The sequence below is a fragment of the Enterobacter cloacae complex sp. IR5422 genome, from assembly GCF_049238165.1.
Taxonomy (GTDB): domain Bacteria; phylum Pseudomonadota; class Gammaproteobacteria; order Enterobacterales; family Enterobacteriaceae; genus Enterobacter; species Enterobacter roggenkampii.
On sequence record NZ_JBMKHT010000030.1, the window covers coordinates 1 to 54,845 of the forward strand.

The 54,845-nt window shown below is 55.1% G+C and carries 53 protein-coding genes and 2 pseudogenes; 22 read left to right on the plus strand and 33 right to left on the minus strand.

Features of this window, described 5'->3' with window-relative positions; translation table 11 throughout:
* Positions 1-209 (plus strand): annotated as a pseudogene (locus ACOTXT_RS14870) (hypothetical protein); the annotation flags it as partial.
* A gap of 114 nt (positions 210-323) precedes the next feature.
* Here ACOTXT_RS14870 and ACOTXT_RS14875 read toward each other — a convergent pair.
* Entirely contained in the window at positions 324-626 is a 303-nt protein-coding gene (locus tag ACOTXT_RS14875; protein WP_008502349.1) for a hypothetical protein, read from the minus strand.
* 402 nt (positions 627-1,028) lie between these two features.
* On the opposite strand from ACOTXT_RS14875, the gene ACOTXT_RS14880 reads away from it, so the two are divergent.
* A complete protein-coding gene (locus tag ACOTXT_RS14880; RefSeq protein WP_333164901.1) occupies positions 1,029-1,571 on the plus strand; it encodes a cysteine hydrolase family protein in 543 nt (180 codons plus the stop codon).
* A gap of 65 nt (positions 1,572-1,636) precedes the next feature.
* On the opposite strand, the gene ACOTXT_RS14885 is transcribed toward ACOTXT_RS14880, so the two are convergent.
* Together ACOTXT_RS14885 and ACOTXT_RS14890 are read right to left on the minus strand one after the other, a co-directional pair.
* The gene (locus ACOTXT_RS14885; RefSeq protein ID WP_333164898.1) at positions 1,637-2,113 is read right to left on the minus strand and encodes a WbuC family cupin fold metalloprotein; all 477 of its coding nucleotides are present in this window, start codon (positions 2,111-2,113) and stop codon (positions 1,637-1,639) included.
* Positions 2,114-2,252: 139 nt separating this feature from the next.
* Positions 2,253-3,038 (minus strand): phosphotransferase family protein, encoded by a 786-nt coding sequence (locus ACOTXT_RS14890; protein WP_333164896.1) that lies wholly within the window; start codon positions 3,036-3,038, stop codon positions 2,253-2,255.
* 181 nt (positions 3,039-3,219) lie between these two features.
* Here ACOTXT_RS14890 and ACOTXT_RS14895 point away from each other — a divergent pair, with 181 nt between their 5' ends.
* A complete protein-coding gene (locus tag ACOTXT_RS14895; protein WP_333164893.1) occupies positions 3,220-3,690 on the plus strand; it encodes a hypothetical protein in 471 nt (156 codons plus the stop codon).
* A 47-nt stretch (positions 3,691-3,737) separates the two neighbouring features.
* Here the strand turns inward: ACOTXT_RS14895 and ACOTXT_RS14900 are convergent, their stop codons facing one another.
* Positions 3,738-4,661, minus strand: coding sequence for a LysR substrate-binding domain-containing protein (locus tag ACOTXT_RS14900; protein WP_333164890.1), 924 nt, complete (start codon positions 4,659-4,661; stop codon positions 3,738-3,740).
* A 24-nt stretch (positions 4,662-4,685) separates the two neighbouring features.
* Positions 4,686-5,222: a MarR family winged helix-turn-helix transcriptional regulator gene (locus tag ACOTXT_RS14905; protein ID WP_032622999.1), complete on the minus strand. Its 537-nt coding sequence runs from the start codon at positions 5,220-5,222 to the stop codon at positions 4,686-4,688.
* A gap of 130 nt (positions 5,223-5,352) precedes the next feature.
* On the opposite strand from ACOTXT_RS14905, the pseudogene ACOTXT_RS14910 reads away from it, so the two are divergent.
* From ACOTXT_RS14910 to ACOTXT_RS14920, 3 genes and pseudogenes are all read left to right on the plus strand, one after another.
* A pseudogene (locus ACOTXT_RS14910) lies at positions 5,353-6,512 on the plus strand (MFS transporter).
* A 79-nt stretch (positions 6,513-6,591) separates the two neighbouring features.
* A complete protein-coding gene (locus ACOTXT_RS14915) occupies positions 6,592-7,029 on the plus strand; it encodes a VOC family protein (protein WP_333164887.1) in 438 nt (145 codons plus the stop codon).
* A gap of 13 nt (positions 7,030-7,042) precedes the next feature.
* Entirely contained in the window at positions 7,043-7,480 is a 438-nt protein-coding gene (locus ACOTXT_RS14920; protein WP_071993446.1) for a VOC family protein, read from the plus strand.
* Positions 7,481-7,525: 45 nt separating this feature from the next.
* Here the strand turns inward: ACOTXT_RS14920 and ACOTXT_RS14925 are convergent, their stop codons facing one another.
* The gene (locus ACOTXT_RS14925) at positions 7,526-8,419 is read right to left on the minus strand and encodes a dihydrodipicolinate synthase family protein (RefSeq protein WP_248212104.1); all 894 of its coding nucleotides are present in this window, start codon (positions 8,417-8,419) and stop codon (positions 7,526-7,528) included.
* A 21-nt stretch (positions 8,420-8,440) separates the two neighbouring features.
* Complete coding sequence (locus ACOTXT_RS14930; protein ID WP_333164881.1) at positions 8,441-9,136, minus strand: B3/4 domain-containing protein; 696 nt, start codon at positions 9,134-9,136, stop codon at positions 8,441-8,443.
* 43 nt (positions 9,137-9,179) lie between these two features.
* On the opposite strand from ACOTXT_RS14930, the gene ACOTXT_RS14935 reads away from it, so the two are divergent.
* Positions 9,180-9,782, plus strand: a complete 603-nt coding sequence (locus ACOTXT_RS14935) for a helix-turn-helix domain-containing protein (RefSeq protein ID WP_126288807.1) — start codon at positions 9,180-9,182, stop codon at positions 9,780-9,782.
* Between the two features lie 63 nt (positions 9,783-9,845).
* A complete protein-coding gene (locus tag ACOTXT_RS14940) occupies positions 9,846-10,307 on the plus strand; it encodes a GNAT family N-acetyltransferase (RefSeq protein ID WP_008502363.1) in 462 nt (153 codons plus the stop codon).
* A 240-nt stretch (positions 10,308-10,547) separates the two neighbouring features.
* Here the strand turns inward: ACOTXT_RS14940 and ACOTXT_RS14945 are convergent, their stop codons facing one another.
* Positions 10,548-11,120 carry a flavin reductase family protein gene (locus tag ACOTXT_RS14945; RefSeq protein WP_021241342.1) on the minus strand — a complete coding sequence of 191 codons (573 nt, stop codon included), beginning with the start codon at positions 11,118-11,120 and terminating at the stop codon, positions 10,548-10,550.
* A gap of 128 nt (positions 11,121-11,248) precedes the next feature.
* On the opposite strand from ACOTXT_RS14945, the gene ACOTXT_RS14950 reads away from it, so the two are divergent.
* A complete protein-coding gene (locus ACOTXT_RS14950) occupies positions 11,249-12,148 on the plus strand; it encodes a LysR family transcriptional regulator (RefSeq protein WP_063418534.1) in 900 nt (299 codons plus the stop codon).
* Positions 12,149-12,237: 89 nt separating this feature from the next.
* Here the strand turns inward: ACOTXT_RS14950 and ACOTXT_RS14955 are convergent, their stop codons facing one another.
* A complete protein-coding gene (locus ACOTXT_RS14955; protein ID WP_055322044.1) occupies positions 12,238-12,720 on the minus strand; it encodes a glutathione peroxidase in 483 nt (160 codons plus the stop codon).
* A 136-nt stretch (positions 12,721-12,856) separates the two neighbouring features.
* Here ACOTXT_RS14955 and ACOTXT_RS14960 point away from each other — a divergent pair, with 136 nt between their 5' ends.
* Entirely contained in the window at positions 12,857-14,128 is a 1,272-nt protein-coding gene (locus ACOTXT_RS14960) for a serine hydrolase domain-containing protein (RefSeq protein WP_213801948.1), read from the plus strand.
* Here the strand turns inward: ACOTXT_RS14960 and paaY are convergent.
* From paaY to ACOTXT_RS15030, 14 genes are all read right to left on the minus strand, one after another.
* Entirely contained in the window at positions 14,031-14,633 is a 603-nt protein-coding gene (gene paaY, locus ACOTXT_RS14965; protein ID WP_045335928.1) for a phenylacetic acid degradation protein PaaY, read from the minus strand. The genes ACOTXT_RS14960 and paaY overlap by 98 nt on opposite strands.
* Before the next feature lie 9 nt (positions 14,634-14,642).
* Positions 14,643-15,578: a phenylacetic acid degradation operon negative regulatory protein PaaX gene (gene paaX / locus ACOTXT_RS14970; protein ID WP_028016008.1), complete on the minus strand. Its 936-nt coding sequence runs from the start codon at positions 15,576-15,578 to the stop codon at positions 14,643-14,645.
* A gap of 102 nt (positions 15,579-15,680) precedes the next feature.
* Positions 15,681-16,997 carry a phenylacetate--CoA ligase PaaK gene (gene paaK / locus ACOTXT_RS14975; RefSeq protein ID WP_045335932.1) on the minus strand — a complete coding sequence of 439 codons (1,317 nt, stop codon included), beginning with the start codon at positions 16,995-16,997 and terminating at the stop codon, positions 15,681-15,683.
* A gap of 27 nt (positions 16,998-17,024) precedes the next feature.
* Positions 17,025-18,230, minus strand: a complete 1,206-nt coding sequence (gene pcaF, locus ACOTXT_RS14980) for a 3-oxoadipyl-CoA thiolase (RefSeq protein ID WP_333164869.1) — start codon at positions 18,228-18,230, stop codon at positions 17,025-17,027.
* On the minus strand, positions 18,230-18,652 hold the full coding sequence (gene paaI, locus ACOTXT_RS14985) for a hydroxyphenylacetyl-CoA thioesterase PaaI (RefSeq protein WP_023327372.1): 423 nt from the start codon (positions 18,650-18,652) through the stop codon (positions 18,230-18,232). The genes pcaF and paaI overlap by 1 nt, the downstream gene beginning before the upstream one ends.
* Positions 18,642-20,066, minus strand: a complete 1,425-nt coding sequence (paaH, locus tag ACOTXT_RS14990; RefSeq protein WP_047748983.1) for a 3-hydroxyacyl-CoA dehydrogenase PaaH — start codon at positions 20,064-20,066, stop codon at positions 18,642-18,644. Before paaH ends, paaI begins: the two co-directional genes overlap by 11 nt.
* A gap of 1 nt (position 20,067) precedes the next feature.
* Entirely contained in the window at positions 20,068-20,856 is a 789-nt protein-coding gene (gene paaG / locus ACOTXT_RS14995; RefSeq protein ID WP_333164935.1) for a 2-(1,2-epoxy-1,2-dihydrophenyl)acetyl-CoA isomerase PaaG, read from the minus strand.
* On the minus strand, positions 20,856-21,623 hold the full coding sequence (gene paaF, locus ACOTXT_RS15000) for a 2,3-dehydroadipyl-CoA hydratase PaaF (RefSeq protein ID WP_252454820.1): 768 nt from the start codon (positions 21,621-21,623) through the stop codon (positions 20,856-20,858). Before paaF ends, paaG begins: the two co-directional genes overlap by 1 nt.
* A complete protein-coding gene (gene paaE, locus ACOTXT_RS15005) occupies positions 21,620-22,690 on the minus strand; it encodes a 1,2-phenylacetyl-CoA epoxidase subunit PaaE (protein ID WP_044596347.1) in 1,071 nt (356 codons plus the stop codon). Before paaE ends, paaF begins: the two co-directional genes overlap by 4 nt.
* A gap of 7 nt (positions 22,691-22,697) precedes the next feature.
* Positions 22,698-23,195: a 1,2-phenylacetyl-CoA epoxidase subunit PaaD gene (paaD, locus tag ACOTXT_RS15010; RefSeq protein ID WP_333164861.1), complete on the minus strand. Its 498-nt coding sequence runs from the start codon at positions 23,193-23,195 to the stop codon at positions 22,698-22,700.
* Positions 23,196-23,206: 11 nt separating this feature from the next.
* The gene (gene paaC, locus ACOTXT_RS15015) at positions 23,207-23,953 is read right to left on the minus strand and encodes a 1,2-phenylacetyl-CoA epoxidase subunit PaaC (RefSeq protein WP_333164857.1); all 747 of its coding nucleotides are present in this window, start codon (positions 23,951-23,953) and stop codon (positions 23,207-23,209) included.
* Between the two features lie 8 nt (positions 23,954-23,961).
* Positions 23,962-24,249, minus strand: a complete 288-nt coding sequence (gene paaB, locus ACOTXT_RS15020; protein ID WP_421625334.1) for a 1,2-phenylacetyl-CoA epoxidase subunit PaaB — start codon at positions 24,247-24,249, stop codon at positions 23,962-23,964.
* Between the two features lie 12 nt (positions 24,250-24,261).
* Positions 24,262-25,191, minus strand: coding sequence for a 1,2-phenylacetyl-CoA epoxidase subunit PaaA (gene paaA, locus ACOTXT_RS15025; protein WP_047747131.1), 930 nt, complete (start codon positions 25,189-25,191; stop codon positions 24,262-24,264).
* Positions 25,192-25,201: 10 nt separating this feature from the next.
* Complete coding sequence (locus ACOTXT_RS15030; protein ID WP_252074638.1) at positions 25,202-25,375, minus strand: hypothetical protein; 174 nt, start codon at positions 25,373-25,375, stop codon at positions 25,202-25,204.
* A gap of 101 nt (positions 25,376-25,476) precedes the next feature.
* Between ACOTXT_RS15030 and paaZ the strand changes: the two genes are divergently transcribed.
* The 3 genes from paaZ (at position 25,477) to ACOTXT_RS15045 (ending at position 31,220) form a co-directional block, all read left to right on the plus strand.
* Positions 25,477-27,516 (plus strand): phenylacetic acid degradation bifunctional protein PaaZ, encoded by a 2,040-nt coding sequence (paaZ, locus tag ACOTXT_RS15035; protein ID WP_333164854.1) that lies wholly within the window; start codon positions 25,477-25,479, stop codon positions 27,514-27,516.
* 205 nt (positions 27,517-27,721) lie between these two features.
* A complete protein-coding gene (tynA, locus tag ACOTXT_RS15040) occupies positions 27,722-29,995 on the plus strand; it encodes a primary-amine oxidase (protein ID WP_421625335.1) in 2,274 nt (757 codons plus the stop codon).
* A 118-nt stretch (positions 29,996-30,113) separates the two neighbouring features.
* Positions 30,114-31,220: a GGDEF domain-containing protein gene (locus ACOTXT_RS15045; protein ID WP_023344047.1), complete on the plus strand. Its 1,107-nt coding sequence runs from the start codon at positions 30,114-30,116 to the stop codon at positions 31,218-31,220.
* An 88-nt stretch (positions 31,221-31,308) separates the two neighbouring features.
* Here the strand turns inward: ACOTXT_RS15045 and ACOTXT_RS15050 are convergent, their stop codons facing one another.
* The gene (locus tag ACOTXT_RS15050; protein WP_421625336.1) at positions 31,309-32,808 is read right to left on the minus strand and encodes an aldehyde dehydrogenase family protein; all 1,500 of its coding nucleotides are present in this window, start codon (positions 32,806-32,808) and stop codon (positions 31,309-31,311) included.
* 241 nt (positions 32,809-33,049) lie between these two features.
* Between ACOTXT_RS15050 and feaR the strand changes: the two genes are divergently transcribed.
* Positions 33,050-33,958: a transcriptional regulator FeaR gene (feaR, locus tag ACOTXT_RS15055; RefSeq protein ID WP_008502386.1), complete on the plus strand. Its 909-nt coding sequence runs from the start codon at positions 33,050-33,052 to the stop codon at positions 33,956-33,958.
* Here feaR and ACOTXT_RS15060 read toward each other — a convergent pair whose 3' ends face one another.
* From ACOTXT_RS15060 to ACOTXT_RS15080, 5 genes are all read right to left on the minus strand, one after another.
* Positions 33,959-34,276 (minus strand): YdbL family protein, encoded by a 318-nt coding sequence (locus ACOTXT_RS15060; RefSeq protein WP_023327360.1) that lies wholly within the window; start codon positions 34,274-34,276, stop codon positions 33,959-33,961.
* 7 nt (positions 34,277-34,283) lie between these two features.
* On the minus strand, positions 34,284-34,475 hold the full coding sequence (locus tag ACOTXT_RS15065) for a YnbE family lipoprotein (protein ID WP_008502388.1): 192 nt from the start codon (positions 34,473-34,475) through the stop codon (positions 34,284-34,286).
* Complete coding sequence (locus ACOTXT_RS15070; protein WP_333164851.1) at positions 34,472-37,111, minus strand: YdbH family protein; 2,640 nt, start codon at positions 37,109-37,111, stop codon at positions 34,472-34,474. Before ACOTXT_RS15070 ends, ACOTXT_RS15065 begins: the two co-directional genes overlap by 4 nt.
* Positions 37,112-37,325: 214 nt before the next feature.
* A complete protein-coding gene (locus tag ACOTXT_RS15075) occupies positions 37,326-37,649 on the minus strand; it encodes a hypothetical protein (RefSeq protein WP_008502390.1) in 324 nt (107 codons plus the stop codon).
* Between the two features lie 2 nt (positions 37,650-37,651).
* Positions 37,652-38,407, minus strand: coding sequence for a DUF4225 domain-containing protein (locus ACOTXT_RS15080; protein WP_023327356.1), 756 nt, complete (start codon positions 38,405-38,407; stop codon positions 37,652-37,654).
* Between the two features lie 364 nt (positions 38,408-38,771).
* Between ACOTXT_RS15080 and ACOTXT_RS15085 the strand changes: the two genes are divergently transcribed.
* A complete protein-coding gene (locus tag ACOTXT_RS15085; RefSeq protein ID WP_008502392.1) occupies positions 38,772-39,761 on the plus strand; it encodes a 2-hydroxyacid dehydrogenase in 990 nt (329 codons plus the stop codon).
* Positions 39,762-39,781: 20 nt separating this feature from the next.
* On the opposite strand, the gene ACOTXT_RS15090 is transcribed toward ACOTXT_RS15085, so the two are convergent.
* Positions 39,782-40,987 (minus strand): MFS transporter, encoded by a 1,206-nt coding sequence (locus ACOTXT_RS15090; RefSeq protein WP_333164848.1) that lies wholly within the window; start codon positions 40,985-40,987, stop codon positions 39,782-39,784.
* Positions 40,988-41,441: 454 nt separating this feature from the next.
* Between ACOTXT_RS15090 and ACOTXT_RS15095 the strand changes: the two genes are divergently transcribed.
* Together ACOTXT_RS15095 and uspF (ACOTXT_RS15100) are read left to right on the plus strand one after the other, a co-directional pair.
* Positions 41,442-42,113, plus strand: coding sequence for an MgtC family protein (locus ACOTXT_RS15095; RefSeq protein WP_045414930.1), 672 nt, complete (start codon positions 41,442-41,444; stop codon positions 42,111-42,113).
* Positions 42,114-42,358: 245 nt separating this feature from the next.
* Positions 42,359-42,793 (plus strand): universal stress protein UspF, encoded by a 435-nt coding sequence (uspF, locus tag ACOTXT_RS15100; protein ID WP_023344035.1) that lies wholly within the window; start codon positions 42,359-42,361, stop codon positions 42,791-42,793.
* Positions 42,794-42,895: 102 nt separating this feature from the next.
* On the opposite strand, the gene ACOTXT_RS15105 is transcribed toward uspF (ACOTXT_RS15100), so the two are convergent.
* Together ACOTXT_RS15105 and ACOTXT_RS15110 are read right to left on the minus strand one after the other, a co-directional pair.
* Positions 42,896-43,381 (minus strand): hypothetical protein, encoded by a 486-nt coding sequence (locus ACOTXT_RS15105; protein ID WP_008502396.1) that lies wholly within the window; start codon positions 43,379-43,381, stop codon positions 42,896-42,898.
* On the minus strand, positions 43,365-44,174 hold the full coding sequence (locus tag ACOTXT_RS15110; protein ID WP_333164843.1) for a winged helix-turn-helix domain-containing protein: 810 nt from the start codon (positions 44,172-44,174) through the stop codon (positions 43,365-43,367). Before ACOTXT_RS15110 ends, ACOTXT_RS15105 begins: the two co-directional genes overlap by 17 nt.
* A gap of 342 nt (positions 44,175-44,516) precedes the next feature.
* Between ACOTXT_RS15110 and ACOTXT_RS15115 the strand changes: the two genes are divergently transcribed.
* The 5 genes from ACOTXT_RS15115 to uspF (ACOTXT_RS15135) all read left to right on the plus strand — a co-directional run bounded on the left by ACOTXT_RS15115 (position 44,517) and on the right by uspF (ACOTXT_RS15135) (position 52,740).
* Positions 44,517-45,314, plus strand: a complete 798-nt coding sequence (locus tag ACOTXT_RS15115; protein ID WP_333164840.1) for an EAL domain-containing protein — start codon at positions 44,517-44,519, stop codon at positions 45,312-45,314.
* Positions 45,315-45,435: 121 nt separating this feature from the next.
* Complete coding sequence (locus ACOTXT_RS15120; protein WP_333164838.1) at positions 45,436-46,605, plus strand: autotransporter strand-loop-strand O-heptosyltransferase; 1,170 nt, start codon at positions 45,436-45,438, stop codon at positions 46,603-46,605.
* A gap of 11 nt (positions 46,606-46,616) precedes the next feature.
* The gene (locus tag ACOTXT_RS15125; protein ID WP_333164835.1) at positions 46,617-51,194 is read left to right on the plus strand and encodes an AIDA repeat-containing protein; all 4,578 of its coding nucleotides are present in this window, start codon (positions 46,617-46,619) and stop codon (positions 51,192-51,194) included.
* 60 nt (positions 51,195-51,254) lie between these two features.
* On the plus strand, positions 51,255-51,776 hold the full coding sequence (locus tag ACOTXT_RS15130; protein WP_055322168.1) for a LuxR C-terminal-related transcriptional regulator: 522 nt from the start codon (positions 51,255-51,257) through the stop codon (positions 51,774-51,776).
* Between the two features lie 529 nt (positions 51,777-52,305).
* Entirely contained in the window at positions 52,306-52,740 is a 435-nt protein-coding gene (gene uspF / locus ACOTXT_RS15135; protein ID WP_055322170.1) for a universal stress protein UspF, read from the plus strand.
* Between the two features lie 117 nt (positions 52,741-52,857).
* On the opposite strand, the gene ACOTXT_RS15140 is transcribed toward uspF (ACOTXT_RS15135), so the two are convergent.
* Positions 52,858-54,845 (minus strand): putative bifunctional diguanylate cyclase/phosphodiesterase (locus ACOTXT_RS15140; protein ID WP_421625337.1); only part of this gene is annotated, 1,988 nt, incomplete at its 5' end.

Here is a 54,845-nt window from a genome sequence, read left to right on the forward strand (position 1 = left end):
TCTGGCGGCGTTTACTGGAAAACTCACTGTCGGCAAAAGTCAGTTGCTGGCTCATCCGGTTACTCATTCTGGGTTCAGGTTACAACACGATGATCTCACATCTCGGACTTATTCGCACCTTCCTTAAGCTCGATATCCTTTACCAGGCAGACACGGCGACGCCCGAGCAGGTTGACGAATTCCTGAGCAAGATCGGCAACCTAAAATAATATCGGCTATCCAGCCAGCAACGGCGTGCCTCCTTCGCCATAAGGAGGCACGTGTTCTCGATGTTACTAACCGTCAGGGATCCTGCTGGCAAACCGGAACGCTCTTTCTTGTGATTATTCAAAAAATAACGAGGAAAGGCCAATCGTCATCACTACACTCATAATCACCTGAATCAAGATAATAAAAAAAGCGATCCCACCCAATACCGTGATTTTTCGACGCAGAATGAAAGTTATGCCGGAAAGTACAGCACTGAACAGAATGGCTTTAAGTATATAGGAAAGCGGCACCATGGCCGGGTGACCGGTCTGCACTCCAGCAAGCCCAATGAGACCCAGTAGAAAATTACCGCAAATTCCCCATCCCCAGAAAGTCATCGGTAAGCTCATCTGCCCCGCGACTAATCTTTTCAACATACGCACATCCTTTTTGTGATTTTTTTTATTGAAACACAACGGTTTTTATCCAGTCTCTCGCACAGTTGGAATGTGCAATAAGTCGAGCCGACAAATACGCAACTACCAAATATGCTGATATGATTTTGTTCATCTTTACATGCATATTGATGGTATTGAAAAGAACTATCGGCAGCAAATTTTTAAAGTTTAACGGCTCGTCCGGATATGGTTTAAAAGATATATCAGCGAAGGTCATAACATGTTTACGTCAGTTCAGCCAACAACCACCCTCACCACCACCGGACCCTTCGGCGGTGCGAGCGTATCTGTTGTGAACGACTGACAAACAGAACCTCAATCCCCGCCGGCATGGACGGGGAAATCTCTCTCCGTTCACCACCCTCTGAATGGAGAAAGAAAATGGTTTCATCTGACAATGCTGTCTTGATTATCGACATGCAGCAGGGCCTCTTTCGGGGCCCGGTTTCCCCTCGCTCCGCCGATGCCGTTCTGGCCAATATCCGCTTGTTAATCGCCAACGCCCGAGACGCGCAGGTGCCCGTCTTTTTTGCCCGCCATATTGGGCCGGACGACTCCCCCTTCTCAGAAAAGGGGCCGCTAACACAGTTGATACCTGAACTGGACGTGAAGGAGCAGGACGTTGTTTTCACCAAGCGCTATCCCAGCTGTTTTCGGGATACCAAATTGCTGCGTGAACTTAATCAGAGAGGCATCAAACAGCTGGTCATTGCCGGGATGAAAACAGAGTTTTGCGTCGATACGACCTGCCGGGCCGCACCGGAGCTGGGTTTCAGGACGGTATTAATTTCAGATGCGCATACCACAATGGATAATGACTGTTTATCCGCCAGCGACATTATTGCCCATCACAACAGCACACTGGCAGGCCCGTTTGTGACGCTGTCGACTGCTCGTGACTGGCTTTTTAGTACGGTGAGTTGACTCAGGTGAGCGCTTATCTCTTTACCCGGCTCGCCTTTCCGCGCGCCGGGCACATAAGAGAATAATTACAGGATAAACCCACCGTCACCCACCTGTGCCTGAGCGTACCATTGCATCAGCTTCTCGGTGCCGGGCTCGTTTTCTGCCGGTGACCATGGGGCGGTATCATGCTCGGGCACGGGCTGATACGCCCCGTGTTTAACCTCAAAAATGACGCCGCCTTTATCCAGCGACAGCACGGCATGCCAGGTTCCGGCATCCATCTCCAGGACTTTACACTCTTCGCCTAACATCACGCGCCGGGTCACGTTGCCGCTGTCGTCAAAATTCAGCACCAGAAAGCGACCGCTCAGCGCCGTCAGCAGTTCAAACGTGTGCGGATGGCGGTGGGGGCGGACATAGGTACCGGGTTCCATTGCAATGGCCAGGCGCTGCACCGGGTCGCTCAGGTCAGGGTGTAAATTACGGTGCGCGCGTAAGCGAGGAGAATGTGCGGCCTGCTCGCTTTGCTGCTGCAGGTCACTGAAAGTAATCTGTTTCATATACACCTTTAGGTATGTGGGCTGTCTGCGGCAACCCGGTTGCCGCAGGACGTTATACCATCCTGAACGGTCGAGGCGCGATGGGATTTGTGAAACAAATCACTGCCTGCGTTATCGCCCCGAAGGCTGATATAAGGCATTAAAGAGATGAGACGGACTCTTCAAGCCAATCAGGGAGGTGTTTTCTGTACCAGTTAAGGTAAAGATTCAAATCAGGCTTTTTCCTTTCGTGCAGTAATAACACCACTTCTGTGACAATCCATGCTTTGGCGATAGTAATTTCCCCGGCTAGTTGATAAGCATCAGAATGCGTGGCAAAAAAACAGTAGCGCTCGGCAAGTGGTAAAATGCTTTGTTTTGAGCCCATCCCCTGAACCAGCGGAGCAAGGTCGATAGCCGGACTGCCAGTACCGAATCTTTCCCAGTCGAAAAGGATCACATCCCCGTTTTCTCTTCTTCCCCAGTTACCCGCATTGGTATCACCAGAAATTAAACATTCCTGACTAAACAAAATGCTGCCCGCTTGTTGAAAACATCGCATCTGCTGCTCAGCACGCATGGGTAATTCCAAAAGAGACAAGGATTTTTCAAGCGCTGACTCTGACCAGGTATGGGTGTGATAAATCCATGCAGGATCGGCAGGATAATCATGAAGGCTCGAAAGTCGTTTCAGTATGTCGTCCCCTGCAACCTCTTCCTGGGAGATCTTATGAGGAACGTATTCGAGCGTCAGGCTGCGTCGATGGGTATCTGCGTGCAACAGTCGAGGGGATTCAATAACGCCACAGAGTGGATCTGCTGCATGTTCATAAAAGCTGTATTCAACATCACTAACAGGGCATTTCTCTATTACCTGGTTGCCATGTTGATCTGTAATCAATTGGATTTTTGCTGCGCCCATTCTGGACAGGTTTTCGCCAGCCATACCATCCTCAGCCACACGTTTGGTTACAGAACGTAAGTATAGTGTGATGTATCAACATTCGAGGTTGAGTAAAACTCACATTGATTCCCACTATTTATCGTTTTTAAAAAGTGATTGCCCTGAATACCATCCCCTCATCCCTGGGATAGAAAAAATATTACTAAGCTTGTATGGAGTACCTATGACTCTCGATGTTTTATTCCCTGTAATAAATATTATCTCGCCGCGTAAATTTAGCGGCGATGCAAATATGCATGAGTTAATAACATTACTTTCAGCAGAAAAAGAAAGTTCAGAAGCGCTTTCGCCTTTCTTGCATCGACTGCATCTTCTGTCTTTCGCCCAAAGCAATCCGGGTAACGCCGAAGAGTTGCTCTCTGCGCATTTACCCAAAGACGACGGGATCCTTCCGGTTCTGGACTTCGCGGACTGGCCCCGGGTGCGTTACGCCGCTTCAGGCGAAGTTCAGACGCCTGAATCTGAGGAGTACTTCCGTGAAATGACATCGGCTACCAATCTATTACGTTCTGCGCTGATCGAAGCTGAACGCGCAAAGGGAACCCCTGCGCTATATATACTGGATAAATTACTCAACCTGAACAGCGCCCTGCCGGAAAGATATAAAAAGATGGCAAATATTCCCTACGCATAAATACGTTCACTGTGCGGAATATCTCCCTGTTAATATTCCGCTATTTATTAAATCCGCTTTTCATTGAAATCAAGACAGACAATATCCAAAGAGGGCACCACTGGCGCATTAAGGTTAAGCCAGGCCAGCAACCGTTCAATACTCTGTCCTCTGAGCGAATTTTTGGGCCAGACAAGGTAGTAACCGTCCCCTGTTGCTATCGCCTCCCTGAAGGGCAGCGCGAGAAGGCCGCTTTTCAGCGCGTCGAGCGTGAGCCGGAGATCCGCCATCGCTACGCCGTGTCCATGCATGGCCGCAAGGCTGCCCTGCTCCAGGGTGTCGAACACGATCCCGCCGCCCATGTCGAGGCCGGGGAATAAGCCCGTCCTTTTCAGCCAGCGCTTCCAGTCCCGTCTGTCCGGTGACGGATGAATAAGATCGCACTCTGGAAGCCGATGCCGGGCAGGCTCCAGCAAAGACGGCGTACAAACCGGAATAAGCCATTCGCTGAACAGCAGCCGGCTCTCCGTTGACTCGCCAAAATAGCCGTTCCCGAGGAGGATCGCACAATCGTAGGGCTCGCGGCTGAAGTCAACGGTGTCGAAGTCCATCCAGACGCTGGCGATTTCGATTTTCGGCTTCGCGTGGTTCTCGCGAAAGGATTTAAGCACATTGAGGAGCCATCGCATCGTCAGGGTGCTGGGGGCTTTGAGGCGCAGAAGGTGGTTTTCACTTTTGAATGCGCGACAGGCCCACTCAATATTCGAGAAACTTTCGCTAAGCTGCCCGGCCAGAATGCGCCCGGCGTCGCTGACCTCCACTCTCGGACCTTGCCGCTTAAACAGCTCGCAGTCAAACCACATCTCAAGCGTCCGGACATGCCTGCTGACCGCCCCCGGCGTGATGTTCAGGACTTCAGCCGCTTTGCTAAAGGAGTTCAGCCGTGCGGCAGCTTCGAACGCGCGCAGCGCATACAGTGGCGGTAAAGACATACGTTCCCTTTTTGTCAGGTGTAATCATGCTGTTTTTGTATTATCGGCACTCGGTGACGTTTCATCCCATTCCTCGGCCGGAAACGTCAGCAGCAGCACCCTGAGCAGGGACTCAAGCTGCGCGCGTTGCGCCTCAGAGAGGTTTCTCAGCAGCGCATTTTGCGTTTCCGTATGCACGAGCAGCGCCTGTTCGATACGCTCCTGCCCGTGCGGCGTCAGGCTGACGAGCGAGCTGCGCTTGTCGTCGGGATCGGCAATCCGCCTGATAAGGCCTTGCTGTTCGAGATGGTTGAGCCGGTTCGTCATCGCCCCTGAGGTGATCAACAGGGATGTATACAGCTGCGTGGGCGAAAGGCAGTACGGCTCCCCGGCGCGGCGCAGCGTGGCGAGGACGTCAAACTCGCCCTCGCGAAAGCCAAACGGCGCCATGGCCAGCGCGCGTTCTTTTCCCAGGTGCTTCATCAGCCTGAGCATTCGGCCAAAAATTTTCATCGACGAGGCGTCCAGCTCGGGCATGGCGCGGCTCCACTGGCCGACAACGAAGTCTACATGGTCTTTCATCTTCACCCCGTATGGCGTGGGAATTTATCGAGTTGTGCGGTACATCTTACACTAAAACAGATTTTATCTTAACGTTAAGATAAATGCTCGCGGCAATTTGCCCGGGCCATTCACACCCGAAAAGGATGCCATGTTGAAACGCACGTCACCGTTACTCTTCACTATTATCGCTTTTATCGTCGGGCTGAACCTGCGCCCCATTCTGGCCTCGGTTGGCCCCCTGTTCTCCGTGCTGCAGCGCGAAGCAGGGCTGACCGCGACGCAATTCAGCCTGCTGACCACCCTGCCGGTGGCGATGATGGGACTGGCTGCCCTGTGTGGCCCCTGGCTTTTAGCCAGGATCGGTGCCGTCAGGGGAATTATGCTCGGGCTGTTCATCCTGCTGGTAGCCTGTTCATTACGCGGTTTTAGCACCTCGCTGACGGGTTTGATGGGCACCGCGTTACTGGGCGGGGCCAGCATCGGCACGATCCAGGCGTTAATGCCTGCCCTGATAAAAAAGGCGTATACGCAAACGGCCAGCACGATCATGTCGCTATTCAGCACGGGCATTATGGCCGGTGCGGCAGTCGCCGCCGCCAGCGCCGAGCCGCTGTTTTCATGGCTCACGCTGAAGCCCGCGCTGGCTATGGCAGGCGTGCTTGCGCTGCTGGCGCTGATGCTGTGGTTACCCCTGGTTAAGCAGCCTCAAGGTGAACAAACAGCACATGAATCCGTTACGCTCTCTTCCTCCCGGACTGGACTCCTTCTGCTCTTTTTCGGCGTGGGGACGGGTGCCTACACGCTGGTCTTAGCCTGGCTGCCCCCGCTCTATATTCAGGCAGGATGGTCCGCACGCAGCAGCGGCTATATGCTGGCCTGGCTGACCTTAACCGAGGTGGCCGCCGGGTTTGCCGTCTCCGCGCTGATCGGTAAATTCCCCGACCGCCGTGTTCCGCTGATAACTGTACTGTTACTGCTGCTCGCGGGGTTACTGTGTCTGGTCTTCTCTCCAGGTACGACGCCGGTCTTATCAACCTTGCTGCTTGGCATCGGTATCGGCGCCCTCTTCCCGCTGTCGCTTATCGTCACGTTCGATCATGCGCGAACGCCGCGCAGGCCGGGAAGTTACTGTCTAAAGTTCAGGGAGGAGGATATATGATCGCCGCGCTCATGCCGCTAGTTGCCGGGATCGTTCGCGACAGTTCGGTCTCGCTGAACAGCGCCTGGCTGGTGATGAGTGCGGGAGTCGTGCTGTTGATCGCTATCGCGTTCACTTTCAAACCCGCCGTGAACGTGCAGGCGCGGTGAATGCGGTACCAGAAATGAGAGTCGTATTTCAGACAGCTCTACGCTAAATTCCATCATTTCAGGCTATCAAGGAGTGGATATGTCGCAGACGTTACCGGAAATTGATGTCATGTTCGTCGCCGGGTTCGGGCCCATTTCACGGGATACAGCGTCCAGCACCGCGTTTTATATCCAGACTCTCGGTCTGCCGCTGAAGCCAATGGAGGGCAATGCCGAGTATCTGCTCACTGAAGAGGGACGCTTACCGGGCGTGAAGCATTTTGCCGTCTGGCCGCTGTCACAGGCGGCAACGTCCTGTTTTGGTGAATCGGAGTGGCCCGTGGAGCATCCGATACCGCAGGGATGGATTGAATACGAGGTGCAGGATCTCGATTCCGCTACCCGTGTTCTGAGTGAAAAAGGCTATCGGTTGTTGGTCGCCAACCGCACGGAACCGTGGGGACAAACCGTTACTCGCCTGCTCAGCCCGGAAGGTTTGCTGACCGGACTAACGATTACGCCGTGGCTGCGTGGATAGAGGATGTTAAAAGGTGCTGGCTTATATCACGATAGGGACAAATGACTTTCAGCGCGCCGTGAACTTTTATGACGCTATTTTTAACGTTCTGGGCTATTCACGTCTGCCCGCCTGGACTGATAGCTGGGCAATGTGGGGAAATGAAAATCATCCGGTTGACGAATTTAGCTTCTGCATTTGTCCTCCTTTTGACCAGCAACCCGCGACGGCGGGAAACGGGACAATGTTCGCATTCAGAGCCGATAGCGCGGAAATTGTCAGACGCTTCCATGCAGTGGGCCTCCGTGCGGGAGGAAAGGATGAAGGCGTGCCCGGTACACGAACCGCCTACGGCCCCGATTTTTATGTTGCCTATCTGCGCGATCCTGACGGGCATAAACTGGCGTGCGTTTGCCAGCATTATTCTCCTGATGCAGATAAGTTATCAGGCGAAGAAGAGTCACTTCAATAATAAAATTTTGCGGTAAGGACCGGTAGACACCCAGTCCTGCGGAGATCACTTCAGCTCCAGCGTGCTTATGACATGGGCAATATCCGCGATATCGCCAGCTGACAACGGTTGCAGAGGTCGCGGCAGGCAATCCATGTCGGTAAGCCCAAGCACACCAGCAGCAGCGGCAATAACGCGAATACTTCCGCCATGTTTCCGGAAGAGCGACCACAACGGCTCAAGGCGGGTTGTCAGGGCTGTAACGCGTTGACGATCGTTTGCCGCCGCAGCTTCGGTGATTTGTTTCGCCATCTCAGGGAACAGACCGCCACACACGGAATACCACACTTCACAACCGGCGTTTAATCCCAGCCCCGCATAAGCGTCGCCACTAATACCGATTGTTACGCCAGGGCGCAAAAGTTGACGTAACGCATTCACCCGTTCAATCGCTGCAGCGGGGCTATCCGGGACGCCAGGGATCTTGACCGAGCGAACCCCCTCAAGTGAGGAGAGACGACCGTGAAGTTCATCCGTAAAGGTAAAATGCGTAGTGCCCGGATTATCATAGATACACACCGGTACAGACGCGTGCCGGGTAACGGTCTCAAAGAGTGAAAAGACTTCTTCGTCACGGAGTGGCTGGTAGCTGACCGCCGGGAGTAACAGCGCATTCGCACCAGCTGCCTGTGCATCCTCTGCCAGATGCAGAATGGCATCGGTACTGACCGCTCCCACACACACCATAACGGGGATGTTCCCTGCATGCTGTTTAGCCAGCGTTGCTACGCGCTTGCGCTGCTCCCGGGTCAGATAGGCGTAGCTTCCGGTTGACCCCAGGATGCCCATAGAATCAACCCGAGCGTCTGTAAGACGGGAAAGAATATGGCTAAAACCCTTTTCATCCACGCCGCGGGTAGTGACTGGGGTTAATGGAAACGCCGACAAACCGGTAAACATAACTGTTTCTCCTGAAGGGTATTACAGCTGTTGTTCTTCGATGAGAGCAACTTCAAACCACAGACCGGGCATCATTTTTTCCAGGCCGTCGGTCAGCATCTTCCCGGCTTCGTGAAGTCTATCCAGCGGCATCAGCGGGAGACTCTCCAGAATGAACCACATTTGCTGAGCTTCCACGCCTAAGCGGGTTCTGATCCCCTGTCGCCAGTTCCAGCGACGGCAGGTCACGCCGATATCATCACACCAGATAACCTCGCCTTGTGAAGGATACTCAACGGTGGCCTCTCCCTCTTTGACGGTATCAAAAGGCTCTGTTCCTTTTGCCACAGTCAGACGCGGCGCCCCCTGATAGGCAGAGAGATTCTCTCCACCAACCGGAACGGCATAGCGGAGACTAACGGCATTATAAAGATCAACGATAGGATCGAGCGCTGGCATCGTTCCGTCACGTAACACGCGCTTGCGTAACGCATCTGCTGAGCAAGGGGTGCGTTTAGGTTTAGCACCAAACTTTTGAAAAACGTCGGCCCATGCCGCCAGATGAGAGTCCGCCCAATCTGGTTCACCGGCCAGAACGACTTCACAGGCTTCACGCAGCGCCGTTTCCCCAATGTCGGGATTAAGCACTGGCGCAGCTTTTACGCAAATGCTCAGTGCACGAAAACCGGGAGCAATACGATAAATTTCAGGGGTAATTGACGGAGATACTGTTAGCACGTGATAATCCTTTAATGACCATTTTATCCCATGATAATGACCAATGACCAAAAAAGTCAATTTAATGACCGATACAAACGCTATCGTCAACACTGTGAATGAAGCCGTATCTCAGCGAATTAAACTCTATCGTAAGCATAAGAAGATATCCCTCGATGAACTCTCCCGTCGGGCAGGCGTCAGCAAGGGAGCGCTGGTTGAGATAGAGGGATGCCGGGCGAATCCCAGCATTGCCCTGTTATGCCGCCTGGCTGCCGCAATGGGGGTTTCGGTGGCTGATTTTGTGGATGTCAGTTCAAAACCGACCGTGCATCTCATTGCTGAAGATGAGATCCCAGAATTGTGGGAAGGTGAAAAAGGCGGGAGAGCAAGATTGCTCGCAGGGTCAGGTGGCCCTGATATGACCGAGCTCTGGATGTGGGAAATGCAGCCGGGGGAAAAGTTTGCGTCCCCCGGCCACACGGAAGGTACGCTTGAACTGTTTTATGTGCAGTCGGGCACGCTCACACTCGGCGTACAGGAACACGTGTATCGGGTAAATACTGGCTGTTCGGCAACCGCCAGAACGGACGTTCCTCATTTCTATGAAAACCAGGGGGAGAACCCGCTGGTATTTATCATGACAGTACATGAAAAAGCATCCTGAGCATTCCCCGGCATAGAGGACAGCCCTGTGCCTCATCACAAGTAGCCCAAAAGGAGGAGTTCGGTGAATAATCAGCATCTGCGTTTTACCAAAGACAAATTTATTGTCACAACCGATCCCAGCTTTTTTCAGCTGGAAGCCATTCACGATTACCTCTCGCAATCGTCCTGGGCTCCTGGTATTGATGCTGAAACGGTCAGGATATCAATCCAGAACAGCCTTTGTTTCGCGCTCCTGGATGGAACAAGACAAATCGGCTTCGCCCGTCTGGTCACAGACTATGCCACTTTTGGTTATTTGTGCGACGTCTACGTGCTGAACGATTATCAGAAAAGTGGTCTTGGACGTTGGCTGATTGAATGCTGTCATGCCCATCCATTGTTGTCACGTCTGCGACGGATAATGCTGGTAACCGACAGCGCGCCATGGTTATACCAGAAGCTGGGGTATAACCCATTGAACCGACCAGATTTTGTCTGGCAAATCAATCGACCCGATATTTATCGTAACCCCGGGCAAAAATAAAAGTACTTTTCAGAGAGTAATGATAAATGTGAATCCGCAGGGCCTGTCACTCTGATGCAGAAGAATTTGCTCTTTTAGCCGAACGAATCTTACGACATCCGCTTCTGGCACTGAGCGGATATGCTAACTGAGCTAAAGGTCCGCTGTGAGTGAGAAGCAAACATCTTAAGTAGGTTGTTCTTTTATGCTACTACCTCTTTGTAGCCATGTTATATGGCTACATTTATGCAGAAGTAAGGATTAGTCTTTTCCCGGCCCATAATTAAATTTTGTCCCTTTGCCAATGGCGTAAAACTGTCCGCCAGCTACGTAATGGACAGTACGTAATTCATCTGGTGCATCATCAAAAATCCAGTGCCCATTTTTGAAAACGCGATCATCACTCCATGCTCCGACAATTTCACCCATGAACAAGTTGTGCTGCTTTTCATTTTCTTCATTGGGTATGACCTTACATACTAACCAGCCAGCGCAACCTTCCACTAAAGGCAGATCAAACTCTTTCTGATAAAATAGTGGGATTTTACTATTTTTATCGGGTGTGTCGGAATAACTGTGACCTCCAGCATATAAAACCATTTCCATCTGATTCACTACTGGGATCTGTACAACGTAATATCCGCTTTTTTCTACAAGCCCGCGAGTAAATGCCTGTGGACCTATAAAAGCCATCACTTTGTTATTGCCTACTAATCCCACCCAGGCCGCTGCCATGACATTTTCAATGCCATCATTTTTAGCCGATATCATCGTCGTTGGCCCGACCTGTAATAAACGATAGGCTTTGTTTAACTCTACTGGTTGAATTGACATAATTTACTCTTTTGAGTTCTGATAAAAAGTAAGACAGGTTACTTATTTGATTGTTCGATTATATGGCTGGAATAGTTGCAAATTAATTGCTATTATCAAAATACATTATTGCAAATTTCACAATAATCATGGACAAACTTGACGCTCTAAAATTTTTTATCATCGCCTCTGAGACCTTGAACTTCCGCGAAGCAGCCATCAAGCTGTCGGTTTCACCATCAGTAGTAACCCGAACAGTCGCTGAGCTGGAGAAACAACTTGGTGAACCTTTATTCAAACGCAATACGCGTTCGATCTTTCTCACCAGTTTCGGCGAACTATTTTTACCCCAAGCGAAGCGACTGCTTGAAGATTCTGAAAAACTTTTTCAGACAGCGAAAGATGATAATGACATGAAGGGTATTGTTCGTATCACATTACTTCGATTTCCAAATCATGAACAAATCTTGTATGAACTATTGACTGCACTACGTCCCTATCCTGAGTTATTTATCGACTGGCGTTTAGATATGATGAAACTTGACACTATTGAGCATCGTATCGATATAGGTATACGCGTAGGGCGAGAACCTAATCCAAACTTTATCATTAAAAATATCGGACAAGTTGAACATATTTTGGTTACATCCCCTGAACTTATTGAGCGCCTGGGAGCACCTACTGATTTAGAAGATCTTCGACAGCGTTATCCATTTAGTGGTTTAATTAATCCTGAAACGGGAAAATCATTTGAGTTTATGAGTGACGCAGTAAATACTTTTGTCCCTCGTCATATTGAGTTTTATACTACAGATCCATATGCCGAAATTCAGGCTGCATTGGCCGGGAGAACGGTTGTACAGTCCAGCGACTTTATCTGTAGGGAGTACTTAGCAAGCGGCCAACTTGTTCCCCCATTGCCAGAACTGCGACAGGAGAAATGGCAATTTTATTTATATCGGCCTTACCAGCTGATTACTCCCAAAAGGGTGACGGTCGTTTTCTCGCTATTAGAAAAAATATTACGCAAATATTTCGCATCAAAATAACATTCTCCTCGACGTCCGCATCTGGCACAGAGCGGACATCAGAATATCGGCTATCCCCAACAAACGGATGGCTCTGGCGACAAAAACACTCACCTTCCCAGTGCCGCAACAATTGCCCCCTCCATTTTCTCGGGCGTAGTCATCGGTGCAAAGCGCTTGAGGGGTTTACCGTCACGCCCGACCAGGAACTTGGTAAAGTTCCACTTGATCCGCCCACCCAGCACGCCGGGCAATTCGTCTTTCAGATAACGAAAAATCGCATGTGCTGCGGCACCGTTGACCTCGACTTTCTCGAACATGGGAAAGCTGACGCCGTAGTTAATGTAACAGGTCTTTGAGATGTCGTCGGCACCGCCGGGTTCCTGCTTACCGAACTGGTTGCAGGGGAAGCCAAGCACCACCAGCCCTTGATCGGCGTATTTTTTGTACAGTGCTTCAAGCCCCGCATACTGGGGCGTAAAGCCGCACTGGCTGGCCGTATTAACAACCAGAATCACCTTACCCGCATAGTCGGCCATAGAGATAAGCTGCCCATCCAGACGGGTGGCGCTAAGTTGATAAAAGCGAGTCATACTAATATCCCTCAAAGCTGGCCGAAAAGTCATGGTGACCACCCGCAGGGCCGTCACCGTGTAGAAAGTTTACATTCAAGCAGGCTATTTGTGATACATTCCTGGCGCGCCATGACCACCACACTCGCTATCAGGTATGCAGAACATAACAAAAAAAATTCACTGGCTTCTGCTTACTCTGCCACTCCTCAGCGGTTGTGGCACGCTCTCGCAAATGTCCTCCCCGGAAGGTACTCAGGAACTTCTCACTCATGATTCGCTGGATGGCGACGTTGACAGCGTGGTGCGTCACTACATGGCGCAAAAATCCGTTCCCGGGATGACGGTCGCGGTGATCCATAATCACGGCTCACCGCAGTTTTACACCTGGGGCGTAACCGATGCGGTCAATCGCTATCCTGTCAGGCCCGACACCCTGTTTGCGCTCGGCTCGCTCAGCAAAGGGATCACGGCAGAAGTAGTGGCTTGTCTGGTGAATGAAGGGCAACTGAACTGGAACGATAGCCTGGCGACATTGCTTCCGCCGGGGACGGCGCTTAGCGCGGATGCACAAAAAATCACCCTGCTGGAACTGGTAACCCACACCTCCGGCCTGCCGCGTCAGAATATGGATGTTCCGATGCTTGGAAAATTCATCAGCTACTTAAGCACGGGCGATAATTTCTACGGTGAGCTGGATAGCGATAACGTGCTGAGCTACCTCGCCGACTGGCGAGCGCCAAAGAATAAAGTGCCGCAATACTCCAATACCGGCTACGCGCTGATCGGCTACATCCTGAAGCACAAAACCGGCGAAGATATCCAGAGTTTAGCCTCGCGCTATATTTTCCATCCGCTGCAGATGGCTAACAGCAGCTTTACGCCGCAGCAGCTAAAAGGATACCCCCAGCGGGCGCTAGGCCACGCGGGCGATCAGCCGAAATTTATCCCGCGCGGGCAAATCACCCCGGACTGGCATTTTTCCAACAACATGGTGGCGGCAGCGAGCCTATACAGTAACGCCGAAGATCTGGCGACCTACGCCCGCTATCACGTCTCAACGACCCACAATCCCCTGCTGGACAGCGTCTTTGCCGAAGTGAGAAATACCGATATTCAACGTCCCGACGGGGTACAGGGTATTGCCTGGACCACCGACTTTATCGGTCTGGAGAAAATCACCTATCAGGTCGGCTATATCGGCGGCTACTCCAGCTTTATCGGTTATGACAAAGAAAAAGGCAATGCGGTGGTGGTGCTGCAAAATACCTTTAACTGGAGTAATTACATCGGCATTGCGCTATTGATGGATATGGCGAAAAAAGACGGCCTTACCCCTGGTTCGCCGACTTCGGCCTCAAATTCTCGTCAAACGTCAGCCGTTTCCGTTCAGGCTCAACCTCGCGCAGCGGCTCGACCTGGTGCATAGTGAGCTTGCAGCGCTCCACCAGCACCTGATACTCCCGCGTGCCCTGCTGCTTCCATGCCAGCTCCTGCTCGCTCAGCTCACGGATCGCCTTGGCCGGGCTGCCGATAATCAGATGGTTGGCAGGCATCTCCGCTTTGGCCTTCACGAACGCCGCCGCGCCGACGATGCTGTTTTCACCAATGACCGCCCCGTCCATCACCACCGCGTTCATGCCGACCAGCGCATTGCGGCGGATCACGCAGCCGTGAAGAATGGCGCTGTGGCCGATGTGTCCGTCCTCTTCCACCACCGTGTCCTGCTCCGGGAAGCCGTGCATCACGCAGTTATCCTGAATGTTCGCCCCGTCTTTCACCACGATACGGCCAAAATCACCGCGCAGGCTGGCATTGGGACCGACATAAACGCCTTTGCCCAGAATCACGTCGCCAATGAGCACCGCCGTTGGGTGAACGTAGCTCTCGTCAGGCACGACCGGCGTCAGGCCGTCAATTTGATAAACAGGCATCTTCCCTCCTTATGCGCTTGTAAGACCACCAAAGCGTTGATAGTAGAGCGTGCCGGGCACGGGCAGTTCACCGACGGAGGTTTCGCCCTTCTCGCTGACAAACGCCAGCGCTCCCGGCGCGACACGCTGATAGATATTTATGCAGAGCTGTCGGGCGCTTTGCCCCGCCCAGTGCGCAGGCAGTAACTCTTCCGGCAGCAGCGGGTCCTTCAGCACCACGCGACGATAAAAGTGAATCAGCAGCAGCTGGATCTGGAAACAGCGTTCCGGCGTCAGCTCCTCCGGCGCGGCCTCTTTTAGCAGCGGCAGCAGCGGCCGGAACGAGCTGATAAACGACTCGTACATCGCGTTTTGCTCGGTTAACTGCCAGCACTCTTCTACGCGTGAACGCAGCGCGGCGCGCGAGAGCGCCAGCGGCGAGTGGGCTTCAAAAAAAATCACGTTTTCGGCCACGCCGGCATCGTGAAGCAGGGACTGCACGTCCGCCAGATGCTGCGACGGCGAGGCCATCAGGCTCGGCGCCAGCGTGCCAAACCCCTGCCAGATCAGCTGCTTTTTGACGTCGGCCAGGGTGGTTTTATCCAGCCCCTCGGAGAGCAGCAATAACCATTTGCCGTCCCAGGCGGGCAGTTCCGCGCGGTAGATCTTATTCTCCGCGCGACGCGTCAGGCGCAGCCCCTTATCGCTCAGGCGGTAAAAGCTGCGTCGCCCGATGCGCGAGACGTCCAGCCAGCCCTCTTTGTTGAGGCGAAACAGCGCGGTACGCACGAAACGTTCGCCAAACCCCATGCCTTCCAGTAAGGCAGCCAGGCTGCCAAGCCAAATCTCACCGCCGCGATGGGAAAGCGCGTCACCGTATAGCGAGGAGATAAGCGAGGTCCCGCTGACGGGAACGGAGCTGACCGCGTGCTGGATAAAGGCGTCGAGTTTATTCATGTGATTCATTCTGTTGTTATTTTTGTCCTGGATGAATCATAGCATAGGATTCTGGGATAGCCCGTCACCCTAACCCCCTCCCTTTGGGAGAGGGCCGGGGTGAGAGGAAACTTAGCCGTTGGCCGCAACTTTACGCAGGTCAAACACCCGGCAGGCTTTCCCCTCCGAGCGCGGGATGCTGCCGCAGTTCACGATCGTCACGTCGGTGGAAATCCCCACCATCGATTTAATGCGGTGGCGCAGCTGGTGGCACACCTGGCAACGCTGCTCGTGCGTCAGCGTCAGGCTGCTCTCTTTCAGCTCCACCTTCACGGAAAGTGAATCAAGATGCCCGCGACGGTTCACCTCCAGCTGGTAGTGCGGAGAAAGGTGCTCGAACTTCACAATCTCCTCCTCCAGCTGCGACGGGAAGACGTTAACGCCGCGAATGATCAGCATATCGTCACTGCGGCCGCTGATGCGGTCCATGCGGCGCATGCTGCGCGCGGTAGCCGGGAGCAGGCGCGTCAGGTCGCGGGTGCGGTAGCGGATCACCGGCAGCGCCTCTTTGGTCAGCGTAGTGAACAGCAGTTCGCCCTGCTGGCCATCATCCAGCGGCGTGCCGTCGTTCGGGTTAACGATCTCCGGGTAGAAATGATCTTCCCAGATGGTCGGGCCGTCGACGGTTTCGATACACTCCATCGCCACGCCCGGCCCCATCACTTCGGAGAGCCCATAGATGTCCAGGGCCGTAATGCCTAAGCGTTTTTCAATTTCGCGGCGCATGGCCTGCGTCCACGGCTCGGCGCCGAAGACGCCCACGCGCAGGGAACAGCCGCTGGCATCGCCGCCCATCTGGCGCTCCAGCTCCTCTATCAGGTTGAGACAGTAGGATGGCGTCACCATGATCATGTCCGGCTGGAAATCGCGGATCAGCTGCGCCTGTTTCTCCGTCTGGCCGCCGGACATCGGGATCACCGTCGCGCCTAAGCGCTCGGCCCCGTAGTGCGCCCCCAGCCCGCCGGTAAACAGGCCGTAGCCATACGCCACGTGAATTTTGTCCTTCGCGCTGCCGCCCGCCGCGCGCAGGGAACGCGCCACCAGGTTGGCCCAGTTATCAATGTCGCCTTGCGTGTAGCCGACAACGGTCGGCTTGCCGGTGGTGCCGGATGACGCGTGAATGCGCACCACCTGCTCCATCGGCACGGCGAAGGTATCGAACGGGTAGTTATCCCGCAGGTCCTGCTTGGTGGTGCACGGGAACTTACGGATATCCGCCAGCTCGTTGAAATCGTCAGGGTGAACGCCCGCGGCATCAAACTTGCGTTTGTACATCGGCACGTTGTTATAGGCGTGATGCAGCGTCCATTTCAGACGCGCGGTCTGCAGCGCCTGTAATTCGTCAAGGGACGCGGTTTCGATCGGGTCAAGCTTTGTTGTATTTATCATCGCAGGGTACTCACATTGTTTTTATGCTCAAACACGCTCAAGGATCATGGCAATGCCCTGACCCACACCGATGCACATCGTACACAGCGCGTAGCGCCCGCCGCGTCGGTGCAGTTCGTTACTCGCGGCCAGCGCCAGCCTGGCGCCGCTCATGCCCAGCGGGTGGCCCAGCGCAATCGCGCCACCGTTCGGGTTGACGTGTGCGGCATCATCCGGCAGGCCCAGCTGACGCAGCACGCCCAGCGCCTGCGCGGCAAAAGCTTCGTTAAGCTCGATCACGTCCAAATCGTGAATACCGAGTCCGGCGCGCTCCAGCACCTTACGGGTAGCGGGTACCGGGCCGAGCCCCATCAGACGGGGCTCCACGCCTGCCGTCGCCATCGCCACGATCCGCGTGCGCGGGACTAACCCCTGCGCCAGCGCCATCTTCTCGCTGGCGACGATCAGCGCCGCTGCGCCGTCGTTGACGCCGGAGGCATTGCCCGCCGTGACCACCCCGTTCTTACGGAACGGCGGTTTTAGCCCGGCAAGCTGCTCAAGCGTGGTGTCGGCGCGCGGATGTTCATCCTCGCTGAACTCGTTGACCGCCCCTTTTTTCCCCGGCACCGGCACCGGCACGATCTCCTGCGCCAGAATGCCGTTCTGCTGCGCCTGCGCGGTGCGCTGCTGGCTGCGCAGCGCGAAGGCGTCCTGATCGGCACGGCTGATATTTAACAATTCAGCTACATTCTCTGCCGTTTCCGGCATACTGTCAGTTCCGAATTGCTGATGCATGAGCGGATTCACAAATCGCCAGCCGATGGTGGTATCGAAGATCTCTGCCTGTCGCTGAAACGCCGCGGTGGCTTTGCCCATCACAAACGGCGCGCGGGACATCGACTCCACCCCGCCCGCGATCAGCAGGTCGCCGTCGCCCGCCTTAATGGCGCGCGCGGCAAATCCAATCGCGTCCAGCCCGGACCCGCACAGGCGGTTGATCGTCGTGCCGGAGACCGTCTGCGGCAGCCCGGCCAGCAGCGACGACATGCGCGCCACGTTGCGGTTATCTTCCCCCGCCTGGTTGGCGCAGCCGAAAATCACGTCGTCAAGCCGCTCCAGATCGAGCTGCGGGTAGCGGGCCAGCAGCGCGCGCAGCGGCACGGCGCCGAGATCGTCAGTTCGAACGGCGGAAAGCGCGCCGCCGTAGCGGCCCACCGGGGTTCGAACGCCATCACAAATAAATGCGTCACGCATCAGGCCTCTCCTGTCACGCTGCCGCCAATGCGGTGAGATTTTCCGCGAAAAAGGGCGACGGTTTTTTGTTGTTGGTTTTGGATTTCAATGTCATACACGCCGGTCAGCTTGCCCTGATGCTTCACCCGCGCGGTGGCGGTGAGCGTGTCCCCGGCGAAGCCCGGACGCAGAAAGTCAATCGAACAGCCGGAGGCCACCGCCGCCAGCCCCTGGCTGTTGCAGGCGTAGGCAAAAGCGGTGTCCGCCAGCGAAAACAGCTGTCCGCCGTGGCAGGTTTTGTGGCCATTCAGCATCTGCGGGGTGATGGTCATGGTCACCACCGCGTAGCCCTCGTCCATCTCGACAATGTCCATCCCCATCGCCTGCGCGCAGGCGTCCCGTTCGTACATGGCGCGGGCGTTATGCCAGGCGTTATGACTCATAGCTACTCTCCAGAAGCGCGCGCTGGCGCAGCAGTGAACAGGGGCGATAGCGCTCTTCGCCGTAATGACGCTGCAGGTTCTCCAGCAGCGTCAGCAGGCGCTGCCAGCCCAGGCGCTCGCCCCAGGCGATCGGCCCGCTCGGGTAGTTCACGCCCAGGCGCATGGCCGTGTCGATGTCCTTCTCGCTGGCGACCCCTTTTTGCAGGGCATCCAGCGCCTCGTTGGCAATCATCGCCAGCGTTCGCCAGATCAGCAGGCCGGGATAATCGGCAATTTGCACTACCCGGAGCCCCTGCTGCTGCAGGTAGCGGATGGCTTTTTGCGTCGCGGTATGCGGATTGCTGGCCGCGGCGGCAATGACCGCCACGTCGCGCTCAATGCGGTCGACCACCACCACCGGGCCGTTGAGCCGCAGCGCCAGCGCCTGCGCGGTCTCACCCTGCGTTTCAATCAGGTACACATCATCAATTTCTGTGACACCGTCACGTCTTTTTTCCACGCGCATCGGGCTATAGCTGTCGTTTACCGCCTTGACCCACTGCACGTCGGGTTTGTCACCCTGCCAGTCGTAAACGCCCTTCCCGCTCTTTTTGCCCAGCCTGCCTGCCAGCACCAGCTCCTGCTGCACCAGCGAAGGCAGAAAACGACGCTCCTGCCAGAAGGCGTTAAAGACCGAGCAGGTCACCGCAAAGTTCACGTCCTGACCAATCATGTCGGTCAGCTCCAGCGGCCCCATCGGGAAGCCGCCGCCTTCGCGCAGGGCGGCGTCAATCACCTCCGGCGGCGCGACCTGCTCTTCCAGCGCGCGCCAGGCCTCGGAATAGAACGGACGGGCGACGCGGTTGACGATGAACCCCGGCGTGGACTGGCAGCGAACGGGCTGTTTGCCCCAGTTCAGCGCCAGCTCGCACAGCGCGTCGGCTACTTCCGGGGAGGTCGCCAGCCCGCTGACCACCTCCACCAGCTTCATCACCGGCGCCGGGTTAAAGAAGTGCAGGCCTGCGACGCGCTCCGGGTGGTGGACGTCCGCCGCAATCGCCGTGACGGAGATGGAAGAGGTATTGCTGGTCAGCACCGTCTGCGGCGGGCAGATCTCAGCCAGCTGCGCAAACAGCGCCTTTTTTACCTCCAGCCGCTCGGATGCCGCTTCAATCACCAGATCGGCCGCGGAGAGCGCCTCGATATCCGTGACGGGAAGCAGCCGGGCAAGGATCTGGCTCCCGGCATCGGCAGAGAGTTTTCCGCGCGTTACCCGGGAGGCCAGACGCTGGCGGATCCCGTCGATGGCGCGTGATATCGCATCGCTGGAGATGTCGTAGATCAGCACCGGATGACCGTGGCTGGCCGCCACTTCGGCAATCCCGGCGCCCATCGTGCCGCTGCCGATCACGGCGACAGTCCGTATATTCAGCATCTTATTTCCCCGTAAAGTTCGGCGCGCGCTTCGCCAGGAAAGCGCTGACGCCCTCGCGGTAGTCATCGCTGCGCCCGGCCAGGCGCTGATAGTCGCGCTCGAGATCGAGCTGGGCGTCCAGAGTGTTGGTTTCCGCGGCATTGATCGCCTGCTTGATCAGCCCCAGCCCGAAGGTCGGCTGCGACGCAAAATGCAGGGCCATCTGCTGCGCCGTAGCGGAGAGCTGTTCGTCATCCACCACCTGCCAGATCATCCCCCACGCCTGCGCCTGTTCGGCGCTGAGCTTGTCACCGAGCAAAGCCAGCCCCATGGCGCGGGGGCGTCCGGCCACGCGCGGCAGCAGCCAGGTGCCGCCGCAGTCCGGCACCAGGCCGAGCTTGCTGAAGGCCATCACAAAGCTGGCGGAGCGCGCCGCAATCACCATGTCGCAGCCGAGCGCCAGCGTGGCGCCCGCGCCCGCCGCTACGCCGTTAACGGCACAGATGACCGGCTTCGGCAGCTTTGCCAGGCGGCGCACCAGCGGGTTGTAGAAGGTTTCAACGGACATGCCCAGATCCGGCGCAGGGCCGTTGGGGTCGACGTTGCGGTCGTTCAGGTCCTGACCGGCACAGAAGCCGCGTCCTGCGCCGGTGAGCAGCAGGCAGCGAACGGTGTCGTCGCGCTCGGCCTGTTTCAGGCACTCGGCCAGCTGCTGGTGCATCACGTCGTTAAAGCTGTTCAGACGCTCTGGACGGTTCAGCGTAAGGGTCATCACGCCCTGTTCTACATGACTGAGAATAAATTCCACAATTAGCGTCCTTTAAAGTCGGGGGTGCGTTTTTGTAAGAAGGCGTCGATGCCTTCCCGGCGGTCTTCGGTGGCAGAAAGCAGCGTAAACAGCTGGCGCTCCTGGGCCAGACCGGCCTGGAGCGGCACCTCCTGGGACTGGCGCAGCGCCTGCTTCGCCGCCTGCAGCGCCAGCGGCGAGTGGCGCGCCATCAGGGCCGCCTGCTTCAGGGCATACTCCAGCGTCAGCGCCGCCGGGAAAACATCGCTCACCAGCCCGGCGTTCAGCGCCTGCCCGGCGGAAATGCTCTCGCCGGTCAGCACCATTTTGCTGGCCAGGGATTTCCCGACGCTGCGGATAAGACGCTGGGTGCCGCCCGCGCCGGGCATGATGCCGAGCGTGATTTCCGGCAGGCCGAAACGGGCGTTGTCACCGGCAATCACCACGTCGCACAGCAGCGCCAGCTCGCAGCCCGCGCCCAGCGCGAAGCCATTCACGGCGGCGATCAGCGGTTTAGGAAACGCGTTGATTCGCGCCCACAGCTGCGGGCGAACATCGTTCAGAGTGGCAGGCAGGTCTTTCTCCGCCATTTCGTTGAGATCGGCCCCGGCGGCAAAGCAGCGCTCGCTGCCGTAAATCACGCAGACGGCGATGTCGGCATCCACAGCGGCGGCCTCAAGCTGTTCCGCAAGCTGGGTCAACAGCGCGTTGTTGAGGGCGTTGCGCGCCGCCGGACGGTTCAGCGTCAGCTGCAGCACGCGGCCATGACGGGTAATAATCAGTTCGCTCATGCCATCCCCTTCGCGTCAAAGTCGACGATCACGTCGGCGGTTAACGGCAGCGACTGGCAGCTCAGCACATACCCGGCGGCCAGCTCGTCCGGCTCCAGGCTGTAGTTGGTCGCCATGTCCACCTTGCCGCGCAGCACTTTGCATTTGCAGGTGGCGCACACGCCGCCCTTGCAGGCATACGGCAGATCCGCTCCCTGACGCAGGGCGGCATCCAGAATGCTTTCGTCGTCCGCCGTCAGGGTGATTTCACGGTCGCGCCCGTCCTGGCGAACGGTCACTTTCTGGCCTTCTGCCTGCACGTGCGCCGCGCGCTTAACGGTGATTCCGGAGGTGTTAAAGCGCTCAAGGTGAATGGATTTCTCCGGCATCCCCAGCGCCTTCAGCGTGGCTTCCGCGTCATCCATCATTGCAGACGGGCCGCAGATAAACGCCTCGTCATACTGGCGGAAGTTGATCAGGGTTTTCGCCAGCGCCTGCAGCTTTTCCCCGTCGATGCGGCCATAGAGCAGGTCGCTGTCCAGCCGCTCCTGGCTGAAGATGGAGAGCAGCTGAAGCCGCTGCGGGTATTTGTCCTTCAGGTCCGCCAGCGCCTGGCGGAACATCATGCTCTGGCTGCTGCGGTTGCCGTAGATCAGGGTGAAATGGCTGTTGGGTTCGGTCACAAGCGTCGCGGAGATAATCGCCAGCATCGGGGTAATCCCGGAGCCTGCCGCAATCGCCAGGTAGTGGCCTTCGCGTTCGGCCCGGGGCTGGTAGCCAAACTGCCCCTGGGGAACCATCACCTCCAGCGCCATGCCCGCTTTGATCTCATCCCGGGCATAGCGGGAGAAGCGCCCGCCCTCAATCGCTTTGACCGCCACGCTGATTTCGCCCGGGGCGGTACTTCGGCAGATGGAGTAGCAGCGGCGCAGCTCGTCCCCGCCAAGCGTCGTTTTTAACGTCAGGTGCTGGCCGGGACGGAAGCGGTAGGCCTCCTGCAGGGCCTGCGGCACCGCAAAGGTGATGGTCACCGCGTCGCGGGTTTCGGGTTCCACTTTTGCCACTGTTAATGAATGAAACGTTGTCATGGCAGCCTCAAATACATTTGAAATAGTCGAAGGGCTCACGGCAGGAATTGCAGCGGTAGAGCGCTTTGCAGGCCGTCGAGCCAAATTCACTGATAAGCGCGGTGTCGGTGCTGGCGCAGCGCGGGCAGCTCACCTCCACCGGGGCGTGCGCGTGACAGCTATGCCCCACGGGCGGACTGATGCCGTACGCCCGCAGGCGCTCGCGCGCGTCCGGGGTCATCCAGTCGGTGGTCCAGGCGGGTTCAAGCTGGAGCACAATGTGCACCGGGGTAAAGCCGTGCGCGGTCATCGCCTCGCGGATCGCCCCCAGCAGGTGTTCCGTCGCCGGGCAGCCCGAGTAGGTGGGCGTGAAGCCGATAACCCAGCCTTCACCCTGCGCCTTCACGCTGCGCACCAAGCCTAAATCGGTGATGGTTAACACCGGCACTTCCGGATCGGGGATCTGGCTTAACAGCGCCCAGATCTGCGGGATTTGCGCGGGCGCGATGTCGACGAGGCGTTGCATAGCATTCTCCTTTACCACTGCTGACCGGGATACGCGCGCTGGAGATACTGCATTTCCGCCAGCATCGGGCCCAGATGTTCGGTGTGCAGCCCCTGCTTGCCCCCGGTGCGGTACGCCACCTCGGCGGGCACCTGCAGGCAGGCTTCATTCAGACCGGCATACACTTCGCTTTCCCACGGCTGGCGCAGGAGGCGCGGGTCAACCGCCACGCCGGACTCAATCAGCTCAAGCTCGACCTCATCGGCGTCAAACAGCTCGGCCGTAAAACGCCACAGGCTGTCGATGGCCTGCTGCATTTTCTGCGCGGAGGTTTCGGTCCCGTCGCCCAGCCGCACCAGCCAGCCGCGGCTGAAGCGCAGGTGGTAGCGCGCCTCTTTAATCGCTTTGGCGGCAATGGCGGCAAGCTGGCCGTCGCGGCTTTGGGCCAGGCGTTCATACAGCGCCACGTTCCAGGCATCCATCAGGTACTGGCGGGCAATGGTGTCGGCGAAGCTGCCGTTCGGCTGCTCCACCAGCAGGACGTTGCGGAACTGGCGCTCGTCGCGGCCAAACGCCAGCGTGTCCTCATCGCCCTGGCCTTCCCGCTCCGCGGCATAGGTCAGGAAATTGCGCGCCTGGCCCAGCAGGTCGAGACCGATATTGGCGAGCGCGAGGTCGATCTCCAGCTCCGGCGCGTGGCCGCACCAGGCGCCGAGACGCTGAGAAAGCACCAGACCGTTGTCGCCCAGACGCAGGGCATAGGCAGTCACTGAATTCATTCTTTGCCTCACATATGCTCGATGCCGTCAGGGATCGTGTAGAACGTCGGGTGGCGGTAAACCTTGCTTTCCGCCGGGTCGAAGAACTCGCCGCTCTCTTCCGGCTGGGAGGCGACAATCTCGCTCGCCTTCACCACCCAGATAGAACACCCTTCGCTGCGGCGGGTATAGGCATCACGCGCATTTTCCAGCGCCATGCGATCGTCGGCGGCATGCAGGCTGCCCACGTGACGGTGGGACAACCCCTGTTTGCTGCGTACGAACACTTCGTACAGCGGCCAGCAGACATTGCTCATGGTTATTTCCTCTTAAGCGGCCTGACGGGCGCGCTGTTTTTCGGCGTGCGCCAGCGCGGCTTCCCGCACCCACGCGCCCTCTTCCCAGGCTTTACGTTTCGCGGCCAGGCGTTCGTGGTTGCAGATGCCGCGCCCGTTAATGACCTCATCAAACTCGTGCCAGTCGATCTCGCCGAAGCGATAATGACCGCTCTCTTCATCAAAATGCAGGTCGGGATCGGGCACCGTCATGCCCAGCATCTCCACCTGCGGCACCGTGTTGTCGACAAAGCGCTGGCGCAGCTCGTCGTTGCCAAAGCGTTTGATTTTCCAGGCCAGGCTGCGGGCGCTGTTCGGCGAATTGTCGTCGTTCGGCCCGAACATCATCAGCGCGGGCCACCAGAAGCGGTTGATGGCATCCTGCAGCATCTGGCGCTGAGCCTCGCTGCCCTGCGCCAGCGCCATGCAGGCTTCAAAGCCCTGACGCTGGTGGAAGCTCTCTTCTTTACAGATTTTCACCATCGCGCGGGCATACGGACCGTAGGAGGTGCGGCACAGCGCCACCTGGTTGACGATGGCCGCGCCGTCCACCAGCCAGCCGATCACGCCGATATCGGCCCAGCTCAGGGTCGGATAGTTGAAGATGGAGGAGTATTTCATCTTGCCGTCGAGCATCTTCTGGTAGATGTCTTCCCGTGCGCAGCCCAGCGTTTCCGCCGCGCTGTAGAGGTAAAGCCCGTGTCCGGCTTCGTCCTGCACCTTCGCCAGCAGGATTGCCTTACGGCGCAGCGTCGGGGCGCGGGCGATCCAGTTCCCTTCCGGCAGCATGCCGACAATTTCGGAGTGCGCATGCTGGCCAATCTGGCGGATCAACGTCTTACGGTAGGCGTCAGGCATCCAGTCCTGAGGCTCAATCGCCGTCTCCTGCGCTATGCGCTGCTCAAACCGTTGTTCTTGCGTCACGTCATCACCTTTATGATTCGTTAGTTTGCAAATTAAAGCGTAATGTTGAATCACTTTGTTTTTTAAAAGTTACACAAAGGTTAAATATAACCCCAAGAATTGTTTCCTTGTTTTGTGATGCTGCTCGCAAGGCTTTTGCTGAAAGCCTTGATAAGCGGGCCTTGGTATTCTGTGATTCATCCATCCAGATCACATCGTTAACAATTCATTAAAAACTCGGCTTGATTTTTATGATTCATAATCAAACTATTAATGGGTAAACCACGTAACATTTGGAGATAAGCGATGCAGCAGTTAGCCAGCTTCTTGTACGGCACCTGGCAGTCTGGCCGGGGCCGCGAACGCACTATTCATCACGCCATCAGTGGCGAAGCGCTGTGGAGCGTGACCAGCGAAGGGCTGGACATGGCGGCCGCCCGTCGCTATGCGATTGAGCGCGGCGGCGAAGCGCTTCACGCGATGACCTTTATCGAACGCGCAGCCATGCTGAAGGCGGTGGCAAAGCACCTGCTTAGCGAGAAAGAGACGTTTTATGCCCTGTCCGCCCAGACCGGGGCGACGAAAGCAGACAGCTGGGTCGATATCGAAGGCGGCATCGGCACCCTCTTCACTTACGCCAGCCTGGGCAGCCGCGAGCTGCCGGATGACACCGTGTGGCCGGAAGACGAGCCGATCCCGCTGTCGAAAGAAGGCGGCTTTGCCGCGCGTCACGTTCTGACCTCGAAGTCCGGCGTGGCGGTGCACATCAACGCCTTTAACTTCCCCTGCTGGGGAATGCTGGAAAAACTGGCCCCGACCTGGCTTGCCGGGATGCCCGCCATTATCAAACCCGCTACCGCCACCGCACAGGTGACGCAGGCGATGGTGAAATCCATCGTGGAAAGCGGACTGGTGCCGGACGGCGCCATCAGCCTGATCTGCGGCGGCGCGGGCGATCTGCTGGACCAGCTCGACAGCCAGGACGTGGTCACCTTTACGGGCTCCGCCAGCACCGGGCAAAGCCTGCGCGTGCACCCGAATATTGTGGCGAATGCCATTCCGTTCACGATGGAAGCCGACTCCCTGAACTGCTGCGTGCTGGGGGAAGACGTCACGCCGGAGCAGCCGGAATTTGCCCTGTTCATTCGGGAAGTGGTGCGCGAGATGACCGCCAAAGCCGGGCAGAAATGTACGGCCATTCGCCGCATTATCGTCCCGCAGAGCCAGATTGACGCCGTGAGCCAGGCGCTGGTTGCCCGCCTGGAAAAGGTGGTGGTGGGCGACCCGGCGCAGGAAGGGGTAAAGATGGGCGCGCTGGTCAACGCCGAACAGCGCGCGGACGTGCAGGAGAAAGTGGATCACCTGATCGCCGCAGGCTGCCAGGTCCGCCTGGGTGGCAAAGCGGATTTGCAGACCGCGGGCGCGTTCTTCCCGCCGACCCTGCTGTTCTGCCCGCAGCCGGATGAAACCCCTGCCGTCCACGCAACGGAGGCTTTCGGGCCGGTCGCGACCCTGATGCCGTATCGCAACGCACAGCACGCAATGCAGCTTGCCCGCGCGGGCGGCGGCAGCCTGGCAGGCACGCTGGTCACCGCAGACCTGGACATTGCCCGCCAGTTTATTCTCGGCGCGGCGCGCGCCCATGGGCGTATTCAGATCCTCAACGAGGAAGCCTCGAAAGAATCCACCGGCCACGGTTCCCCGCTGCCACAGCTAGTGCACGGCGGTCCCGGACGTGCGGGCGGCGGCGAAGAGCTTGGCGGCCTGCGCGCGGTGAAGCACTACCTGCAGCGCACCGCGATTCAGGGCAGCCCGACGATGCTGGCGGCCATCGGCAAGCAGTGGGTGCGTGGCGCAGCGGTGCAGGAAGATCGCGTGCATCCGTTCCGCAAATACTTTGAGGAGCTGCAGCCGGGCGACAGCCTGCTGACGCCGCGCCGCACCCTGACGGAAGCGGACATCGTGAATTTTGCCTGCCTGAGCGGCGACCACTTTTACGCCCATATGGACAAGATCGGCGCGGCAGAGTCGATCTTTGGCGAGCGCGTGGTGCACGGCTACTTCCTGATTTCCGCCGCGGCAGGGCTGTTCGTTGATGCGGGCGTTGGGCCTGTCATTGCCAACTACGGCATGGAAAACCTGCGCTTTATCGAGCCGGTTAAACCGGGCGATACCATTCAGGTGCGTCTGACCTGCAAGCGTAAAACGCTGAAGAAACAACGCAGTGCCGAGGAAAAACCAACCGGCGTAGTGGAATGGGCGGTTGAGATCTTCAACCAGCACCAGCAGGCCGTGGCGCTCTACTCCATCCTGACGCTGGTGGCGCGCCAGCAGGGGGATTTCTGACACCTTCCCTTCACCACCTTTCCTGCCGGGTGGCGCGATGCCTACCCGGCCTACGACGACCAGCCGGGGTGTGACATCGCCCCGCTCTTTTTTTAACCTGGCAAGACTGGCAAATAATCTGGCAGATGCAGGCAAACGCTTTTCTCAGGCGCCTGTCAGGATAAGGCTGTCACAACACAATAAACACAACAAGATGAGGTCTACGATGGGAAGCAATTCTTCTTTTTCTGCCCGTAGAACGGCGCTGGCTATGGCCGTTGCGCTGTGTTGCGCCTGGCAATCCCCTGTTTTCGCCCACGGCAGCGAGGCGCATATGGTCCCGATGGACAAAACACTGAAGGACTTTGGCGCGGACGTGCAGTGGGATGATTACGCACAGATGTTCACGATTGCGAAAGACGGCGCCTTTGTGAAGGTCAAACCGGGCGCTAAAACCGCCATCGTCAACGGGAAAACCCTCAAGCTCGAGGTGCCGGTGGTGATGAAAGGCAAGAAAGCCTTTATCTCTGACAGCTTCATCAATGATGTTTTCCAGTCCGGTCTTGACCAGACTTTCCAGGTTGAAAAACGCCCTCACCCGCTGAACGCGCTGACGGCGGACGAAATTAAGCAAGCCGTTGAGATTGTCAAAGCCTCGGCGGATTTTAAACCAAATACCCGCTTTACCCAGATTGCCCTTGCTGAGCCAGAGAAAGCCAAAGTGTGGGACTTTGTGCTTAACGGTACGGCTGTGGATGCCCCGCGTCAGGCAAAGATTGTGATGCTCGATGGGAAGCACGTTATCGAAAGCCTGGTGGATCTGAAGGATAAAAAAATCCTGCGCTGGGAGCCGGTGAAAGACGCGCACGGCATGGTGCTGCTGGATGATTTCACTGCGGTGCAGCAGATCGTTAACGAGAGCACGGAGTTTGCCGAGGTGCTTAAAAAACACGGCATCACCGACCCGAAAAAAGTGATTACCACGCCGCTGACCGTGGGCTATTTCGACGGTAAAGACGGTCTGAAGCAGGAAGATCGCCTGCTGAAGGTGGTGAGCTATCTCGACGTCGGCGACGGCAACTACTGGGCGCACCCGATTGAAAACCTGGTGGCCGTGGTCGATCTTGAACAGAAAAAGATCCAGAAGATTGAGGAAGGTGCCGTTGTTCCGGTTCCGATGACGCCGCGCCCCTACGATGGCCGCGACCGTATAGAGACGCCGAAAAAACCGCTCGACATCATTGAGCCGGAAGGCAAGAACTACACCATTACCGGCGATATGGTGCACTGGCAGAACTGGGATTTCCACCTGAGCCTGGACTCCCGCGTCGGCCCGATGATTTCGACCGTCACGTATAACGACAACGGCAAAAAGCGTCAGATTATGTATCAGGGGTCGCTCGGCGGCATGATCGTTCCTTACGGCGATCCGGACGTGGGCTGGTACTTCAAGGCCTATCTTGATTCCGGCGACTACGGCATGGGCACCCTGACCTCGCCGCTGGTGCGCGGTAAAGACGTGCCGTCCAACGCGGTGATGCTCAACGAAACCATCCCGGATTACACCGGCGCGCCGATGGAGATCCCGCGCGCGATAGCGATTTTCGAACGCTACGCGGGGCCGGAATATAAGCATCAGGAGATGGGCCAGCCTAACGTCAGCACCGAGCGCCGCGAACTGGTAGTGCGCTGGGTGAGTACCGTGGGCAACTACGATTACATCTTCGACTGGGTGTTTCATGAAAATGGCACCATCGGCATTGATGCCGGCGCGACGGGTATCGAGGCGGTGAAAGGCGTTCAGGCGAAAACCATGCACGACGCCACCGCCAAAGATGACACTAAATACGGTACGCTGATCGACCACAACATCGTGGGCACCACGCACCAGCACATCTACAACTTCCGTCTTGATATGGACGTGGACGGCATCAACAACAAGCTGGTGGCCATGGATCCGGAAGTGAAGCCGAATACCGCCGGGGGCCCGCGCACCAGCACCATGCAGATTAATCAGTACGATATTGATACCGAGCAGCAGGCGGCACAGAAGTTCGACCCGGGCACGATTCGACTGCTGAGCAACACCAGTAAAGAGAACCGCATGGGCAACCCGGTCTCATACCAGATTATCCCTTACGCGGGGGGCACGCACCCGGTGGCGACCGGCGCGAAATTCGCGCCGGACGAGTGGATCTACCATCGCCTGAGCTTTATGGACAAACAGCTGTGGGTGACCCGTTATCATCCGGATGAGCTCTACCCGGAAGGGAAATTCCCGAACCGCTCCATCCACGACACGGGCCTTGGGCAGTACAGCAAGGATAACGAGTCGCTGAACGATCAGGATGACGTGGTCTGGATGACCACCGGCACCACCCACGTGGCGCGCGCGGAGGAGTGGCCGATCATGCCGACGGAATGGGTGCATACCCTGCTTAAACCGTGGAATTTCTTCGACGAGACGCCAACGCTCGGGAAGAAAAAAGACGAAAAATAACCATCCGCCGGGCAATTGCCCGGTTTTTTTTGCCCTGGCGTTTGAGGATCGTCCTGGCTTGCTTATAGTTACTGATATCTCACCTGCATGATTTATCCCCCGGACGGGAAAGGGCTTTATGGAAAAAAGAAAAAAACCGACGCTGGAACGGGCAACCTGGCCAACGCGCCAGGCCATGGTCATGCATGGACTGGCGATGAACCTGCCGTGGCTGGCCTTCGTCAATATCAGCTTCGCGGTGATGATTCTGCTGCGACACGTTCTGCTTAAGGCCAGCGATCCTCTTTATCCCCACTCGCCGCAGCTGACGAGAATCGTCGATGCCTCCATGCTCGGTATTATCATCCTCTCGGCTGCGCTGATCCTTATGGCCTGGCGGCGCATCGCCGGCATCAGCGTGGTGTTGTTTATCTGCAGCGCCATCTGGTCGGTCTCCTGCTTCTGGTTTATCACCCAGCTGCTGCTGCCGCACGTCTGGCCGCTGTGCGTTATTCTGTTACTCGCCGGTTTGACGGCGCTCTATTTTTACCCTGAAGGGCTGCTTGCCTTTGTGCTCCCGCTCTGGATCACCCTGCCGATAGCAAGCTGGATACGAAACGATGGTCTCAACCTTCACTTCGTTGTTATCTGGAGCGTCTTTACGCTGATCCTGATCTGCGGGCGTTTTATTCTGCTGAGCTGGTTTGACGAAGCCTGGCGACGTAACCAGCAGAATCAGCTGCTGATTTCGCGGCTGGATGCGCTGGCGCATCAGGACCCGTTAACCAAAACCGCCAATCGACGGAAAATGGAGGTGGTGCTGGAGAACGCGGTTGAGCAGAAGAAGCCCTTCTCGCTGATTATGCTGGATATCGACTACTTCAAGCGCTACAACGACACCTACGGGCACCAGGCGGGTGACGACTGTCTGACGCGCGTGGCGCGCGTGCTTAAGCAGTCGGTGCGCACACCTGAGGATGTGGTGTCACGCTACGGCGGCGAAGAGTTTCTGGTGATTCTGTTTAATTGCCCGGAGAACATCGCTGAAAAGGTCGCCCTGCGTATCCAGGACGGCCTTCGCGCAGAGGCCATACCGCACGGCGCCTCGACGGTCAGCGACCATGTCACCGTGAGCATGGGGATTGCGGGGATGGCGGGGGGACTCGCGGGCACCGAGATTATCGCCCGCGCCGATGCGGCGCTGTATCGGGCGAAAGAGGCCGGGCGGGATCGGTGGTCGCTGTAGATAAAAGCCGGGTGGCGCTGCGCTTACCCGGCCTACGGTTCGAGTCGTTGTAGGCCGGGTAAGGCGTAGCCGTCACCCGGCTTGCTTTTTAATACCGCACGCACACCGACTTGGTTTCACACCAGCCGTCCAGCCAGTCCGGACCGAAGTCACGCCCTGTCCCGGACTGCTTCATCCCGCCGAACGGCAGGTTGGCGTCGATCAGCGTATGGCTGTTCACCCACACGGTGCCCGCCTGCAGCCTGTCGGTGTACTCCAGCGCCTTGCTGATATTCTGCGTCCAGACGCTGGCCGTCAGGCCATATTCGGTGTCGTTTGCCAGCTGGAGCGCCTCTTCCCCGTCGGCGACGCGTACCAGGTTGACCACCGGACCGAATACTTCTTCGCGGGTGAGCCGCAGCGAGGCATCCGGGTTCACCACCAGCGTCGGCGACACGTAATAGCCTTTGCCCTCCGGACCACGGTTACCGACGATCAGCTCCGCGTTGCGCGACGTCGCCTCATCAAGGAAGGACTGCACCTTGTCGCAGTGCGCACGCGACACCAGCGGGTTGATAAAGGCCTCCGGCGACATGCCCGGCCCGACGCTCAGGGATTTCACCGCCTGTTCGAACCCGCCGACCAGCGTGTCAAACAGCGGCGCCTCTATGTAGATACGCGAGCTGGCCGCGCACACCTGCCCCTGGTTCAGGAAGCTGCCGGTCATCAGGCCTTCGATCACCCACGCCGGGTCCGCATCCTTGAGTACAATTGCCGGGTTTTTCCCGCCGAGCTCCAGGGTCACGCCGGTGAGCGTATCCGCCGCCGCGCGGGCAATTTGCTTACCCGTCGCCGTTGAGCCGGTAAAGCTCACCTTCGCGATATGCGGGTGCGAGGTCAGCGCTGCGCCACACACCGCGCCGCTGCCGGTCACCACATTGAACACCCCGTCCGGGATGCCCGCTTCACTGGCGAGTTCCGCCACGCGCAGCAGGGTCAGCGGCGTGGTTTCCGACGGCTTAATGACGATAGAGCAGCCCGCGGCCAGCGCTGGCATCACTTTCCACATGCCAATCATCAGCGGGAAGTTCCAGGGCACAATTCCGGCCACCACGCCAGCCGGCTCTTTACGCGTCCACGCCTGATAGCGTGCCCCCTGCGGTAGCGGGATGGAGAGATCGAGGGTTTTGCCCGCAATTTTGGTGGTCAGCCCGGCGGTATAGCGCATCCAGTTCAGGGTGCAGCCGACTTCAAAGGCACGGGAGATGTTGATGGACTTGCCCTGCTCCAGCGTTTCAAGCTGAGCCAGCTCCTCGCCGTGCTGTTCGACGAGATCGGCGAAATGGAGCAGGATCCGCTCGCGCTCCGCCGGGAGCTTTCCGGCCCAGGTACGGGCCACAAAGGCGCGCCAGCCGGACATGACGGCACGATCAACGTCGTCGACGCTGGCATCGGCAGTTGAGGCAATCACCTCGCCCGTGGCCGGGTTGTAGACATTAAGCCGCTTTTCACTGTCCGACGCGGCCTGACGCCCTTCAATCCACAGGCCATGCTGTCGGTCTAAAAATTGTTGCACGGCAGGCTGAATAGCCACCAGTGATTCAGACATAGGATACTCCTTCGTTATTCTTCGCAGGGTGTTCATCCAGTCTAAGAGGGGTTTTGCATTCTCGCTTTTGTCTCTGTGACATTCGCTTTGCCACCTGTGACAGGCGCCGCAAATCGCGATAATTGGCGCTTATATCGCTGTTACCGGTGAGTGTTCTTTCCTATAGTCAGCCTCATAGCTCTGACAAAATGCAACACAAATGCAACAATGCGAAAACGTTGACGGTGCAGTGAGAGAAACGATGGCGTGTGCAAGCGAGCAGGAACAGTATCAGCAGTGGCTGGCGCAAATTAACCAGGTTTGCGGGCGTTTTAACGCGCAGCCCACCGGGGGCAGATTCTACGGCGAGCTGGAGACCAGCTATGCGCGCAGCCTGAAGCTCAGCACCGTCACCGCTGGCGGTGTCAACCTGTTCCGCTCCCGTGAGGAGATCAAACAGAGTAACGATGCCTGGTTCTATACCGTGTTTCAGCTCGAAGGCAGCGCGGAGATTGAGCAGGATGACCGTCGCGCGGTACTCAGAACCGGGGATATCACGCTGATTGACGCCTCACGCCCCTGCTCGATCAACTGGCAGGAAAAATCCCGCCAGATTTCGCTCCTGGTTCCCCGTCAGATTATTGAGCAGCAGTGCCGTTTTCAGGAGATAAGCTGCGCCACCGCTCTTTCCCGCACGCTGCCCACGGTGCAGCTGAGCCATCGCCTGTTGATGGAGAGCATGAGCAATGCCAGCCTGAGTGACCGGGAGAGTGAAGCGGCGCTCGAAGCGATGATCTGCCTGCTGCGCCCCGCTTTCCAGCAGCGCGAAATCATTCAGCCGCGTAAGGAGCGCCAGTTCCAGCATGTGGTGGCGCTGATTGACGACCATATTCAGTCTGAATCGCTGCGCCCGGAATGGATTGCCGCCGAAAGTGGTATGTCCGTGCGCAGCCTCTATCGTATGTTTGCCGAGAAGGGGCTGGTGGTCGCGCAGTACATTAAAAACCGCCGCCTGGATCGCTGCGCGGAGGTGCTGCGCGCAGCCGGTGATGACGAAAAGCTGGCGGGCATTGGCTACAGCTGGGGGTTCACCGACCATAGCCATTTTTCAACGGCGTTTAAGCAGCGCTTTGGCGTTTCGCCGGGTGAATACCGCAGGCGCTACCGCTAGCTATTTTTTCAGCCATTTTCCGTTAATGCCCTTCACATACTCGCCCGGCTGGGCGCGGGCAACCAGTTTTTGCCCTGCCATTTTGGCCACTTCATCGACCGGCAAATTATTGCTGTCAGCCAGCTTCTGGTAGCTTTCCGTGCGCGCCGCGTTGATGCGATTGACCAGCGCCAGCGTTTCGGCATCCTGTTGAATCGGAGCCAGATAACCGCTGAGGGTTTCCCCCACGCGCCCCTGGGCCCGGGCATCGTTGAGGGCGAGCGTAGCCGCCTGTACGTTCATCCCCAGCGCCAGCAAAATCAGAGCTACTCGTTTCATGGCATCCTCAGAACAGATCGCTGCGCGATTTCAGCAGGGTTTCAACGTCTTTATCGACCTTAATGTGGATCTCATGTTCGATTTTGACATTCATGTTGATGGTAATCGGCTCCTTTGGCGCAGCGACTTCAATGCGCGGCGTACAGCCGGACAGTAGCGCGGCAACGGCAACGGTGAGCGCACCAGCCATCTTTTTCATTGTTGTTCCTCACTTTCCTTGCCAGTCGAACTGCGGAGACCGGGTATCGCCGCGTGTTGCTCAAACCAGGTTTGCAGGTTGTCTCCAAAACGCAGGCTGCGCCAGAGGGTAAAGACATTCTCGTCATGGGTATAGTTCAGGTTGACGGAGCTGCTTTTGCCATCGACCCGGCTGGTCCCCTTGATGGTCGCCTGCATGGTTAATTCACCCAGATTATCTAAATTGATTCTCGTCCACGAACGCGAAATTTCCATGTAGCGGAGCCAGTTAATCGCGGCGCCCGCGACCATATTGTCTTTCACGATGGCGTCGGCCGTATCTTTGTCGATGCGAAGCGTCATTGGCCCCGGGTTGGTCAGCCAGCCATCCTTAATGATCCATTTTTCGTTGTCCAGCCAGAACGGCAGCGCCCCGCTGACCGGCCCCGACATGGCGAACTGTTTCGGATTGACGGCGCTAATCAGCTCGCTCGAGGAGATATTGTCCACCCGCAGCAGGGCCGGATCGTGCTGCGGCATTCGCAGCTGCTGCATGGTGATCTTCCCGCCGAGGGTTTCCACCTTCACGTTGGTGAGCAGCAGCGGATTGTCCTCCGTCCAGGGATAATCGCCCTGTAAATCCGCAGTAATGTTGCGCGCGGTCACCAGGTTTACCACTTCACCGATGCGCAACGTGACCGGACCGCGCGTGCCCAGAGACCAGGTGCCCTCGCTGAAGCGGAACGGCAGCACAAAATCGACGCCGTTAATCTGGTTGTCGGGCATCCAGGCGCTGCCGGATTTCAGCACCCCATGCCCGCCCGCTTCAAAGCCCTGATCGGCCGCCGCCGAGAAGGCGACCTGCGCATAAAGCTCCCCGTCGCGCAGCGTCATTTTCCAGTCCGGCGGAATAAGCGGCTGGAATACGGTGAGGGACTGTTTCGGCCACCAGGCCTGCCCGCGAAGGCGCACGCCATCCCAGCGTCCGTTCACCTGTACCGGGCCGATGTTGTCCGCATGGAGGTCACCCTTAAACTGAAAAATCGTCGGGTCGGTGCCGTCGACGCTGAAGGTCAGGACCGAGGGCGGCAACACGCTGCCGCCGGAGAAACGGGTTTGCCCTGCGTTGAGCGACAACGCCCCACTGAAGGTTGGTTTTTCGGCATCGCGCAGCCAGCGTACAGGCCGATCAAGCACCAGACGCGGCGTGCTGACCTCCATCGTACCGTACTGAAGCTTGTCAAAGCCGGTGGAGAGCGCCGTCAGCTCAATAAGGTTGTCGCGCCACTCGCCTTTCCCGGCGACATCCCAGCGGGCATGCATCGGCGTAAAGCCGCCTTTGCCCCAGTAGCGCCACTGCCACAGGCCGTTATCGGGTAAAAAGTCGTTGGCCTGACCGTCCAGGTGGAGTTCAAAATCGCCCATCTCGTTTTCATGGGCGCGCAGAATCGCCTGTAAACGACCGTCCACCCCCTTCCGGGTGAGCTTCACGCCCGCCAGCGGCCAGCGGATTTCATCGATATCGAGCGAGTCAATGATGCGCCCGCGCGAGCGAAGCAGCGCGCCCGGCTCAAAGGCGAGCTGCGGTTCATACAGGCTGCCGGTCAGTTTTGCCGGTAACTTGGCGTAAAGAATGAGATCGTTTTGCTTCGCCTCGCCGCTCAGGTGCAGGGGCATGTCGCTGTTTTCCATGCTGAGCCTGCCGGGCCCAATATTCAGTACCGCGTTGCCTTTACCCGCATCGCCTTGCGTCAAGACGTTCAGTCGTCCGGTCAGGGTGGCTTTCTCCAGCCCCTGCTGCCAGTTGTCGGCGCGAAGGGACACCCGTCCGCTCAGCGGCATACCCGAGAGATCCCAGTTCCAGCGCCCGTCGCTGATGTTGAGCTGTTGCGCCGTGATCTGCCACGGCAGGTCGAGAAGCGGATCGGGGTTGTCTCTCGCCATCACCACCAGCTGTCCCTGATTGTCTTCCCAGTCGAGATCGGCATCGACCAGAGACGTTAACTGTGGCACGTTAAAGGTCGCCACCGCGTGGCCTTTCACCGGCACGCCGTCCGGCACCAGCGGCAGGGTAAACTCGCCCACCAGCTTAATCGGCTGCGGCTGATCCGGGAGCTGAACATCGAACTGGCTGACCGAGAGCGTCTGACCGCGAAGCGTGCCTTTAATGCTGACCTGCTCACCTTTATAGGCGATCTCCTGGCTGGAGGGGGTTAGCGACGCCTGCAGCTCGCCCTGCCACTGCTGCCAGGGCGACAGCGTCAGGCGGTGAATCGTGAGCCAGGTATTGGGTAACACAGCCTGCCATTGTGCCAGCGTTTTCGGGGCGACCGTTGAGGGCGCCGACTGGGGAATTTTGCTCAGGCAGACGGTGTTAAGATCCAGCGCGCCGATATCCAGCTTCCAGCGGCTGGGGTGTGACAGCGTCACGTTATCGATGCGGGCAATTTCGCAGTCTTCCACCAGATAGCGAAGATCGGGGATCACCAGCGCGCGGCGAGTCAGTTTCGGACTCTCTTCGAACGCGATGCGCGTCCCGACGGGAAGCCAGATCCCGGCGAGCGTCGGTACCCACTGAGCGAGCGTCATCAGCAGCGTCAGCGGCAACAATATGAACAGCAGTAAAAGCGCAAGAGCGGCTTTGTATTTACCCTTCATGGGCAGTTAATATCCTGATTTAGCGAAAGAATTAAGCCGGCAGTGCCGATCATTGTCGCATGTTTAGCGGTTGAGTTGAAGTTGACGCCAAGTTAAGAATAGATGCTGTAATAGTAAGCGGTAATTTTTTTGCTATGCGTAACCTAAAGAATAAAGTTTCGGTTCAATTGGTTACGCATAAGTTCAAGAATAATCGCAGAGCAGATTTGCGACATTAATACCTATTCCGTGGCATTGCCAGCAGGTAAAGCATGGCGAATATCAATGACCCCCAATACACCGAGTCGTACCGCCAGGGATCAAAATCAATATGTAAAAAACCGCTAACAAACTCATAGCCGTTGGCAAAAACGTTAATTTGAATGGCTGCGATGGCTATCACAAATAGCGTATAGGCAATGAACAGAGGATATTTATGAAGCCTGTTGACCTTGAGTTTCCCGAGGTACAACAAGAAAAAAACGACAATAGATACAATAAAATAGCATACGGCAGGTAGAATCGGTGGGGTTAATGACAACTCGAATTGTTCCGACATAATTAATTCTCTTTAGCTATCTGGTACATCTGCCAACCTGTGACGCTTCCACTTGTTAAATCCAGAGCCATCGCTGTTTTAGAAGCCTCTTGCCATCCTCTGATATAATCAGATTCAATGTTGCGAAACAGACTCCAGGATTTTTCTCGGGGAGCCAGTACTCTCCTGCCCGCGCCATAGGCTGATAAAGAGATATCAACTACTCCATAGACAATATCAGCTTCATTATTCCCATAGCCGAGTTTCGCTGCTACGTAACGATAAGCATCTCTTAGCGTGCCAGACCGATCTTCACGATAAAGAAGATAGTATCCATTTTCATACATGTTGTTTAGCCCATGAGTAATCATAGGTGCACCATACGCAGCACAGGCCAGACCCAGCGAACCGACGCATAAACTAGCGCCCCCATACACTTGCGCCCCACCGGCAACGAAACCGATCTGTTTAAGCGCTAAAGTCGTCGTTGTTGTTCGGTTTTTTTCAACAACAATAAATAACTTAGCTTTATTGAAGGTGAGTAAATCATCCTGTTCCTTAAGATGATGTATCTGTTCATCAAGTAATTGAATCCCGCCTGACCAGGTCAAGCAATGCGACTCGATCTCCCTTCTCAGGTGAGCAACAAGTTGTTGAGTTTCAAAAAACATACCAGCGGTACCATAAAGCAAATGCTTTGTGGCAATTCGCTGCGCAAGATTTTCAATCTCTAAGACTTTCTCTTCGAAATGACTTTTATCCCGATTATGGTTGTACATTCGGTCTCCCTGTCATTTTAAAATGATAGTAATAATACTACCTTCGATGTTAGGACATTCAAAGAGCTACGTCATTTTAACAGCTAAAGGTAGTCACATTTTCAAGCATTGGGAAACCACTTACCCAAACATACGCACTTGTTGTGACTTTAGTCTCCCCCATAGCCCCCTTAGAGTAAAACAAGCAGACATGTCGCTGGTGTCAGTCCCGCTTAAGAAATCGGTGGATATGAATATCATGGAGTTAGGGTGCACATATGCTCTAGAATAATTGATAGAACTTATTGAATTCAATAATATTTTAGAAATTGTAAGATAATTTTAATCATGCTAACGTGAATGCAAAATCACTGGAGAAAGTCTTATGAAACTCGCGGTATACAGCACAAAGCAGTACGACAAAAAGTATCTGCAACATGTTAACGAGGCTTACGGGTTTGAGCTTGAATTTTTCGACTTTCTGCTGTCCGAAAAAACCGCCAAAACGGCGCACGGCTGTGAAGGCGTCTGCATTTTCGTAAACGATGACGGCAGTCGCCCGGTGCTGGAAGAGTTGAAAAAACAGGGGGTGAAGTACATCGCCCTGCGCTGTGCGGGCTTCAACAATGTGGACCTCGACGCGGCAAAAGAGCTGGGTCTGAAGGTGGTGCGCGTTCCGGCGTACTCCCCGGAAGCGGTGGCTGAACATGCGATTGGCATGATGATGTCCCTCAACCGTCGTATTCACCGCGCTTATCAGCGCACCCGTGACGCCAACTTCTCGCTGGAAGGGCTGACCGGCTTTACCATGTACGGCAAAACCGCTGGCGTAATCGGCACCGGTAAAATTGGCGTGGCTGCCCTGCGCATTCTGAAAGGCTTTGGCATGCGTCTGCTGGCATTCGATCCGTACCCAAGCGCCGCAGCGCTGGATCTGGGCGTGGAGTACGTCGACCTGCCGACCCTGTTCTCGCAGTCCGACGTGATTTCCCTGCACTGTCCGCTGACTCCGGAAAACTATCACCTGCTTAACCAGGCGGCGTTTGACCAGATGAAGGATGGCGTGATGATCATCAACACCAGCCGCGGCGGGCTGGTTGATTCTCAGGCTGCTATCGAAGCCCTGAAGACCCAGAAGATTGGCGCGCTGGGGATGGACGTGTATGAGAACGAACGCGATCTGTTCTTTGAAGACAAGTCTAATGACGTCATCCAGGACGACGTGTTCCGTCGCCTCTCTGCCTGCCATAACGTGCTGTTTACCGGTCACCAGGCGTTTCTGACGGCCGAAGCGCTGATCAGCATTTCTGAAACCACGCTGGGGAACCTGCAGCAGCTGGAAAAGGGCGAAGCGTGCCCTAACGAGCTGGCTTAAGTGCTACGCCGGGTGGGCGGCTAAGCCTCACCCGGCGCGTTTGTTTCCCAGCTCCGGTGCGCAACGCGCCACCAGAGCAGGACGGCAGCCAGCGCAATCGCGCTCAGGACACTGAATGCCGTCGCAAACGAGTAATGACCTGCGATCGTCCCGGTTAATGCCGGACTCATGGATGCCCCTACTCCCTGCATCAACATCACCACGCTCTGCCCGGCATTGACGTGCCCGCTTCCGCGCAGCAGCACCACAATAAACGACGGTACGACGACACCCAGGATCCCGGCGGCCAGGCCGTCGAGAATTTGTACCGGGATCATCATTAACGGCGCATCCGTGGATGCCGCCAGCGCCGCACGCACCGGCATAACCAGCAGCGCCAACATAATCAAGCGCCAGTAGCCATAGTGTTCGATCCGGCGCGAGGCCCAGATGGCGACGGGGATCATCACGGCCTGGGAGATGATAACGGTGCCCGCCGCGTACAAACCGGGGTTGATCGAGGCGGGCGCGGCGGCCACCCTCATGCTCAGCATCGGCAGCAGCGCGGCGTTCGCCAGGTGGAACAGCAGCAGCGTCAACCCGGTCACAAACAGCGCCCGGTTTTTCATCAGCACCGCAAAACCGGGGACCGGCAGGCTCGCTGAAGAGGACAGCCCGCGCGCCGCGTCGTTATCGATATCGCTGTTGCGAATGGCAAGCAGCGCACACAGCGTTAGCAGCGTGGTGCTGGTCATCAGCAGGAAAATCCCGCCCACGCCCCAGTACCACGCAATGCCGCCCGCAATGAGCGCGGTGACAAAGTTGCCGCCGTGATTGAACGCCTCGTTTCTGCCCATCTGCGCGCTGAACCCGCCCTGCCCAGTCAACCCCAGCGTAATCCCGGCGATTAACGGCCCGACAAATGCCGCACAGATACCGGTGACGACTTGCGACACGGCGACAACGCCGCTCTGCTGGCTAAACCAGAGCAGAAGCGTGCTGAGCGTGATCAGAATGCACAGAAGCGCGAGCACAGCGCGCTTGTTGCGGGAGGTGTCGGTGATGAATCCCGCCGGCAGCGTGGCCAGTAACCCCGCCAGCCCGCCGGCCGTCATCAGGATGCCGATATCATCAGGGGTCCAGTGGCGTTCGGTCAGGAAAATACCGAGAAAAGGCCCCAGACCATCACGAACATCAGCAATGAAAAAACTTGTCAGGCATAACGCCCGCAGCGAACGAAGAGACATACTTCCTGCCTTGCCTGTTATTGCCTGAAATAAGCAAAATGCAGTATACCGGGTATTTTTGAAAATCAGATGACGTCTGAAAAATATTCCCTGCAAACTTAAACAATACATCAAGGGCGCTGTTTTTTTACTTTACTCATTATTGCGCCTGCTTATACTGGCAAAAATTTTCACAGGAGTCCTTCGTTGGAAAGCCATTTTATCGTTGATACGAAGGTAAGCTGACGCGATTTTCTCGCTGCTTACCTTAACGGTGGGCAGCAATCCTCTTGACGTGATTGCATCCCAATACATTAAGAACGACCAAATTTGTGGAGCATCGCGATGTTCATGTTTAATCATTCACTCTTTCCGCCGCCCTCGCGCTGACATGCTTTGCGTTTTAACGGCGTCATACTGTGCTTTGTGAAGCGCTGACGCTTATCGTGTAACCATGTTAACAGGCGACAGGCTGATGTTCCCTTATATCTCTCATCTGCTCGCAGCGATGCTGCTGGGCGCAATTATTGGCGCGGAAAGACAGTGGCGCCAGCGTATGGCCGGGCTTCGTACCAATGCACTGGTTGCGACGGGCGCGGCCGTGTTTATTCTAAGTTCCCTCTCGACGTCACCCGATAGCCCGGGGCGTATTGCAGCGCAGATTGTCTCCGGAATAGGCTTTCTTGGCGCTGGCGTTATTATGCGTGAGGGAATGAATATTCGCGGTCTTAATACCGCCGCGACGCTGTGGTGTTCGGCCGGAATTGGCGTGCTATGTGGATTAGGTCAATTCTGGAATGCCGGTATGGCCAGCGTGATTATTCTGTGCGCCAACATCCTGCTTCGCGAAGCTGCGCAGCGGATTAATCAACTGCCCGCGCTGCATGAAGGCGAAAAATGCTATGTCCTGAAAATCACCTGTGATGACGAGCATGAAGATGCGGTGCGGCAGAGTGTGGTCAACATGGCGAAAGAGTTGACGTTGAGTCTGAAAGCCATTTATTGCGATACGGCGCAAGCAGAAGGAAAAACCGAAATACGGGCCGAGGTGATGACCCGTAAGGAATACCGGAAATTACTCGAGCTAATTATGGGTAATATCGGCGGGAATAAAATTATGGCTTCCGTAAGCTGCCACGCAATATGAACACGATACCGGGCATTGCGCCCGGTTGAGGCTTTGCCGTTTTGCAGAAAACGGACCGTGACGCGAAGAGATTCATCCCCGGATGTCCCTGTTCGTTGTCACGCCACGTTGGCAAGATCACGGACAGGTTCGACTGTACGCCTATCACATAACCGAAATTTGTACCCGTTATGACACCCTGCTCTCTGTTTTGCTGAAATTAACGATCTACCCTGAATTGTGTGAAAAACACTCAGGAGGGACACATTTACAACTCAATTTTGGTTCCCATTGACATTTCCGAGGATAGCCTGACGCACATGGTTATCCCGTTCGTTCAGGCACACACCGCACTTAACACGGCCAAGGTCCACTTTCTTACTGTCATTCCATCGCTTCCCTATTATTCATCGTTAGGTTTGGCCTACTCCGTGGAAATGCCGAAGATGAAAGAATTCCAGCACGCTGCTTTAGCGAAACTGGATGAGATTGTTAAGCAATTCAAAATTCCTGCAGATAAGATACAGACTCACGCCGTGACGGGATCGCCTAAGGATCAAATCCTTAAGCTCGCTGACACAATCGACGCCGACCTGATTATCATTGCCTCCCACAAACCTGACATATCGACGTATCTGTTGGGTTCGAACGCTGCGGCAGTGGTGCGGCATGCGAAATGCCCTGTGCTGGTTGTAAGATAAAAAAACCGGGCGTAACGCCCGGTTTTTTAAGCCAACACCATGAACCGCTCCCAACAGACAGCTACACAGGAATATGAGCAGGTTTACAATCCCTGACCAGCCTTACCTGTTCACGCAAAGCGCAAATGGCGACTGCAGATTTCCAATCAGCCAGCCATTACCTGTAGGTTCAATCTTCAGCTGGCGAACGGTTCCCTCGGGAACATAAAAGAAGCTGCTTTTAAAACTGTCATCATCAGCTGTATCACGCGGATTTTTAACGTAGCGCGTATCGGTCAGGGCAATCTCACCCGGCCTGTTCATCTCATAGCTAAAGAGAATTGTGCGTGAGATGACATTAACACCTCGCGCTGACTGGATATTCCCAGACAGGACAGCCTGGCCATCGTGGTTTTTATCTAAACGGAAAATAAACTCCAGCGTAGCGACGAAATCAGGTTCGTGATGGTTGTAACGTACAATTGTGGAACAGTTAACACTCAACGCACTCTGTTTATGACGCATGTGAACGTAGAACCACACCGATAACGCCAGGATGAGGAGTAAAATTACGGCCGATATCCCTGTTTTTTTATTGATTGCGTTCATAACCACTCCAGTAGTTATTCAGACAGGAGATGTAATTATTATTCTTTTGCGTGCATCGACTGATAAACGCCCTCCCCTTATTGCCGTACAGATAGGACTCTGAAACCTGATAGAGAAAAGAAGTGCCTTCCAGACACTGAATATGATTTGAGTTAGCCAGTTCTAAAAACAGTTCTTTTTTTTGCTCTGACAGGGATGCAGAGTTGCTCTGGACTGTATAGACAGGACAGGTGTCGTAGTTAAACAAAAAATGAGGCTTAATCTGTTTTATTTCCTTTACGTCTTTCGACGGAATTACGAGACCTGACACAACTAAGGTAGCGCTGATTAAAAGGATAATCAGTGCCAGCGTATAATGAAGAGCCTTGTTGTTACCCGCTACCGCCGTACGGTGTACTACCTTTATTATCTCCGACTCTTCATCTTCTTTGAGTCGTCCATCAGCAATCGTAGATTCAGTTATATCCCTGACAGCAATATCACTGTTAAACATAAAGCCGACCCGAGGTACTGTGGTAATACATTCATCCGTAATACCAAACTGGACGAAGTGTTTTCTCAGTTCTGAGATGTATTTATTTAATGTGTGACTCGATGAGCGCAACCCATGAGCATCCCAGACGTTATCCAGGAGTTCATTCCGTGTCAGGACTTGACCATGCTTTTCGAGAAGGCATGTGAGTAGCCTGTTCATTGTCAGGGTCAGAATGACAGTAGAGCCCTCGTCTCCGGATGGCCATATGGCACCATCTTCAGAGCGATAAAAAACCCTATTATCAATCACAAAAACCATCTCTGACTCCTTATCCATGATGGTAATTGAATGGATCTTCACATTTATCCAGCCTGCGAAAGCCCATTAACTTCTTTCTCGCATCTTAGCACAGCAAGACGCAACAACCTCTTCTGCAGACTTATCACTTGTAAATGAAATGCCAAGCAGAATATAAGTTTGTATTTTAATAAATCCGCAATACATGTATCTACACGCCGTTTTGGGTTGATAGGATTATTCGCAGAAGTGAATGAGCAGGTTCTTATTCTTCAGGAGCAGCCATCCGACCTACCGCCATTCACAGCCCCGGGTACGAAGAGACACCTCGGGTAGCGAATCCAGTAGATAAGGAGCGACATTATGATAAGCACCAAAATGCTCATGAAAGCAGAACGTTTCTTCATCAAAGCTCGTACATTGATTAGAGAAACAATCTTATCAGCGGAACTGACCAATGCTGAATTTGTACCGTTTATCCAGCCCGTATGTAAGGGAGATAAGATCGTAGGCGGAGAGGTATTACTCAGAGTTCTCAAAGATGGGATTTACCAATCTCCCGAAAAATACCTTTCGGCAATAGAATCATGTGAGGTGATTAATGATGTCACTTGCAGTCTGATGTCTGATGTTAAAACATTTTTCGAAGGCTATGAAGGTACTCTACCTGATGACTTTTATCTCTCCTTCAACATCTGTGCGAGACAGTTGAACTCTTCAAGAGTTATTGAAGCAGTGACGGACTTTAAGAAAACATTCGACGGACGCATTTCTGTCACGCTGGAAATTGTCGAACGCGGAACAATGAACCTGGACGACTTTGCACTCGAGGCTATGCAGCAACTTACTGAGTCAGGTGTGCGATTTGCGATTGATGATTTCGGCAGCGGGAGTTCATGCCTTAAATATATTGAACATGCAGGTTTCTCAACTATCAAGATTGATAAATGCCTCACAATTGCCAGCAATGGATCATTAATCTATTCCGCGGTGATTGATTCAATTATCACTCTCGCAGAGCGGCTGCAAATTCATGTCATTGCTGAAGGTATAGAAAATAAAGAACAACTATCGCTTTTGAAAGATAGAGGGGTGGATATTTTTCAGGGTTATCTATTTTCAAAACCTGTAAGCATGCACGAGTTTTGCACGCACATATAACGTTTTTCAAAAGCATAAACACAACAATTCGCAACCTATCATGGAAAGCATTACTTAAATAACAGTAGTGCACTCGACCTATTTGTTACAGATTTAAATTACCACCGAGGACAAATTATATATGTCAGCTAACTTCCCAAACCCTCCAGAGCTTCCGTCATGCTCAGGGCCGGACGGAATTCTTTATGACTTTAACTATGGCGCGCGCGTTTTGCTCCCGGAAGGAAAATGGCACGTCATTTTAATGGACGACGACAGCGGTAATATTCTTTTCAGCTGTGATTCAGAAGGCGGTTGGGTCACCAGTAATAAAAAATATTACGTCCGCTTCCGCATTCAGGTATTCCACCAGGGATCGGCGAGCCCGGTCCTGGATGAAACGCTGGATATGAAGGACAAGCCCGTCGTCATCTTTTTCCCAACGGGTACGCTGGGCGACATGCTTGGGTGGTTCCATTATGCAGAGCGTTTTCGCCAGCTGCACCGCTGTCAACTTGAGTGCGTTATGGGGCAGGAAATCATTGAACTGCTCAGCGCACAGTATCCCGAGATCACTTTCTCCACAAAGGACAATCTGCAGACGGTAAATCCCTACGCATCCTGGTATGTAGGCCTCTTCTTTAAGGGGGACACCACTCATCAACCCATCGATTTCAGGAAGGTCGGTTTCCACCGCAATGCCGGCTACATCCTCGGGGTCGATCCGCGGGAGTGCCCTCCCCGCCTGAAACTGGATGCGGAACGAAAAATTGCGGAGCCGTATGTCTGCATCGCCGCGCAGTCCACCAACCAGGCGAAGTACTGGAACAACGGCCATGGCTGGGCAGAGGTGGTAGCCCACCTTAAGTCCCTAGGATACCGGGTGCTGTGCATTGACCGCCATGCGCATTACGGCCAGGGCTTCGTCTGGAACCATATTCCCCAGGGTGCCGAAGACTTCACGGGGGATATTCCACTTCAGGAGCGGGTGGACCTGTTAAGGCATGCGAGCTTCTTTATCGGACTTGGCAGCGGGCTGTCATGGCTAGCCTGGGCGTCCGGTATCCCTGTGGTGTTAATCAGCGGATTCAGTCTCCCCAACAGCGAATTTTACACCCCCTGGCGGGTGTTCAGCAGCCATGGCTGTAACGGCTGCTGGGATGACACGTCCGTTGATTTTGACCACGTGGATTATTTGTGGTGTCCGCATCACAAGCACACCCCTCGACAGTACGAGTGCACGAGCCTGATAACCGGTCGGCAGGTTATCGGCATGGTGGACCGTCTGCATTCAGGATTAGTTAATAAGTAAGGGACGTAAATATGAACAAGATATATACCACAGTGTGGTGCGAGTCGCGCCAGCAGTGGGTTGTTACCTCTGAACTCGCGACCGGGTCCGGTCGTCCGAAGCTGACGCCGAAGAAAAGCGCACTGGCGTTACTGCTGGGTGCCGTGCTGCTGCCTTCAGGCCCAGCCATGTCGGTAGATTATGTCGGCGTGACGGTAGATGTGAATACTACGGGTCCACAGATTCTTTATTCAGGCGATACAGCCACCGACACGACAATCACTACAGGTAGTTATCAGCGTATCAGTAGTGGCGGCAAGGCCACCATTACTACCATCAACGGCGGCTCCCAGCGCATAAGTGGAGGATCGGCTACCTCAACTACCATCAACAGTGGTGCATATCAGGAAGTCACCAGTGGTGGAACGGCCACCATTACTACCATCAACAGCGGCGGCTCCCAACGAGTCTCAAGCAGCGGCACAGCGACTTCCACTACCATCAACAGCAGTGGTGTTCAACACATCTCCAATGGTGGCTTGGCCAAATCCACAGACATCAGAAATGGTGGTGTTCAGCACATCTCCAATGGTGGCCTGGCCAACTCTACAACCATTAGAAATGGTGGTGCGCAATACGTCTACAGTGGCGGATCGGCCACTTACACCACCATCAACGGCGGCTCCCAGCGAGTCTCAAGCGGCGCCACAGCGGCTTCCACTATCCTCAACATCAGTGGTGTTCAAAACGTTCTTCATGGAGGCTCGGCCACAAGTACTACTATCAACAGTGGCGGTGCTCAGAACGTCTCAAGTGGCGGTTCGGTCACCTCTACGACTATCAACAATGGAGGTAATCAGTACGTCTACAATGGAGCTACAGCTACCTCCACAATTATCAGTGGTTCCTTCAGTAGCCAGCACCTCTCCGGTGGCATTGCAAACAATACTACTATCCACAGTGGTGGCAGGCAGTCCGTCTATGCTGGCAGCGAAGCCACCTCCACTACCATCCACAATGCCGGATTCCAGAACATCTTTAGCGGTGGTTCAGCCGTATTTACTACTATCGGTGGCAGGCAACTTGTCTCCATGGGCGGTTCGGCAATCTTTACTACCATCGAAGGTGGCTCTCAGCTCGTCTATAGTGGTGCCTCAGCCACTTCTACCACTATAAATAGTGGTTATCAGAACGTTTCCAGTGGCGGTTCAGCCACCGCCACTACTATCAACAATGGTGGCTCTCAGATCGTCTTCGGGGAGGTCAAATCCACTACCATCAACAGCGGCGGGTATCAGTACGTTTCCGGTGGTGGCTCAGCTTCCGAAACAATCATTAGTGGTGGTGCTCAGTATGTATCTAGTGGTGGCACAGCCACCACTACCACCATCAATGGTGGTTTTCAGGATGTATCTAGTGGCGGTACGGCCACCGCTACCACCATCACCAGCGGGGGCGAACAGCGCGTCTCCAGTGGCGGCATTGCTAGTGATACCACCATATACAGTGACGGTGCGCAGGTCGTCTTTGATGGTTTAGTCACCGACACTAAAATTAACAGTGGCGGTTTACAGGGCATTTTCGGTGGTTCGGTCACTTCGACTACTATCAATCATGGCGGCTCTCAGCACATTTATGTCAGCGGTGCAGCCGATGTCACTACCATCAACAGCGGCGGCGAACAGCGTGTTTCCAGTGGAGGTTTGGCCAACTCCACTACCATCAACAATGGTGGCAGACAGCGCGTTTATGCTGGCGGCCAGGCTAGCTTTACGACTATAAACAGTGGTGGGTATCAGTATGTCTCCAGTGGTGGGCTGGTCACCTCTACTGACATTAATAGTGGAGGCAGGCAGCACGTCTCAAATGGTGGTTCAGCAACGCACACCACCATCGGCCGTGGAGGTTATCAGCACGTCGAAGGTGGCTTAGTTACCAGTACCACTCTCGATGGTGGTTATCAACATGTTTCCAGTGGCGGTTCGGCCACTGACACCACCATTGATGACTGGGGCTATCAGACCGTCTTCGCTGGCGGTGTGGCTACCTCTACCATTCTCAACAGTGGTGCCCGGCAGTACGTCTCCAGTGGTGGCGCTGCTACCTCCACCACAATCAACAGCGCTGGCAGACAGGACGTATCAGATGGCGGCAGAGCCACTTCTACTATCATCAACAATGGTGGTGCTCAACACGTTTCCAGTGGTGGTGCTGCCTCGAGTACCACTATAAGCAGTGGCGGTAAACAGCACATCTTGAGTGGTGGCTCGGCCAACTTAGCTATCATCAGCAGCGGCGGTAATCAACTCATATCCAGTGGCGGTACTGCTAACAGCACTACCATCTATATGTATGGAAGACAAAACGTTGAGAGTGGCGGTACGGCAACCAATACCACTCTCAACAACCTCGGCTGGCAGTACGTTTCCAGTGGTGGCTCGGCTACCTTTACCACAATCAACAGCGGCGGTGCTCAGTATGTCTCCGCTGGAGGCATTGCCACCTCTACTACAATCAACAGTGATGGGCAACAGAAGGTCTTCGGCACGGCCATCTCGACTACCATAAGCAGTGGTGGTCAACAGAACGTCGAAGGTGGTACCGCCAATCACAGCACCATCGAAGGTGGTATATTGCGCGTCTACGAAGGCGGCGCGGCCTCATCTACAACCATTAACGGTGGTACTCAGGACCTCTGGAGCGGCTCGGCTATCTCTACAACCATCAATGGCGGTCTTCAGAAAGTCCGAAGTGGCAGCACAACCACCGGTACTACCATCAACGGTGGCCAGTCCTGGCTGATGACTGGGGCTCTGGCCGACGGCAAAACCATAGTGAGCGCGGGAGGCGAACTGCTGATGAACGCAGGCTCTCTCGCAACGGACGTAAACATTCAGGGAGGCACCCTCTCTGTCAATGACCTTTCCGATACAGCGTCCGGCCTGGACACGGCTCAGGTCGGTAATCTCACCATGAACAGCGGTAACGTCAACTTCCTGCGCAACAGCGACGGCGAATTTGCGAAGCTAACGATTACGGAGCTGACCGGCACCGGGAACTTCTTCCTGAACACATCTCTCGCCGATCGTAAAGCCAACTTCGTCACTATCGAACAGGGCACGGGTCATTTTGGTATTGCCGTGGCTGACTCCGGTAAGGAGATATCAGACCACACTGATCTGACGCTGAACCTCATCCATGAGAAAGGCGGTGACATAGACTTTGAAATGGTCACGACGTCCGGCCGAAATACCAGATTCGTGGACGGCGGTACGTACATGTACACCCTGTACAGCCAGCAGGATAAGGACGGCCTCACCGGCGGTAACGTCTGGTATCTGGGGGCCATGGGGAGTGGCGGCGAGAACCCTGGCGGTGAGAATCCGGGCGGCGAGAACCCGGGCGGCGAGAACCCGGGCGGCGAGAACCCGGGCGGCGAGAACCCGGGCGGTGAGAACCCGGGCGGTGAGAACCCTGGCGGTGAGAATCCGGGCGGTGAGAACCCGGGCGGCGAGAACCCGGGCGGTGAGAACCCGGGCGGTGAGAACCCTGGCGGTGAGAACCCTGGCGGTGAGAATCCGGGCGGCGAGAACCCTGGCGGCGAGAACCCTGGCGGCGAGAACCCTGGCGGTGAGAACCCGGGCGGCGGTGATAACGGCAATGCAGGCGGTAACGGGAACGGCGGGAAGAAGCCAATGACCACGCCTGCAACCGATGCCATTCTGGCCATGTCTAATGCCGGTCTGAACGTTATCCATTCTGAGCTGGATGGCCTGCGCACGTATCGCGCGAGTCTGGATAAAACCGGACCAGAAAGCAACGTATGGGGACACTACCTCGGCAGTAAAAGTGACATTGATACAAGCAATGGCGCAGCCTATAAGCTGAGCCAGAACGGACTTGAGATCGGAGCTGACACCCGGAATGACTTTGCGCGCGGTAGCCTTGTCACCGGTGCGTTCATGTCCTTTAGCGATAACAAAGTGAAACATGCCCGCGGTGGTACAAGCAAAATCGACAGCTATGGCCTCGGCCTGTATGCAATTTGGTTTGACGCCAGCGGGTTCTACGCTGACGGTGTTGTTAAAGGTAACCGTCTTAACAACAAACTGAGAGCGGTCATGACCAATGGTGGTAGAACCGGCGGTGACTGGACGCAGTATGCACTCAGCACAGCCGTTGAAGGTGGTTATCAGTTTGATCTCAAAGATGACGTAAGCATCACGCCTTATGCGCGCCTGGCGTTTGTCCAGATGACCAGTGAGGAGGTGAAACTCAGCAACGGCATGAAAGGCAATACGGGCTCACCGCGTTCTGTCACGGGTGAAGCCGGTGCGAAGATTGCCGGGAAGTTCAATATTGGCTCAACTGAATTCAAACCTTATCTGTCAGTTGCGGTGGTGCAGGAGTTTGCTAACTCAAACGAAGTCACGATCAATGAGCGCAATCGCTTTGATAACAACGTCAAAGGCACATCAGGTAAATACGGTCTGGGTGCATCGGTCAACGTTGGTAAAGACGTAACCTTGTACGGTGAGGCTAATTATCGTCAGGGCAGCCAAATCGAAACACCGATCCAGGGTGTGGCAGGTATCCGTATCGGATTCTGATGTTCCACAGGGGCCTTAGGGCCCCTTTTCACTGTGTTCTGATATGTTCTGGGTATGTTTATGCCTCACATGATTTTGACGAAAGATGTTTTTTTGAATAAAGCGCTGTCTGTCATCCTTCAGCAAGCGTCCCCCGGCAGAAAGGTTTGCGTCGTAGATATTGAATCATTCAGAAGCCTGGGCGCCATTTTCAACCTACTGAAAAGAAAGAAACTCACTGAAAAGCATGAAATGATCTTCATCGGTGGCAAGGATGTCAGTTCAAGAGTTCTCGAACCGCTTGTGACAATCTACAGGAAATCATGCTTTATGGAGTTTCGAAAGCAGCTTACGGGCGGTCGGACGTATTCATCAGAATATGCGTTGAACCACATCGCGCGCTGCAGAAGTCTGAGCATGCTTTCAGAACAGGAGAAAAAGACTCTTTTCGCCCTTCTGGATACTGATGACACGGTGGCTGCTGCAAGAAAAGTTTACCTGTCCCCCAAAACTGTCTATACCTACACCAATAATATTGGGCAAAAACTTAACCTGAATTCGATACTTCAGGTCAGGCAATTTATTCATTCTGAATTCGAATAGCCGTTGCGAAAACCGGGCTCTGGGCCCGGTTTTGTTATTTGCTACGGTGACTTTATGTACTGAATCCGCAATTCTCCAGCATCGGTTCAAACTTCGGAACGTGCCCGCGCCAGTTGTAATACAAAGCCGCTCTGTTCGACAAACCCCAGCCAACCATCATCCCTGGCATCTTCGTCCACAGACAGGAGTCACACCCTGCCGCGGAGCTCCCGCCCAAAATATAGGCAAATAGCTGCTCCGCTAATGCGGCGCATTTCATAAAGAGGTGCTGGTTTTAGCCAGACGTTTCATCATTCCGTCGTAAAGCTAAGCTGCTCGCTGCCCATAAAATGGGACATGCGCCGATTAAGGCTGTACGCCAGCTCGCCCAGGACGCGAGAATGGACATAGTCACGACGCAATGACAGGCAAGGTCGATTGTACGAATACCACAGAACAGAAATTTGTCCCCGTTATGACACCCTGCTCTCTGTTTTGCTGAAATTAACGATCTACCTTGAGTTGTGTGAAAAACACTCAGGAGGGACACATGTACAACTCAATTTTGGTTCCCATTGACATTTCCGAGGATAGCCTGACGCACATGGTTATCCCGTTCGTTCAGGCACACACCGCACTTAACACGGCCAAGGTTCACTTTCTTACCGTTATTCCTTCGCTTCCCTATTATTCATCGTTAGGTTTGGCCTACCCCGCAGAAATGCCGAAGATAAAAGAATTCCAGCACGCTGCTTTAGCGAAACTGGATGAGATTGTTAAGCAATTCAAAATTCCTGCAGATAAGATACAGACTCACGCCGTGACGGGATCGCCTAAGGATCAAATCCTTAAGCTCGCTGACACAATCGACGCCGACCTGATCATCATTGCCTCTCATAAGCCGGACATCTCGACCTATCTGTTGGGTTCGAACGCTGCGGCAGTGGTGCGGCATGCGAAATGCCCTGTGCTGGTCGTTAGATAGAACGCGCTTGCGTCTCAGTATACGGTCAGATAGCAGATGACAAAAAACCGGGCGAGAAGCCCGGTTTTTCATTTTCGCTTCCCGGCGTAAAGCGTGTGAAGCTGATGGAAGCACACTTTAAAGATCTATTCTGTTTGCGTTTAAATTTAATTCCGTAATGGAAGCCGGTTTTCCAAGCAAGTAGCCCTGAACTTCATCACATCTATTTTTTTTAAGAAAAGAGAGCTGTTCGGTGGTCTCCACCCCTTCTGCAGTGACCGCCATTGAATAGGCCTTACCCAGATCGATAATTTTTTCTACGACTGATTGGTTCTGCGGCGAATCGGCCAGGGTAAAAATAAAACTCTTGTCGAGCTTGAGTCCATCAAACTGAAACTTCCGGAGGTAGCTCAGAGAGGCATAGCCGGTACCGAAATCGTCAATCAAAATACGGACGCCCATTTTTTTGAGAGCCTTCATGGTCTGCAAGGTCTTTTCAGGATCGGAAAGCGTGACATTTTCCGTCACTTCTATTTCCAGTCGGTCAGGTTCTAGCCCTGTTTCGTGCAGGATCTCTTTTATCCTTTCAGCAAGATCGCTTGCCTGGAATTCGATAGCGGAAATATTTACGGATACCGATAGCCCCGGCAATTTATCTTTTGTCTCCGCACACGCTTTGCGTATGACCCAGTTGCTGAGGTTAATAATCAGACCTGTTTCTTCAGCCAGCGGGATGAACTGATCGGGCATCATCGTCCCTCGGTGCGGGTGCTGCCAACGTACCAGCGCTTCGACGGCCTCTATTTTAGAATATCGGAGGTTATAACGCGGCTGGTACACCAGATAGAGTTGCTCTTCGCGAATCGCGGTTTTCAGTTCGAGTTCCAGTTTTCTCCGTTCAGTTAACTTTTCCGACATATCCGGGCGATAATAGACCCATCTGTTCCTACCGGATTGCTTAGCCTGGTAAAGCGCAATATCGGCATAGCGTAAAAGATCGTTTGCGCTGCTGCTATCCAGGGGAGCCAGCGCAATCCCCATGCTTACGCCTATTGCGACATCATTACCCTCAATGGAGAAAGGACGGTTGAGTTCCTGTACGATGCGGTGACACACCTCATCAATCTGGTCTTTTTGGCTGGTATTGCCGAGAAGAAGCATAAATTCATCCCCTCCCTGCCGTGCGACAAAATCACCTCGACGAACGCAATTTTTAAGACGTAAAGCGACCTCGCCAAGCAGCGCATCCCCCGTGGAGTGCCCAAAAATATCATTGACGGGTTTAAACTTGTCTAAATCGAGGCAAATCATGGCAAAGGGATAATGGTTAAGGTCTTCTTTAGCCAACTGGCCTGCCAGAAATTCCTTAATATGATAGCGGTTCGGCAGACCGGTTAATTCATCATGACGTGACAGGAACTCCACCCGTTTAGTTGCTTCAACTTCCAGAGAAACGTCGGTTGCCGCGCCTCGCAAAACCACCGTTCCATCAGGCTGAGCAGAAAGCTTTGCCAGAAGCGTGCAATAGGCCGTAGATTGTTGCGCATGAATATAAGGACAGTTCTTAAATTCAAAGCGTTCAGTTAATTCCCTGAGCCTCACACAGTTTTGTAATAATCCGCGTGACGCAGGAAAGAGTTCATCCAGCCTGCGGCCTATCCATTTGCTATTTTCATATCCCGTTACTGTAGAAAAACGACCTGAAAGCCAGGTTATCTTTAACGATAAATCTGTTTCCCAGAACCAGTCGCTGGTTGTTTCACTGACGTCCCGGAATCGTTTTTCGCTGGTGATAAGATTCAACCGCGCCTGCTCGAGGAGAAAGGTATTTTCGTCAAGCATTCTCGCCTTCTGCATAATATGGCGCATGAGAATAACCGTCATCGATACCGTCAGAATAACTGAAAGAATGAGTAATGGTAAAAAATAAATAATCAACGCCTGGCCGGGATTTTCACCGTCCCAGATAATTTGCACATCACCATTCTGGGTGCTTAAGGGAAGGTGCGAATAAGTCCGAGATGTGAGATCATCGTGTTGTAACCTGAACCCAGAATGAGTAACCGGATGAGCCAGCAACTGACTTTTGCCGACAGTGAGTTTTCCAGTAAACGCCGCCAGACCCG

Excerpts from the sequence above, each read along its gene's own strand:
- ACOTXT_RS14875 (WP_008502349.1), bottom strand. The coding sequence starts at position 626 with ATGTTGAAAAGATTAGTCGCGGGGCAGATGAGCTTACCGATGACTTTC.
- ACOTXT_RS14880 (WP_333164901.1), top strand. The coding sequence starts at position 1,029 with ATGGTTTCATCTGACAATGCTGTCTTGATTATCGACATGCAGCAGGGC.
- ACOTXT_RS14885 (WP_333164898.1), bottom strand. The coding sequence starts at position 2,113 with ATGAAACAGATTACTTTCAGTGACCTGCAGCAGCAAAGCGAGCAGGCC.
- ACOTXT_RS14890 (WP_333164896.1), bottom strand. The coding sequence starts at position 3,038 with ATGGCTGGCGAAAACCTGTCCAGAATGGGCGCAGCAAAAATCCAATTG.
- ACOTXT_RS14895 (WP_333164893.1), top strand. The coding sequence starts at position 3,220 with ATGACTCTCGATGTTTTATTCCCTGTAATAAATATTATCTCGCCGCGT.
- ACOTXT_RS14900 (WP_333164890.1), bottom strand. The coding sequence starts at position 4,661 with ATGTCTTTACCGCCACTGTATGCGCTGCGCGCGTTCGAAGCTGCCGCA.
- ACOTXT_RS14905 (WP_032622999.1), bottom strand. The coding sequence starts at position 5,222 with ATGAAAGACCATGTAGACTTCGTTGTCGGCCAGTGGAGCCGCGCCATG.
- ACOTXT_RS14915 (WP_333164887.1), top strand. The coding sequence starts at position 6,592 with ATGTCGCAGACGTTACCGGAAATTGATGTCATGTTCGTCGCCGGGTTC.
- ACOTXT_RS14925 (WP_248212104.1), bottom strand. The coding sequence starts at position 8,419 with ATGTTTACCGGTTTGTCGGCGTTTCCATTAACCCCAGTCACTACCCGC.
- ACOTXT_RS14935 (WP_126288807.1), top strand. The coding sequence starts at position 9,180 with ATGACCAAAAAAGTCAATTTAATGACCGATACAAACGCTATCGTCAAC.
- ACOTXT_RS14945 (WP_021241342.1), bottom strand. The coding sequence starts at position 11,120 with ATGTCAATTCAACCAGTAGAGTTAAACAAAGCCTATCGTTTATTACAG.
- ACOTXT_RS14950 (WP_063418534.1), top strand. The coding sequence starts at position 11,249 with ATGGACAAACTTGACGCTCTAAAATTTTTTATCATCGCCTCTGAGACC.
- ACOTXT_RS14955 (WP_055322044.1), bottom strand. The coding sequence starts at position 12,720 with ATGACTCGCTTTTATCAACTTAGCGCCACCCGTCTGGATGGGCAGCTT.
- ACOTXT_RS14960 (WP_213801948.1), top strand. The coding sequence starts at position 12,857 with ATGCAGAACATAACAAAAAAAATTCACTGGCTTCTGCTTACTCTGCCA.
- paaY (WP_045335928.1), bottom strand. The coding sequence starts at position 14,633 with ATGCCTGTTTATCAAATTGACGGCCTGACGCCGGTCGTGCCTGACGAG.
- paaX (WP_028016008.1), bottom strand. The coding sequence starts at position 15,578 with ATGAATCACATGAATAAACTCGACGCCTTTATCCAGCACGCGGTCAGC.
- paaK (WP_045335932.1), bottom strand. The coding sequence starts at position 16,997 with ATGATAAATACAACAAAGCTTGACCCGATCGAAACCGCGTCCCTTGAC.
- pcaF (WP_333164869.1), bottom strand. The coding sequence starts at position 18,230 with ATGCGTGACGCATTTATTTGTGATGGCGTTCGAACCCCGGTGGGCCGC.
- paaI (WP_023327372.1), bottom strand. The coding sequence starts at position 18,652 with ATGAGTCATAACGCCTGGCATAACGCCCGCGCCATGTACGAACGGGAC.
- paaH (WP_047748983.1), bottom strand. The coding sequence starts at position 20,066 with ATGCTGAATATACGGACTGTCGCCGTGATCGGCAGCGGCACGATGGGC.
- paaF (WP_252454820.1), bottom strand. The coding sequence starts at position 21,623 with ATGAGCGAACTGATTATTACCCGTCATGGCCGCGTGCTGCAGCTGACG.
- paaE (WP_044596347.1), bottom strand. The coding sequence starts at position 22,690 with ATGACAACGTTTCATTCATTAACAGTGGCAAAAGTGGAACCCGAAACC.
- paaD (WP_333164861.1), bottom strand. The coding sequence starts at position 23,195 with ATGCAACGCCTCGTCGACATCGCGCCCGCGCAAATCCCGCAGATCTGG.
- paaC (WP_333164857.1), bottom strand. The coding sequence starts at position 23,953 with ATGAATTCAGTGACTGCCTATGCCCTGCGTCTGGGCGACAACGGTCTG.
- paaB (WP_421625334.1), bottom strand. The coding sequence starts at position 24,249 with ATGAGCAATGTCTGCTGGCCGCTGTACGAAGTGTTCGTACGCAGCAAA.
- ACOTXT_RS15030 (WP_252074638.1), bottom strand. The coding sequence starts at position 25,375 with ATGGATGAATCACAGAATACCAAGGCCCGCTTATCAAGGCTTTCAGCA.
- paaZ (WP_333164854.1), top strand. The coding sequence starts at position 25,477 with ATGCAGCAGTTAGCCAGCTTCTTGTACGGCACCTGGCAGTCTGGCCGG.
- tynA (WP_421625335.1), top strand. The coding sequence starts at position 27,722 with ATGGGAAGCAATTCTTCTTTTTCTGCCCGTAGAACGGCGCTGGCTATG.
- ACOTXT_RS15045 (WP_023344047.1), top strand. The coding sequence starts at position 30,114 with ATGGAAAAAAGAAAAAAACCGACGCTGGAACGGGCAACCTGGCCAACG.
- ACOTXT_RS15050 (WP_421625336.1), bottom strand. The coding sequence starts at position 32,808 with ATGTCTGAATCACTGGTGGCTATTCAGCCTGCCGTGCAACAATTTTTA.
- feaR (WP_008502386.1), top strand. The coding sequence starts at position 33,050 with ATGGCGTGTGCAAGCGAGCAGGAACAGTATCAGCAGTGGCTGGCGCAA.
- ACOTXT_RS15060 (WP_023327360.1), bottom strand. The coding sequence starts at position 34,276 with ATGAAACGAGTAGCTCTGATTTTGCTGGCGCTGGGGATGAACGTACAG.
- ACOTXT_RS15065 (WP_008502388.1), bottom strand. The coding sequence starts at position 34,475 with ATGAAAAAGATGGCTGGTGCGCTCACCGTTGCCGTTGCCGCGCTACTG.
- ACOTXT_RS15070 (WP_333164851.1), bottom strand. The coding sequence starts at position 37,111 with ATGAAGGGTAAATACAAAGCCGCTCTTGCGCTTTTACTGCTGTTCATA.
- ACOTXT_RS15075 (WP_008502390.1), bottom strand. The coding sequence starts at position 37,649 with ATGTCGGAACAATTCGAGTTGTCATTAACCCCACCGATTCTACCTGCC.
- ACOTXT_RS15080 (WP_023327356.1), bottom strand. The coding sequence starts at position 38,407 with ATGTACAACCATAATCGGGATAAAAGTCATTTCGAAGAGAAAGTCTTA.
- ACOTXT_RS15085 (WP_008502392.1), top strand. The coding sequence starts at position 38,772 with ATGAAACTCGCGGTATACAGCACAAAGCAGTACGACAAAAAGTATCTG.
- ACOTXT_RS15090 (WP_333164848.1), bottom strand. The coding sequence starts at position 40,987 with ATGTCTCTTCGTTCGCTGCGGGCGTTATGCCTGACAAGTTTTTTCATT.
- ACOTXT_RS15095 (WP_045414930.1), top strand. The coding sequence starts at position 41,442 with ATGTTCCCTTATATCTCTCATCTGCTCGCAGCGATGCTGCTGGGCGCA.
- ACOTXT_RS15105 (WP_008502396.1), bottom strand. The coding sequence starts at position 43,381 with ATGAACGCAATCAATAAAAAAACAGGGATATCGGCCGTAATTTTACTC.
- ACOTXT_RS15110 (WP_333164843.1), bottom strand. The coding sequence starts at position 44,174 with ATGGTTTTTGTGATTGATAATAGGGTTTTTTATCGCTCTGAAGATGGT.
- ACOTXT_RS15115 (WP_333164840.1), top strand. The coding sequence starts at position 44,517 with ATGATAAGCACCAAAATGCTCATGAAAGCAGAACGTTTCTTCATCAAA.
- ACOTXT_RS15120 (WP_333164838.1), top strand. The coding sequence starts at position 45,436 with ATGTCAGCTAACTTCCCAAACCCTCCAGAGCTTCCGTCATGCTCAGGG.
- ACOTXT_RS15125 (WP_333164835.1), top strand. The coding sequence starts at position 46,617 with ATGAACAAGATATATACCACAGTGTGGTGCGAGTCGCGCCAGCAGTGG.
- ACOTXT_RS15130 (WP_055322168.1), top strand. The coding sequence starts at position 51,255 with ATGCCTCACATGATTTTGACGAAAGATGTTTTTTTGAATAAAGCGCTG.
- uspF (WP_055322170.1), top strand. The coding sequence starts at position 52,306 with ATGTACAACTCAATTTTGGTTCCCATTGACATTTCCGAGGATAGCCTG.